Origin of the sequence: Ornithinimicrobium sp. CNJ-824 (assembly GCF_001942405.1) — a bacterium.
Taxonomy (GTDB): Bacteria; Actinomycetota; Actinomycetes; order Actinomycetales; family Dermatophilaceae; genus Ornithinicoccus; species Ornithinicoccus kibberensis.
On record NZ_MKKA01000001.1, the window covers coordinates 1 to 57401 of the forward strand.

General features: G+C 73.6%; 44 protein-coding genes and 9 pseudogenes (1 of these 53 running past the window's edge). 19 read left to right on the plus strand and 34 right to left on the minus strand.

Features of this window, described 5'->3' with window-relative positions:
* Positions 1-182: 182 nt before the first annotated feature.
* The 20 genes and pseudogenes from BJF81_RS00005 to BJF81_RS00100 all read right to left on the minus strand — a co-directional run bounded on the left by BJF81_RS00005 (position 183) and on the right by BJF81_RS00100 (position 23332).
* Positions 183-872, minus strand: coding sequence for a response regulator (locus BJF81_RS00005; protein WP_075956641.1), 690 nt, complete (start codon positions 870-872; stop codon positions 183-185).
* A gap of 56 nt (positions 873-928) precedes the next feature.
* On the minus strand, positions 929-1975 hold the full coding sequence (locus BJF81_RS00010) for a polyprenyl synthetase family protein (protein WP_075956642.1): 1047 nt from the start codon (positions 1973-1975) through the stop codon (positions 929-931).
* A complete protein-coding gene (gene nuoN, locus BJF81_RS00015) occupies positions 1972-3513 on the minus strand; it encodes an NADH-quinone oxidoreductase subunit NuoN (RefSeq protein WP_075956643.1) in 1542 nt (513 codons plus the stop codon). Before nuoN ends, BJF81_RS00010 begins: the two co-directional genes overlap by 4 nt.
* Positions 3513-5042, minus strand: a complete 1530-nt coding sequence (locus BJF81_RS00020) for an NADH-quinone oxidoreductase subunit M (RefSeq protein ID WP_075956644.1) — start codon at positions 5040-5042, stop codon at positions 3513-3515. Before BJF81_RS00020 ends, nuoN begins: the two co-directional genes overlap by 1 nt.
* On the minus strand, positions 5042-6901 hold the full coding sequence (nuoL, locus tag BJF81_RS00025) for an NADH-quinone oxidoreductase subunit L (RefSeq protein ID WP_143780588.1): 1860 nt from the start codon (positions 6899-6901) through the stop codon (positions 5042-5044). Before nuoL ends, BJF81_RS00020 begins: the two co-directional genes overlap by 1 nt.
* Positions 6902-7028: 127 nt before the next feature.
* Entirely contained in the window at positions 7029-7328 is a 300-nt protein-coding gene (nuoK, locus tag BJF81_RS00030) for an NADH-quinone oxidoreductase subunit NuoK (RefSeq protein ID WP_075956645.1), read from the minus strand.
* Positions 7328-8269, minus strand: coding sequence for an NADH-quinone oxidoreductase subunit J (locus tag BJF81_RS00035; RefSeq protein ID WP_083663858.1), 942 nt, complete (start codon positions 8267-8269; stop codon positions 7328-7330). The genes nuoK and BJF81_RS00035 overlap by 1 nt, the downstream gene beginning before the upstream one ends.
* The gene (gene nuoI / locus BJF81_RS00040; protein WP_083663859.1) at positions 8266-8994 is read right to left on the minus strand and encodes an NADH-quinone oxidoreductase subunit NuoI; all 729 of its coding nucleotides are present in this window, start codon (positions 8992-8994) and stop codon (positions 8266-8268) included. Before nuoI ends, BJF81_RS00035 begins: the two co-directional genes overlap by 4 nt.
* Complete coding sequence (gene nuoH, locus BJF81_RS00045; RefSeq protein ID WP_075956646.1) at positions 8987-10399, minus strand: NADH-quinone oxidoreductase subunit NuoH; 1413 nt, start codon at positions 10397-10399, stop codon at positions 8987-8989. The genes nuoI and nuoH overlap by 8 nt, the downstream gene beginning before the upstream one ends.
* Positions 10396-12969: pseudogene (locus BJF81_RS00050) on the minus strand (NADH-quinone oxidoreductase subunit G). Before BJF81_RS00050 ends, nuoH begins: the two are co-directional and overlap by 4 nt.
* Positions 12966-14279 carry an NADH-quinone oxidoreductase subunit NuoF gene (nuoF, locus tag BJF81_RS00055; protein WP_075956647.1) on the minus strand — a complete coding sequence of 438 codons (1314 nt, stop codon included), beginning with the start codon at positions 14277-14279 and terminating at the stop codon, positions 12966-12968. The pseudogene BJF81_RS00050 and the gene nuoF overlap by 4 nt, the downstream one beginning before the upstream one ends.
* Positions 14276-15214, minus strand: coding sequence for an NADH-quinone oxidoreductase subunit NuoE (nuoE, locus tag BJF81_RS00060; RefSeq protein WP_083663860.1), 939 nt, complete (start codon positions 15212-15214; stop codon positions 14276-14278). Before nuoE ends, nuoF begins: the two co-directional genes overlap by 4 nt.
* Positions 15211-16523, minus strand: a pseudogene (locus BJF81_RS00065) (NADH-quinone oxidoreductase subunit D). Before BJF81_RS00065 ends, nuoE begins: the two are co-directional and overlap by 4 nt.
* A gap of 146 nt (positions 16524-16669) precedes the next feature.
* The gene (locus BJF81_RS00070; RefSeq protein WP_075956648.1) at positions 16670-17473 is read right to left on the minus strand and encodes an NADH-quinone oxidoreductase subunit C; all 804 of its coding nucleotides are present in this window, start codon (positions 17471-17473) and stop codon (positions 16670-16672) included.
* On the minus strand, positions 17470-18024 hold the full coding sequence (locus tag BJF81_RS00075; RefSeq protein WP_075956649.1) for a NuoB/complex I 20 kDa subunit family protein: 555 nt from the start codon (positions 18022-18024) through the stop codon (positions 17470-17472). The genes BJF81_RS00070 and BJF81_RS00075 overlap by 4 nt, the downstream gene beginning before the upstream one ends.
* A gap of 90 nt (positions 18025-18114) precedes the next feature.
* Positions 18115-18480, minus strand: a complete 366-nt coding sequence (locus BJF81_RS00080) for an NADH-quinone oxidoreductase subunit A (RefSeq protein WP_075956650.1) — start codon at positions 18478-18480, stop codon at positions 18115-18117.
* Between the two features lie 91 nt (positions 18481-18571).
* Positions 18572-19867, minus strand: a complete 1296-nt coding sequence (locus BJF81_RS00085) for a geranylgeranyl reductase family protein (RefSeq protein ID WP_075956651.1) — start codon at positions 19865-19867, stop codon at positions 18572-18574.
* A gap of 124 nt (positions 19868-19991) precedes the next feature.
* Positions 19992-20738: an exonuclease domain-containing protein gene (locus BJF81_RS00090; protein WP_143780584.1), complete on the minus strand. Its 747-nt coding sequence runs from the start codon at positions 20736-20738 to the stop codon at positions 19992-19994.
* Position 20739: 1 nt separating this feature from the next.
* Positions 20740-22590 carry a DUF294 nucleotidyltransferase-like domain-containing protein gene (locus BJF81_RS00095; protein ID WP_075956652.1) on the minus strand — a complete coding sequence of 617 codons (1851 nt, stop codon included), beginning with the start codon at positions 22588-22590 and terminating at the stop codon, positions 20740-20742.
* Positions 22591-22627: 37 nt separating this feature from the next.
* Positions 22628-23332, minus strand: coding sequence for a demethylmenaquinone methyltransferase (locus tag BJF81_RS00100; RefSeq protein ID WP_075956653.1), 705 nt, complete (start codon positions 23330-23332; stop codon positions 22628-22630).
* Between the two features lie 35 nt (positions 23333-23367).
* Here BJF81_RS00100 and BJF81_RS00105 point away from each other — a divergent pair, with 35 nt between their 5' ends.
* Positions 23368-24696 carry an isochorismate synthase gene (locus tag BJF81_RS00105; protein WP_075956654.1) on the plus strand — a complete coding sequence of 443 codons (1329 nt, stop codon included), beginning with the start codon at positions 23368-23370 and terminating at the stop codon, positions 24694-24696.
* A complete protein-coding gene (locus BJF81_RS00110; protein WP_075956655.1) occupies positions 24693-25193 on the plus strand; it encodes a GNAT family N-acetyltransferase in 501 nt (166 codons plus the stop codon). The genes BJF81_RS00105 and BJF81_RS00110 overlap by 4 nt, the downstream gene beginning before the upstream one ends.
* Here BJF81_RS00110 and BJF81_RS00115 read toward each other — a convergent pair.
* Positions 25183-26433 (minus strand): MFS transporter, encoded by a 1251-nt coding sequence (locus BJF81_RS00115; RefSeq protein WP_083663861.1) that lies wholly within the window; start codon positions 26431-26433, stop codon positions 25183-25185. The genes BJF81_RS00110 and BJF81_RS00115 overlap by 11 nt on opposite strands.
* A gap of 332 nt (positions 26434-26765) precedes the next feature.
* Here BJF81_RS00115 and BJF81_RS21245 point away from each other — a divergent pair.
* A pseudogene (locus BJF81_RS21245) lies at positions 26766-26993 on the plus strand (GNAT family N-acetyltransferase); the annotation flags it as partial.
* A 184-nt stretch (positions 26994-27177) separates the two neighbouring features.
* On the plus strand, positions 27178-27873 hold the full coding sequence (locus tag BJF81_RS00125) for a sterol carrier protein domain-containing protein (RefSeq protein WP_158068584.1): 696 nt from the start codon (positions 27178-27180) through the stop codon (positions 27871-27873).
* 7 nt (positions 27874-27880) lie between these two features.
* Here BJF81_RS00125 and BJF81_RS20585 read toward each other — a convergent pair whose 3' ends face one another.
* Complete coding sequence (locus tag BJF81_RS20585; protein WP_342447027.1) at positions 27881-28564, minus strand: thiamine pyrophosphate-binding protein; 684 nt, start codon at positions 28562-28564, stop codon at positions 27881-27883.
* Positions 28531-29607 carry a 2-succinyl-5-enolpyruvyl-6-hydroxy-3-cyclohexene-1-carboxylic-acid synthase gene (gene menD / locus BJF81_RS20590; RefSeq protein ID WP_342447028.1) on the minus strand — a complete coding sequence of 359 codons (1077 nt, stop codon included), beginning with the start codon at positions 29605-29607 and terminating at the stop codon, positions 28531-28533. The genes BJF81_RS20585 and menD overlap by 34 nt, the downstream gene beginning before the upstream one ends.
* 47 nt (positions 29608-29654) lie before the next feature.
* Between menD and BJF81_RS18770 the strand changes: the two are divergent.
* The 4 genes and pseudogenes from BJF81_RS18770 to BJF81_RS16565 all read left to right on the plus strand — a co-directional run.
* A pseudogene (locus BJF81_RS18770) lies at positions 29655-30259 on the plus strand (FGGY family carbohydrate kinase); the annotation flags it as partial.
* 255 nt (positions 30260-30514) lie between these two features.
* Positions 30515-31153, plus strand: coding sequence for an FGGY-family carbohydrate kinase (locus tag BJF81_RS18775; protein WP_237769935.1), 639 nt, complete (start codon positions 30515-30517; stop codon positions 31151-31153).
* Between the two features lie 71 nt (positions 31154-31224).
* The gene (locus tag BJF81_RS18780) at positions 31225-32370 is read left to right on the plus strand and encodes a hypothetical protein (RefSeq protein WP_237769922.1); all 1146 of its coding nucleotides are present in this window, start codon (positions 31225-31227) and stop codon (positions 32368-32370) included.
* Positions 32371-32597: 227 nt separating this feature from the next.
* Positions 32598-33551: a helicase-associated domain-containing protein gene (locus BJF81_RS16565; RefSeq protein WP_237769936.1), complete on the plus strand. Its 954-nt coding sequence runs from the start codon at positions 32598-32600 to the stop codon at positions 33549-33551.
* Between the two features lie 58 nt (positions 33552-33609).
* Here the strand turns inward: BJF81_RS16565 and BJF81_RS00145 are convergent, their stop codons facing one another.
* The 4 genes and pseudogenes from BJF81_RS00145 to BJF81_RS21255 all read right to left on the minus strand — a co-directional run.
* Entirely contained in the window at positions 33610-33996 is a 387-nt protein-coding gene (locus BJF81_RS00145; protein ID WP_075956657.1) for a DUF302 domain-containing protein, read from the minus strand.
* Positions 33993-34384: pseudogene (trxA, locus tag BJF81_RS00150) on the minus strand (thioredoxin). The gene BJF81_RS00145 and the pseudogene trxA overlap by 4 nt, the downstream one beginning before the upstream one ends.
* 130 nt (positions 34385-34514) lie before the next feature.
* On the minus strand, positions 34515-35357 hold the full coding sequence (locus BJF81_RS21250; RefSeq protein ID WP_446740528.1) for a M13-type metalloendopeptidase: 843 nt from the start codon (positions 35355-35357) through the stop codon (positions 34515-34517).
* Positions 35349-36541: pseudogene (locus BJF81_RS21255) on the minus strand (peptidase M13); the annotation flags it as partial. The gene BJF81_RS21250 and the pseudogene BJF81_RS21255, both read right to left, overlap by 9 nt.
* A gap of 87 nt (positions 36542-36628) precedes the next feature.
* Here BJF81_RS21255 and BJF81_RS00160 point away from each other — a divergent pair.
* Together BJF81_RS00160 and BJF81_RS00165 are read left to right on the plus strand one after the other, a co-directional pair.
* Positions 36629-37518, plus strand: a pseudogene (locus tag BJF81_RS00160) (ABC transporter ATP-binding protein).
* The gene (locus BJF81_RS00165; protein WP_075956658.1) at positions 37515-39113 is read left to right on the plus strand and encodes an ABC transporter permease; all 1599 of its coding nucleotides are present in this window, start codon (positions 37515-37517) and stop codon (positions 39111-39113) included. Before BJF81_RS00160 ends, BJF81_RS00165 begins: the two are co-directional and overlap by 4 nt.
* Here BJF81_RS00165 and BJF81_RS00170 read toward each other — a convergent pair.
* The gene (locus tag BJF81_RS00170) at positions 39083-40093 is read right to left on the minus strand and encodes a lysylphosphatidylglycerol synthase transmembrane domain-containing protein (RefSeq protein ID WP_143780585.1); all 1011 of its coding nucleotides are present in this window, start codon (positions 40091-40093) and stop codon (positions 39083-39085) included. The two genes, BJF81_RS00165 and BJF81_RS00170, sit on opposite strands and share 31 nt — an antisense overlap.
* Positions 40094-40207: 114 nt before the next feature.
* On the opposite strand from BJF81_RS00170, the gene BJF81_RS00175 reads away from it, so the two are divergent.
* Complete coding sequence (locus BJF81_RS00175; RefSeq protein ID WP_083663865.1) at positions 40208-41053, plus strand: SurA N-terminal domain-containing protein; 846 nt, start codon at positions 40208-40210, stop codon at positions 41051-41053.
* Between the two features lie 67 nt (positions 41054-41120).
* On the opposite strand, the gene BJF81_RS00180 is transcribed toward BJF81_RS00175, so the two are convergent.
* Both BJF81_RS00180 and BJF81_RS00185 read right to left on the minus strand, forming a co-directional pair.
* Positions 41121-42068 (minus strand): hydroxymethylglutaryl-CoA lyase, encoded by a 948-nt coding sequence (locus tag BJF81_RS00180; RefSeq protein WP_075956660.1) that lies wholly within the window; start codon positions 42066-42068, stop codon positions 41121-41123.
* Positions 42069-42109: 41 nt separating this feature from the next.
* Positions 42110-44182, minus strand: coding sequence for a glycoside hydrolase family 65 protein (locus BJF81_RS00185; protein ID WP_075956661.1), 2073 nt, complete (start codon positions 44180-44182; stop codon positions 42110-42112).
* A gap of 95 nt (positions 44183-44277) precedes the next feature.
* Between BJF81_RS00185 and BJF81_RS00190 the strand changes: the two are divergent.
* The 4 genes and pseudogenes from BJF81_RS00190 (at position 44278) to BJF81_RS00205 (ending at position 49102) form a co-directional block, all read left to right on the plus strand.
* Positions 44278-45993: pseudogene (locus tag BJF81_RS00190) on the plus strand (DNA repair helicase XPB).
* A gap of 46 nt (positions 45994-46039) precedes the next feature.
* Positions 46040-46756: an HAD family hydrolase gene (locus BJF81_RS00195; RefSeq protein WP_075956662.1), complete on the plus strand. Its 717-nt coding sequence runs from the start codon at positions 46040-46042 to the stop codon at positions 46754-46756.
* A gap of 86 nt (positions 46757-46842) precedes the next feature.
* Positions 46843-47556, plus strand: coding sequence for a response regulator transcription factor (locus tag BJF81_RS00200; RefSeq protein ID WP_075956663.1), 714 nt, complete (start codon positions 46843-46845; stop codon positions 47554-47556).
* A 10-nt stretch (positions 47557-47566) separates the two neighbouring features.
* Positions 47567-49102 carry a sensor histidine kinase gene (locus BJF81_RS00205; protein ID WP_075956664.1) on the plus strand — a complete coding sequence of 512 codons (1536 nt, stop codon included), beginning with the start codon at positions 47567-47569 and terminating at the stop codon, positions 49100-49102.
* 52 nt (positions 49103-49154) lie between these two features.
* Here BJF81_RS00205 and ehuA read toward each other — a convergent pair whose 3' ends face one another.
* The 4 genes from ehuA to BJF81_RS00225 are packed head-to-tail and all read right to left on the minus strand — an operon-like array spanning position 49155 to position 52328.
* Positions 49155-49970, minus strand: coding sequence for an ectoine/hydroxyectoine ABC transporter ATP-binding protein EhuA (gene ehuA / locus BJF81_RS00210; protein ID WP_075956665.1), 816 nt, complete (start codon positions 49968-49970; stop codon positions 49155-49157).
* Positions 49960-50598, minus strand: a complete 639-nt coding sequence (locus BJF81_RS00215) for an amino acid ABC transporter permease (protein WP_075956666.1) — start codon at positions 50596-50598, stop codon at positions 49960-49962. Before BJF81_RS00215 ends, ehuA begins: the two co-directional genes overlap by 11 nt.
* 6 nt (positions 50599-50604) lie before the next feature.
* Positions 50605-51354 (minus strand): amino acid ABC transporter permease, encoded by a 750-nt coding sequence (locus tag BJF81_RS00220; protein WP_075956667.1) that lies wholly within the window; start codon positions 51352-51354, stop codon positions 50605-50607.
* An 11-nt stretch (positions 51355-51365) separates the two neighbouring features.
* Entirely contained in the window at positions 51366-52328 is a 963-nt protein-coding gene (locus tag BJF81_RS00225) for a transporter substrate-binding domain-containing protein (protein ID WP_075956668.1), read from the minus strand.
* Between the two features lie 322 nt (positions 52329-52650).
* Between BJF81_RS00225 and BJF81_RS00230 the strand changes: the two genes are divergently transcribed.
* The 4 genes and pseudogenes from BJF81_RS00230 to BJF81_RS18790 all read left to right on the plus strand — a co-directional run.
* Complete coding sequence (locus BJF81_RS00230) at positions 52651-53886, plus strand: S1C family serine protease (RefSeq protein ID WP_237769924.1); 1236 nt, start codon at positions 52651-52653, stop codon at positions 53884-53886.
* A gap of 99 nt (positions 53887-53985) precedes the next feature.
* Complete coding sequence (locus tag BJF81_RS00235; RefSeq protein WP_237769925.1) at positions 53986-55926, plus strand: BCCT family transporter; 1941 nt, start codon at positions 53986-53988, stop codon at positions 55924-55926.
* Between the two features lie 57 nt (positions 55927-55983).
* The gene (locus BJF81_RS00240) at positions 55984-57252 is read left to right on the plus strand and encodes an NAD-dependent epimerase/dehydratase family protein (protein ID WP_075956669.1); all 1269 of its coding nucleotides are present in this window, start codon (positions 55984-55986) and stop codon (positions 57250-57252) included.
* 16 nt (positions 57253-57268) lie between these two features.
* Positions 57269-57401, plus strand: a pseudogene (locus BJF81_RS18790) (glycosyltransferase); its annotated part runs 185 nt beyond the window's last position; the annotation flags it as partial.

The window sequence follows — 57401 nt, forward strand, 5'->3', positions numbered from 1 at the left end:
TCGGCCACCAGACCGTCCAGGTGGGGGTCGACCTTGATCTCGCTACGAGCAGTCATGACAGCCAGCTCCTTCTCTTCATCGTGTGTACCGCTTGGCTACTACCCACCATGCCCACAACACGACCCCCCGTAGTAGAGGAACAGGTCCACACCTGCCCAGGACCAAGGTCCCTCCCTGGGCGACTACTTGTCGAAGAGCTTGGCGCCCAGCACGGCCGCCTGCGTGCGCCGTTCCAGCCCCAGCTTGGCCAGGACGTTGGTGACGTAGTTCTTCACCGTCTTCTCGGCCAGGAACATCGTCGCGGCGATCTGCCGGTTGGTCATCCCCTCGGCGATCAGCTCCAGGATCCGCCGCTCCTGGTCGGTGAGCAGGGCGAGCTTGTCGGCCTGCGGGTCGCCGCGACGCAGCCGGTCCATGACCTTGGTGACCAGGGAGGGGTCGATGAGGGACCGGCCCGAGGCGACGCTGCGGATCCCGTCGATGAGGTCGTTGCCGGCGATCTGCTTGAGGACGTAGCCGTCGGCGCCGGCCATGATCGCCGCGAAGAGCGCCTCGTCGTCGTCGTAGCTGGTGAGGATGAGCCCGCGGATGTCGGGGTTGGCGGCCCGCACCTCCCGGCAGACCTCGATGCCTGAGCCGTCGGGCAGCCGGCCGTCGAGCACGGCCACGTCCGGGGCGAGCTCGACGATCTCCCGCGCCGCGGCGACCGCCGACCCGGACTCCCCGACGATGAGCAGGTCGGGCTCGGCCGACAGCAGGCCGTGCAGGCCGCGCCGCACGAGCTCGTGGTCGTCGAGCAGGTAGACGCGGATGCGGCGGTCGTCGGCGGGCCCGTCCGCACCGGCGTCGGCCGCTTCGTCGACGCTGTCCATCTCGGTGGCTCCTTCCGGGGCTCGGCGCCACCCTGGGTGCAGGGGGCGGACGTCGGTCAGACGGAGCGTTCGGCCACGCCGTCCACCAACGACCGTAGCGCCTCGACGGCGGGGCCGTCGCCCACCTCGTCGAGCAGCGCCCGGGCCTCGTCGGCGAGCCGGCTGGTGTGCCGCCGGGCCTGGTCCATCGCCGGGTGCGCCCGGAGGAGACGCAGCGCCTCCTCCAGCTCGTCCGGACCCTCGACGGGACGCCTCGTCAGCTCGACCAGCCGCGCGTCGGCCGGGTCGGTGGAGGTGCGCGCGTAGAGCACCGGCAGCGTGGCCTTGCCCTCCCGCAGGTCGGCCCCCGCCGGCTTGCCCGAGGTGTCGGAGGAGACGTCGAGCAGGTCGTCGGCGAGCTGGAAGACGACCCCGAGCTTCTCGCCGAAGGCGGTCAGCGCCCGCACGGTCGCCTCGTCGCACCCCCCGAACATCGCGCCGTAGCGCGCGGCGGTGGCGATGAGCGCGCCGGTCTTGTCCGCGAGGATCTGCAGGTATGCCGCCACCGCGCCGTCGTCGTCGGCGTCCCCGGCGAGGACCGCCGCCTCGGCGCCCAGGGCGGCCTGCCGGTCGTCCCGGATCTGCCCCGCGCACAGCCGCACGAAGGTGTCGGCCTGGATCCGGACGGCCTCGGCGCCCAGCCCGGCGACCACGCTGGAGGCGGTGCCGAAGAGCAGGTCGCCGACGAGGATCGCGGTGGAGTTGCCGTACCGGGCGTTGGCGCTGGTGACCCCGCGGCGCAGGTCCGCCTCGTCCATGACGTCGTCGTGGTAGAGCGAGGCCAGGTGGGTCAGCTCGACGCCGACGGCGGCGTCGACCACCTGCTCGTTCCAGCCGCCCCCGACCTCGCTGGCCAGGACGGTGAGCAGGGGACGGAAGCGTTTGCCGCCGGCGGCGGCCAGGTGGCCCGAGGCCTCGGCGATGAACGGGTCCTCGTGGTCGACCACCTCGGCGAGCCGGGCGGCGACCGCCTCCATCGCGTCGACGACCCGCGCCTGGAGCGCCTCGTCGATCCCCGGGATGGTGGGGACGGCGGGCGCTCCGGCGCTGGCGCCGACCGTCACCGCAGGAAGGTGGCGGTGCTCTGCGCCAGGTCGAGCAGCGGGGACGGCATGACGCCCAGACCCAGCGTGACCACCAGACCCGCCACGATGGCGGTCGTGGTCAGCAGGGACGGGTTCACCACGGTGGTGTCGCCGGCGTCCTCGTCGCCGAGCCACATGACCACCACCAGCTTGAAGTAGATGTAGGCGGTGACCGCGCTGGCCAGGACGCCGACCACGGCGAGCCACGCCCAGCCCTGGCTGACCGCGGCCGAGAAGACCGCGAACTTGCCGGTGAAGCCGGACGTCAGCGGGATGCCGGTGAAGGCCAGCATGAGGAAGGTGAAGGCTGCCGCCAGCCACGGGGCGCGCCGCCCCAGCCCGGCCCACTGACCGACCTGGCTGGCCTCGGTGCCGGCGGAGCGGACCAGGGCCACGATGGCGAAGGCGGGGATGGTCATGAAGCCGTAGGTGGCCAGGTAGAAGATCGTGCTGGAGATGCCGGCCTGGTCCATCGAGATCAGTCCCACGAGGATGAAGCCGGCGTGCGCGACCGAGGAGTAGGCCAGGATCCGCTTGACGTCGGTCTGGACGATCGCCATCAGCGCACCGACCACCATGGACAGGGTGGCCACGGCGGCGATGATCGGCTGCCACTCCGCGCGGACGCCCTCGACGGCCACGTAGAAGACCCGCAGCATGGCCCCGAACGCGGCGACCTTGGTGCAGGCGGCCATGAAGCCGGTGACCGGGGTCGGGGCGCCCTGGTAGACGTCGGGGGTCCAGGCGTGGAAGGGCACGGCGCCGACCTTGAACAGCAGGCCGACCGCCACCAGCAGGACGCCGGGGACGAGGAGGCCGTCCATGCCCACGTTGCTGGAGATCGCCAGGGCGATCTGGTCGAAGCGCATCGAGCCGGCGTAGCCGTAGAGCAGGACGGCGCCGAAGAGGTAGAACGCCGAGCTGAAGGAGCCCAGCAGGAAGTACTTCAGCGAGGCCTCCTGGGACAGCAGGCGACGCCTGCGGGCCAGCCCCACGAGGATGTAGAGCGGCAGCGAGAGCACCTCGAGCGCGATGAACAGCAGCAGGAGGTCGTTCGCCGCGACGAACAGCATCATCCCGCCGACCGACATCAGCGTCAGCGGGAAGACCTCGGTGGTGGTGGCCCCGCGCCGGGTCGCGTCGGACTCCTCCGGGGACCCCGGCACGAGCGCGCCGGCCTGGGTGAAGGTGTCCGCCTGGGCACCGCCCAGCCGCTCGGCCATGACCATCAGGCCCAGCAGCGCCAGCACGAGGACCAGGCCCTGCAGCAGCAGGGCGGGGCCGTCCAGCACCAGCACCGCGGCCCCGGTCCGGCCCTGCCGGTCCGGGCCCAGCACGACGAGGGCGACGAAGGCCAGCACGAGGGTGGCCACGGACAGGGGCACCTGCACCGCATACCTGCTGGCCCGGCCCGCGAAGCCCTCCACGAGGACGCCGACCAGACCGCCGACGAAGACGATGATCAGCGGAAGCAGGGCGATCCAGTCGATGTCGGGCGCGACGAAGACGTCGGTCATCAGCGGCCACTCCCCTCAGCGTTAGCAGTGTCGACGGCCGGCTCGGGCTCGCTCGCGCCCGCGTGCTGGAGCGTCTGCTCCACGGCGGGCTCGAGGACGTCGAGGACCGGCTGGGGGAAGAACCCCAGGATGAGGAACGCGGCGATGATCGGGGCGACGACGAACTTCTCGCGTCCGGTCATGTCCGGCACGTCGGCCAGCTGCGGCCGGGGGCCGGTGGCCAGCTTCTGGTACATGACCAGGATGTAGACCGCCGCCAGGATGACGCCCAGGGCCGCGAGGAAGCCGAGCCACGGGTGCCGCTGGAACAGCCCGATGATGACCATGAACTCGCTGACGAAGGAGTTCAGGCCGGGCAGGGCCAGCCCGGAGAGGCCGGCGACCAGGAGCGAGCCGGCGATGAGCGGGGTGACCCGCTGCCAGCCGCCGAAGTCGCGCAGGTCCCGCGAGCCGCGGCGCACGATGAGCATCCCGGCCACGAGGAACAGGCCTGCCGTCGTGAAGCCGTGGTTGACCATGTAGAGCGTGGCCCCGGCGCCGCCGACGGTGGTGAAGGCGAAGATGCCCAGCACGATGAAGCCGAAGTGGCTCACCGAGGTGTAGGCGATGAGGCGCAGGATGTCGTTGGACCCGATGGCCAGGAAGGCACCGACGAACATCGAGACCAGCGCCAGCGCCAGGATGACCGGCGTGGCCCACTGGGTCGCCTCCGGGAACATCGTCACGACGAACCGGATCATGCCGTAGGTGCCGACCTTGTCGAGCACGCCGACCAGCAGCACCGAGGTGGCGGGGCGGGCCTGCTCGGCCGCCAGCGGCAGCCAGGTGTGCACCGGCCACATCGGCGCCTTGATCGCGAAGGCGATGAAGAAGCCGACGAACAGCCAGCGGCCCGCGGCCACGGACAGGTCCAGCCCGGTGAGGTTGGTGACGAGGAAGCCCTCGGGCCCGCGGGGGCCGGCGAGGTAGACGCCGATCACCGCGACGAGCATGACCAGTCCGCCCACGAGGGAGTAGAGCAGGAAGGTCGTGGCGGCCTGCCACCGGCGGGCCCCGCCGAAGACCCCGATGAGGAAGAACACCGGGATGAGCATGGCCTCGAAGAAGACGTAGAAGAGGAAAACGTCGACCGCCGCGAAGACGCCGACCATCATCGACGCCAGCGCGAGCATGAGGGCGAAGTAGGTGTGCTGGCGACGGTCGACCGCGGGGACGTCGTCCCACGCGGCGACGATGCAGATCGGCACCAGCACCAGCCCCAGGAGGATCATCGTCAGCGAGATGCCGTCGATGCCCAGGGCGTAGGAGACGCCGAACTGCGGGATCCACGAGTAGGTCTCGGTCAGCTGGAACGGCTCGTCGGAGCCGGTGCGGAACTGCGTGGTCATCGCCACGCCGACCGCCAGGGTCAGCAGCGAGAAGCCGAGCGCGACCGGGCGCACCGCGGTGCTGGCCCGGGGAAGCAGGGCCACCACGAGCGCGCCGAGCAGCGGCAGCACCAGCAGGGTGGTCAACCAGGGAAAGTTCATCACTGCATCACCCACACTGCACCGAGGATGGCGACGACGCCGATCAGCATCGTCAGGGCATAGGAGCGGACGAACCCGTTCTGGGCCTTCCGCAGGTACGAGGCCAGGCCCGTCAGGCCGGCGGTGGTGCCGCCGGTGAGACCGGCCTGGACCAGGTCGCGGTCGGTCTCGACGGCCGTCCTCGCCAGCGTCCGGGTGGGGCCGACGAAGAAGGTGTCGTTGACGTCGTCCTGGTAGAGGTCCCGGCGGGCCGCGCGCGTCAGCGCCGACCCGTGCGGGGCCTCCTGCGGGACGTCGCCGGCGGCGTACATCTTCCACGCCAGCCCGGCGCCGAGGAGCATGAGGACGAAGACCGAGACCTGGATCGCCAGGAGCGGGATCAGCGGCTCGCCGTGCTCGGCGGTGCCGAACACCGGGTCGAGCCAGCCGGTGAGGATGCCGGTCGGGTAGAGCACGGCACCCAGCACGAGCGAGCCGAGGGCGAGCACCATCATCGGCACCGTCATCGTCAGCGGCGACTCGTGCGGGTGCACGTCGTCGGTCCAGCGGGCCTTGCCGTGGAAGGTCATGAAGAACAGCCGCGACATGTAGAACGCGGTGATCCCGGCGCCCAGGAGCGCGACGAGGCCGAAGACCCAGCCCTGCCAGCCCGGGGCGGTGAACGCCGACTCGATGATGTGGTCCTTGGAGAACCACCCGGCGGTGAACGGGAAGCCGATGATGGCCAGCCAGCCGGCGGCGAAGGTGAGCCAGGTGATCTTCACCTTCGTGGACAGCGCCCCGAAGCGCCGCATGTCGACCTGGTCGCCCATCGCGTGCATGACCGAGCCGGCGCCCAGGAACATCCCGGCCTTGAAGAAGCCGTGGGTGAGCAGGTGGAAGATCGCGTAGACGTAGCCGATCGGGCCCAGGCCCACGGCCAGCATCATGTAGCCGATCTGGGACATCGTCGAGGCGGCCAGCGCCTTCTTGATGTCGTCCTTGGCCGAGCCGACGATCGCGCCGTAGAGCAGGGTGATCGCGCCGACGACGGCGACCACGAGGCGGGCGTCGGGGGTCAGGTCGTAGATGGCCTGGGACCGGGCCACGAGGTAGACGCCGGCGGTGACCATGGTCGCGGCGTGGATGAGGGCCGACACCGGCGTCGGGCCGGCCATCGCGTCGCCCAGCCAGCTCTGCAGGGGGAACTGGGCCGACTTGCCGGTCGCGGCGAGCAGCAGGGCCAGCCCGATGAGCGTCAGCACGGTGCCGCTCGCGCCGGAGGCGTTGGCGTGCACGGTGGCGAAGTCCAGGGCGCCGAAGGTGGCCAGCATCAGGGCCATCGCGGTGATCAGCCCCAAGTCGCCGACCCGGTTGACGATGAAGGCCTTGTTGGCCGCCGAGGCGAAGGCGGGGTTGTGGTTCCAGAACCCGATGAGCAGGTACGAGGCCAGCCCGACACCCTCCCAGCCGACGAAGAGCAGCATGTAGGAGTCGGCCAGGACGAGCAGCAGCATCGCCGCCACGAACAGGTTGAGGTAGGCGAAGAACCGCCGCTTGTCCGGGTCGTGCTCCATGTACCCAAGGGAGTACACGTGGATGAGCGAGCCCACGAACGTGATGAGCATGACGAACGCCATCGACAGCGGGTCCATGAGCAGGCCGGCCGTCAGGGAGAAGGAGCCGGCGGCCACCCACTCCCACATCGGCAGCTGCAGCGCCCGGTCCTCCGGGGCCAGGCCCAGCATCTGGACGATGACGAGGACGCCGACGACGAAGGCCGACCAGGACAGCACGGTGGCCAGCAGCGGCCCCCACCGGTCGGTCGCGCGGCCGCCCAGCAGCAGCACCGCGGCACCGAGCAGGGGCAGCGCGACCATCAACCAGCCCACGGCCGCCACGCCGCCGTCGACGACGGCGTAGCTCCCGGAGTTGGTGCCGATGTCGGCGGCCGCAGGGGCGACGCTGAGCAGCGTCGATTCGAGCAAGGACACGTCAGCTCGCTCCTTACAGCTTCAAGAGGTTGGCGTCGTCGACCGAGGCCGACCGGCGCGCACGGAAGATGGCCATGATGATCGCCAGCCCGACGACGACCTCCGCGGCGGCCACGACCATGACGAACAGGGCGTAGACCTGTCCCTCCAGCGTGCCGTGCATGCGCGAGAAGGTCACCAGCGCCAGGTTGCAGGCGTTGAGCATGAGCTCGATGCCCATGAAGACGATGATCGTGTTCCGCCGGATCAGCACCGTGACGGCACCGAGCGTGAACAGCACCACCGACAGGTAGATGTAGGCCTCGAGCCCCATCAGCGCTCACCCTCCCCGGTCTGGGTCCCTGCGTCGGTCGTCACCGCGGTCCCGGAGTCGTGGACGCGGGCTCCCGCGGCCACCTCGCCGGTCGCGGTCTGGGTGGGCTCGGCCGCACCCTGGTGACCGGCGTCGGCGGCGGGCGTGTCGTCGACGAGCTCCGGCTCGTGCTCGAGCGAGGTCTCCCGCGGGTCCTGCAGCCGGTAGGCGGACGGCGAGCCGACCTGGCCGCGGGCCACCAGCACCCGCGGGACCGACTCCTCCACGGGTCGGCCGTCCGGCGCCAGCGCCGGGGTGTCGGCCGCGTTGTGCCGGGCGTAGACGCCCGGGTTCGGCTTGCCCGCGAGCCACCGGCCCGAGCGCATCTTGGCCTCGCTCCACTCGCGCTGGGTGCGGCGCGGGGTCAGCCGCTCCCGGTGCGCCAGCACCATGGCCCCCATGACCGCGATGACGAGCAGGGCGCCGAGCACCTCGAAGGAGAGCACCTGCCGCTCGAAGATCTCCCGCGCCAGCGCGGTGACCGGTCCCTCGGCCTGGACCTGGGACAGGCCCACGCCCTGGGGCCAGGCCACCCTGCTGAGGCCGAAGACGGCCACGGCCGCGAACAGACCACCGAGCAGGAAGGCCCAGAACCGCTGGCCGGGCAGGGTCTCCACCCGCGAGTCGGACGCGTCCACGCCGATCGTCATGACGACGAAGAGGAAGAGCATCATCACCGCGCCGGAGTAGACGAAGATCTGGATGATCCCCACGAACTCCGCGTCCTGGACGATGTAGAGGATCCCCAGGCCGACCATGGTCATCGCCATGGCCATGGCGGCGTGCACCGCCTTGCGGGAGAAGAGCAGGCCCAGGGCCCCCAGGACCGTGACGGCCGCCAGCAGCCAGAAGACGACGCTCTCACCCCCGCCCAGGACCTCGGCGCCGGGGGTGGGGGTCATCGGGGGACCTCCTCGTGGTTCGGGTCGCCCTCGGCGTGCTCGGCCTGGGCCTCGCGCGCGGCGACGTGGTCCTTCTGCGCCTGGGTCGGCCCGGTGACGTGGCCGCGGTAGTAGTCCCGCTCCTCCATGCCCTCGGCCATCGGGAAGGGCGGCGTGAGCATGTCGGAGCGCAGCGGGGCGAGCAGCTGGTGCTTCTCGTAGATCAACGGCCGGCGGCTGTCGTCGGCCAGCTCGTACTCGTTGGTCATCGTCAGCGCCCGGGTGGGGCAGGCCTCGATGCACAGCCCGCAGAAGATGCAGCGCAGGTAGTTGATCTGGTAGACGCGGCCGTAGCGCTCGCCGGGCGAGAACCGGGCGCCCTCGATGTTGTCGGCGCCCTCGACGTAGATCGCGTCGGCGGGGCAGGCCCAGGCGCACAGCTCGCAGCCCACGCACTTCTCCAGCCCGTCCGGGTGCCGGTTGAGCTGGTGGCGCCCGTGGAAGCGCTTGGCCGTCGGCCGCTTCTCCTCGGGGTACTCCTGGGTGGGGACCTTGCGGAACTGCTGGGCGAAGGTCACCCCGAAGCCGGCGACCGGGGCGAAGAGCTGGCCGAGCAGCCCGGGCTCTTCCTTGCCGCCGGTAGGGTCGCTGGCGCCGTCCTGGCGGGCCGGAGCTTCCGCGCGGGGACGGCGGGTCGGGGAGGCCTCCTCCGGCCCGCTGGTGGTCGGATCGGTCGGGTCAGCCACGGCGGTCCTCCGGGGTCGTGTCGGTCTCGGCCGTGCCGCGGGCGGCGGTCACCGGCGGGGCGGCTCCCACGGCGCGACGGGGTTCGACGAGCTTCTGGCCCGGCAGCGGGGGCACCGGGTAGCCGTCGGCGAACGGGTCCACCTCGGTCGGCACCTCCATCTGCTCCTCGCGCTCGGCCGCCCGTCGTTGCGTGTAGTGGTCCCAGACGAGGATCCCCGCCACCACGAACACGCCGATGATGATGAGGGTCAGCACGAGCGGCCAGACGCCGTCGCCGAAGTAGCCCTCCTGGGCGGCGCGGATCATCATGACCGCGATCACCCAGACGAGCGAGAGCGGGATGAGGATCTTCCACCCCAGCTTCATGAACTGGTCGTAGCGCACCCGCGGCAGGGTCCCGCGGAGCCAGACGTAGAACCAGATGAACAGCCACATCTTGAGCGTGAACCAGAGCACGCCCCACCAGCCCTGGTCGAACATGCCGTCACCGATGAGGCTGATCGGCCACGGCGCGTGCCAGCCGCCCAGGAACAGGGTGGTGGCCAGGCCCGAGACGGTGAACATGTTGATGTACTCGCCGAGGAAGAACATGCCGAACTTCATCGAGGAGTACTCGGTGTGGAACCCGCCGCCGAGCTCACCCTCACCCTCGGCCAGGTCGAACGGCAGCCGGTTGGTCTCCCCCACCATCGTGATGACGTAGACGACGAAGCTGAAGAACAGCGGCACGGCGTACCACATGGGCAGGCCGAGCACCGTGGTCTGCGCCTGCGCCTCGACGATCTGGCTGGTCGACATGGACCCGGCGTAGAGGAAGACGGCCACGAGGGACAGGCCCATCGCGATCTCGTAGGAGACGACCTGCGCCGTCGAGCGCAGCCCGCCCAGCAGCGGGTAGGTCGAGCCCGAGGACCAGCCGGCCAGCACGAAGCCGTAGGCGCCCACGCCGGCCACGGCCAGCACCAGCAGCACGGCCACCGGGGTGTCGGTCAGCTGCAGCGGCGTGGTGTGCCCGAACATCTGCACCTCACCGCCGATCGGGATGATCGCGAAGGAGACGAACGCCAGGCTGGCGACGAGGAGCGGCGCCGCGTAGAACATCAGCCGGTCGGCGTTCTTGGGGGTCACGTCCTCCTTGAGGAAGAGCTTGATCCCGTCCGCGGCGGTCTGCAGGATGCCCAGCGGACCGAACCGGTTGGGGCCGGGACGCTGCTGCATCCGCCCGACGACCCGTCGCTCGAACCAGATGACGATGACGACCTGGACCAGCAGGTAGACGAAGACCAGCGCCGCCTTGACGAACGACAGCCACAGGGGGGTGTCGCTGAAGTCGGCCGCCGGGAGGTCCTCCGTCACCAGGGGGACGGCCGCCAGCAGGTCGGGGTATGCCGTCAGCATGCTCATGCCTCACCTCGCGGGTTCTGCGGGGCGGCCGCGGGCGCGGCCGAGATGCGCACGACCGCACCGGCGTCGACCCCCAGGGTCGCGCGCACGGCCGAGCCGGCGGAGTTGGTCGGCAGCCACACGACGCGTCGTGCATCGCGGTGACTACGACCGGCAGGACGATCTCGCCCCGGTCGGTGGCCACGGCGAGCAGCTCGCCGTCGGCGACCCCGGCCGTGGCGGCGGTGGCCGCCGAGATCCGGGCGACCGGCCGCGGCGCGGTGCCGGCCAGGAAGGGCTCGCCGTCCTGGAGCGCACCGGCGTCCAGCAGGTGGTGCCAGGTGGCCAGCACGGCCTCGCCCTCCCCCGGTGCGGCGGGACCGGACGGGGAGACCTGCGGGGCCGGCGAGGCGCCGGAGACCGTCCCGAGCGCCGTCAGCTCCTGCCGGACCGCCGAGACGGTGGCCGTGCCCAGGCGCACGCCCATGGCCTCGGCCAGACGGTCCAGGACCACGTGGTCGGAGGAGGAGGCGGAGTCGAGCGCCTTCTCGAACGGTCGCAGGCGACCCTCCCAGGTGGCGTAGGCGCCGGACTTCTCCTGCTGCGGGGCGACCGGGAGGATGACGTCGGCGTACTCGTGCACGGTGCTCTCCCGCACCTCCAGGGAGACGACGAAGGTGTTGGCGAGGGCCTGCCGGGCCAGCTCGGGGTCGGGCAGGTCCTCGACCTCGACGCCGCCGACGACCAGCGCGGAGAGCTCGCCGCGGGCCGCTGCGGCGAGGATCTCGCCGGTGTCCCGGCCCGCGGTCCCGGGGAGGGCGCGGCCGGCGGCCCAGGTCGCGGCCAGGTCCTCCCGGGCGGTGTCGTCGGCCACGGGCCGGCCACCGGGCAGCAGGTTGGGCATCGCCCCGACCTCGACGGCACCGCGCTCCCCGGCGCGGCGCGGCACCCAGGCCAGGGCGGCACCGGTGAGCTCGGCCAGCGCGGCGGCACCGGACAGCGCCCCGGGCACGGTGGCCATGCGCTCGCCCACGAGGATGACCGAGCCGGCGCCGAGGGAGTCGGAGGCCGCGTGGTACTCGTTGACGGGGCCGCCCTCGACGTCCAGCGGAACGGCCGTGCCGTCGACCGGCTCGCCACCCTGGCGGCGACGTCCGGCCAGCGCTCCGAGCACCTCGGCCTCCGTCCCGGGGGCGGACGCCAGCAGGGTCCCGTCCATCTTGGTCAGGCCCCGGGTGGCGAAGGGGGCCACCGCGTAGACCTGGGTCTTGTTGCGCCGGACCGCCTTGCGCAGGCGGAGGAAGACGATCGGGCTCTCCTCCTCCGGCTCCAGGCCGACGAGGAGCACCGAGGAGGCGTTCTCCAGGGTCTCGTAGCTGACGTCGCGCCGGCCCACGACGCTGGCGGCGAGGAAGTCGGCCTCCTCCGCGCTGTGCGGACGGGCGCGGTGGTCGACGTCGTTGGTCCCGACGGCGACGCGGGCGAACTTGCCCCAGGCGTAGGCGTCCTCGACGCTGGCCCGGCCACCCACGAGCAGACCGACGCCGCCGGCGTCGCGGGCCGCGGCGAGGCCGCGCGCCGCGGCCTGGTAGGCGGCGCGCCAGGGCACGACGGCGTACTGCCCGTCCTCGCCGCGTGCCACCGGGTCGCGCAGCCGGTCGGGCAGGGTCGGGTAGGTGAAGGCCCAGCGGCCCTTGTCGCAGTTCCACTCCTCGTTGACCGCGGGGTCGTCCAGCGCCATCCGGCGCAGGACGGTGCCGCGCCGGTGGTCGGTCCGGATCGCGCACCCGGAGGCGCAGTGCTCGCAGACGCTGGGGGTCGAGACGAGGTCGAACGGGCGGGACCGGAAGCGGTAGGCCGCCCCCGTCAGCGCGCCGACGGGGCAGATCTGCACGGTGTTGCCCGAGAAGTAGCTCTCGAACGGCTTCTCCTCGTAGATCCCGACCTGCTGGAGCGCGCCGCGCTCGATGAGCGCGATGAACGGGTCGCCGGCGATCTGGTCGGAGAAGCGGGTGCAGCGCGCGCACAGGACGCAGCGCTCGCGGTCCAGGAGGACCTGGGAGGAGATGTTGATCGGCTTGGGGAAGGTCCGCTTGATGTCGTCGAAGCGTGAGGTCGGCCGTCCGCTGGACATCGCCTGGTTCTGCAGGGGGCACTCGCCGCCCTTGTCGCAGACGGGGCAGTCGAGCGGGTGGTTGATGAGCAGCATCTCCATCACGCCGTGCTGGGCCTTGTCGGCGACCGGGCTGGTGTGCTGGGTGTTGACGACCATGCCCTCGGAGACGGTCATCGTGCAGGAGCCTGCGGCTTGGGCATCGGCTTGACGTTGCCTCGCGGTCCGGCATCGCCACGTCGACGAGGCACTGCCGGCACGCGCCGACGGGGTCGAGGAGGGGGTGGTCGCAGAAGCGGGGGATCTGGATCCCGACCTCCTCGGCGGCCCGGATGACCAGCGTGCCCTCGGGGACGCTGACCGGGACGTCGTCGATGGTCAGCGTGACCTTCTTGACGTCCGGCTCGGCGGGGGGCTCGGCGTTGCCGCCGTCGGTCACGGCGTTGCCGCCGGCGGCCGGAGAGGTGTTGACACTCATGCGGGCTGCGTCTCCTTCGCGAACAGCGTCGAGCGCTCGGCCGGGAACAGCTCGTGCCACGGGGTGTGCATGCCCGCCTCGAACTCGTCCCGGAAGTACTTGATGGCCGAGGTGATCGGGCTGGTGGCGCCGTCACCCAGGGCGCAGAAGGCCCGGCCGAGGATGTTGTCGCAGATGTCGTCGAGCTTCTCGATGTCGCCCGGCAGACCCTTGCCCGCCTCCAGCCGCATCATGATCTGCTTGAGCCAGAAGGTGCCCTCGCGGCAGGGGGTGCACTTGCCGCAGGACTCGTGGGCGTAGAAGTCGGTCCAGCGGGAGACCGCGCGCACCACCGACGTGGTCTCGTCGAAGATCTGCAGCGCGCGGGTGCCGAGCATCGACCCCTCGGCCGCGACGGACTCGAAGTCGAGCGGCACGTCGAGGTGGGCGTCGGTGAAGATCGGCGTCGAGGATCCCCCGGGGGTCCAGAACTTCAGCCGGTGCCCCTCCCGGATCCCGCCGGCCATCTCGAGCAGCTCGCGCAGCGTGATGCCCAGCGGCGCCTCGTACTGGCCGGGCCGGGTGACGTGGCCGGAGAGGCTGAAGATGCCGAAGCCCTTCGACTTCTCGGTGCCCATGTCGGCGAACCAGTCGGCCCCGTGCAGCACGATCGGCGGGATCGAGGCGATGCTCTCGACGTTGTTGACCACGGTCGGCCGCGCGTAGAGCCCGGCGACCGCCGGGAAGGGCGGCTTGAGGCGCGGCTGCCCGCGGCGCCCCTCGAGGGAGTCCAGCAGGGCCGTCTCCTCGCCGCAGATGTAGGCACCGGCGCCCGCGTGCACGGTGATGTCCAGGTCGAAGCCGGACCCGAGGATGTCCTTGCCCAGGTAGCCCTTGGCGTAGGCCTCCTCCACCGCGCGCATGAGCCGGCGGTAGACGTGCACCGTCTCCCCGCGCAGGTAGATGAACGCGTGGTGGCAGCCGATGGCGTAGCTGGTGATGACCATGCCCTCGATGAGGAACTGGGGCGCCGCCATGAGCAGCGGGATGTCCTTGCAGGTGCCCGGCTCGGACTCGTCGGCGTTGACCACCAGGTAGCGGGGGCCGCCGTCCGGCGGAGGCAGGAAGCCCCACTTCATCCCGGTGGGGAAGCCGGCGCCGCCACGGCCGCGCAGGCCGGAGTCCTTGGCCGCCTGGACGAGGTCCTCGGCCGGGGTCTCGAGGGCGCGCCGGAGGGCCTGGTAGCCCTCGTTGGCCTCGTAGGTCTCCATCGTCCAGGACCGGGGGTCGTCCCAGAACCTGGTCAGGATCGGGGTCAGCTGCGTGCTCACTGGCCGTCCTCCTTCTCCCCGGCCGGCGTGCCGTCGCCGACCTCGGCGTCGCCCGGCTTCTCGTCGGGCTCGTTGGTGGGCGCGTTGACCGACGTGTGCCGGCCGGCGGACAGGCCGCCCGCACGGCCCTCGGCGGTGGCCTCCTGGTCGGTGCCCGGCTGCTCGTCCTTCTGGGACACCGGGGCCGTCCAGCCGTGCTCCTCGGCCACGCGCAGCCCCTCCAGGGAGGGCCCTCCCGCGCCCGGCCCCTCGTCGGCGAGGCCGTCGGGGAACCCGGCCAGCACCCGGGAGATCTGCTTGAAGCTGCAGACCCGGGAGGGCCCGCGGGTGGGGGCGACCTCCTCGCCGGCGCGGAGCCGGTCCACCAGCTGCTTGGTGGAGTCGGGGGTCTGCTGGTCGAAGAACTCCCAGTTGACCATGACGACCGGCGCGTAGTCGCAGGCCGCGTTGCACTCGACCCGTTCGAGGGTGATCCGGCCGTCCTCGGTCGTCTCGTCGTGCCCGACGCCCAGGTGCTCGCTGACCTCGTCGAAGATCTGGTCACCACCCATCACCGCGCAGAGGGTGTTGGTGCACACCCCGACGGTGTAGTCCCCGTTGGGGTGCCGCTTGTACTGGGTGTAGAACGTCGCGACGCCGCTGACCTCGGCCGTCGTCAGCTCGAGCTGCTCGGCGCAGAACTGCACGCCGCGGCCGGTGACGTAGCCGTCCACCGACTGGACCAGGTGCAGCAGCGGGAGCAGGGCCGAGCGCTTCTGCGGGTAGCGGGCCACGATCTGGGCCGCGTCCGCGCGCAGCGCCTCGAGCACGTCGTCGGCGTAGGGTTCCTCGGAGGCGTGCAGCGGCGTGTGGTGGTGCAGCGGCGCCTCCCCGTGGGCGTCGTGCCCTGCGGGGCCGGAGCCGGGCTGCGCCCCTCCGTCGGTGTGGGTGGTCATCGGTCCACGCCTCCCATCACGGGGTCGATCGATGCGACGGCGACGATGACGTCGGCGATGAGGCCGCCCTCCGCCAGCGCCGACGCCGCCTGCAGGTTGTGGAAGCTGGGGTCCCGGAAGTGGGCCCGGTAGGGCCGGGTGCGCCGTCGGAGACCAGGTGCACGCCGAGCTCGCCCTTGGGCGACTCGATCGCGGAGTAGACCTGCCCCGGCGGGACCCGGAAGCCCTCGGTGACCAGCTTGAAGTGGTGGATGAGCGCCTCCATGGACTCGCCCATGATCTCGCGGATGTGGTCCAGGCTGTTGCCCTGCCCGTCGGCGCCCACGGACAGCTGGGCGGGCCAGGCGATCTTCTTGTCCGCCACCATCACCGGCTCGCCCTGGCTCGCGCGCAGCCGTTCGATGGCCTGGTCGGCGATCCGCAGGGACTGCCAGATCTCCTCGAACCGGATGACGACCCTGGCGTAGGCATCGGCGTCGCGGCGGGTCGGCACGTCGAACTCGTAGGTCTCGTAGCCGCAGTAGGGGTTCAGCTTGCGCAGGTCGTGCGGCAGGCCGGTCGAGCGCAGGATCGGGCCGGTGACCCCCAGGGCCATGCAGCCGGACAGGGACAGGTAGCCCACGTCGACGGTGCGGCCCTTGAAGACCGGGTTCTCCAGCAGCAGGGTCTCCAGCTGCCGGATCCCCCGGCGCAGCTCGGGCAGCTCGGCCTCCAGCTGGTCCAGGTGCTCGGGGAGCACGTCCTGGGCGACACCACCGGGCCGGACGTAGGCGTGGTTCATCCGCAGGCCGGAGATGGCCTCCAGGAAGCGCAGGATGCGTTCCCGCTCGCGGAAGCCGGTCGTCATGATCGTCGTGGCGCCCAGCTCCATGCCGCCGGTGGCCAGGGCGATGAGGTGGGAGGAGATCCGGTTGAGCTCCATGGTGAGCACACGGATGTCGCTGGCCCGCTGCGGGACCTGGTCGGTGATGCCCAGCAGCTTCTCCACCGCCAGGCTGTAGGCGGCCTCGTTGAAGATCGGCGTCAGGTAGTCCATCCGGGTGCAGAACGTGGTGCCCTGCACCCAGGTGCGGAACTCCATGTTCTTCTCGATCCCGGTGTGCAGGAAGCCGATGCCGGCCCGGGCCTCGCGGACGGTCTCCCCGTCGAGCTCGAGGACGAGCCGGAGCACGCCGTGGGTCGAGGGGTGCTGCGGACCCATGTTGACCACGATCCGCTCGGCGCCGAGGGTCGAGACGTCCTGGGCGATGTCGTCCCAGTCGCCGCCGCCGGCCGCGTCGAAGACGGGGTCGCTCTCGACGGTCTCCACGGAGGGGCCGGCCGTGGAGTAGTAGTCCGTGGACGCCCGCACCCGGCGCTCGCCGCCCTCGTCGGGCTTGGTGTCGGCGTAGTCGGCCTCGGGGTCGCCGTGCTCCGGGTCGGTGATCTTGCCGCCACGGGCGGTCGGGTCGATGGTCACGAGTAGCTCCTCCGCTGGTCCGGGGCGGGGATCGTGGCGCCCTTGTACTCCACCGGGACCCCGCCGAGCGGGTAGTCCTTGCGCTGGGGGTGGCCGGCCCAGTCGTCGGGCATGAGGATCCGCGTCAGGCCCGGGTGGCCGCCGAAGACGATCCCGAACATGTCGAAGGTCTCCCGCTCGTGCCAGTCGTTGCCGGGGTAGATGTCCACGATCGAGGGGATGTGCGGATCGGCGTCGGGGCAGGTCACCTCGAACCGCACCCGGCGTCCGCCGTTGGTGATCGACAGGAAGTGGTAGACGGCGTGCAGCTCGGCACCCTCGTGCCCGGGCAGGTGCACCCCCGAGACGCCGTTGCACATCTCGAAGCGCAGGCGGGCGTCGTCGCGCAGCGGCTGGAGCAGCTCGCGGAGCTGCTCGCGGCGGGTGACCAGCGTCAGCTCGCCGCGGTCGACGACGACCCGCTCGACGCCGGCCTCGAACGCCTCGGGCGCGGCGTCCCGCAGCGCCTCGACGACCTCGTCGAAGTAGGAGCCGTAGGGCGGCTCGGCCGCACCCGGGTAGAGGACGGGGGCCTGCAGACCGCCGTACCCGCTGGTGTCCGTGCCCAGGGAGCCCCCGAACATGCCCCGTCGGGAACCCACCTGCACCGGTTCGCCGGGCGTGCCCGACCGGGCGGGGACCGCGGAGGACGCGCCCTCCTGGGCGTGCGTGGTGTCCGCGAGCTGGTCCTCGTCCTGACGTGGCTGGTGGACCTCGTCGCGGGTGCTTCCGTCCGCGGGAGGGGTCTTCTCCTCGCTCATGCCAGCAGCCCCTTCATCTCCTGCCGGGGCACGGCGGCCAGCGCGGCGGCCTCGGCCGCCCTCGCCGCCTGCTCGCGGTGGACGCCGAACTTGAACTCCCGGATCTGGCGCTGCAGCTCCAGGATGGCGTTGAGCAGCATCTCGGGGCGTGGCGGACAGCCGGGCAGGTAGACGTCGACCGGGACGATGTGGTCCACGCCCTGGACGATCGCGTAGTTGTTGAACATGCCGCCCGAGCTGGCGCACACGCCCATGGAGATGACCCACTTGGGGTTGGGCATCTGGTCGTAGACCTGCCGCACGACGGGGGCCATCTTCTGCGAGACGCGCCCGGCGACGATCATCAGGTCGGCCTGGCGGGGGGTCGCGGCGAAGCGCTCCATCCCGAACCGGGCGATGTCGTAGTCGGGGGTCCCGACCGCCATCATCTCGATCGCGCAGCAGGCCAGGCCGAAGGTGGCCGGCCACACCGACTGCTGCCGCAGCTGCCCGGCGATGCCCTCGACGGTCGTCAGCAGGATGCCGCCGGGGATCTTGTCCTCAAGTCCCATGTGTCTCACTCGTCCTTCCGCCGGCCGGGGCGTGCGCCCCGGTCACCGGCACCTCGTCATACCCGCTGCCGTCGTGCACCCTCGCCCTGCTCAGTCCCACTCCAGACCACCCCGGCTCCACTCGTAGACGAACGGGACCGAGACGACGACGAGGAACAGCAGCATCGCCAGCACGGAGAACAGCCCCACCTGGTCGAAGGCGACCGCGAACGGGTAGAGGAAGAGCACCTCGACGTCGAAGACGATGAAGAGCATCGCGGTCAGGTAGAACTTGATCGGGACCCGGCCGCCCTCCTCGGCCTGGGGGGTGGGCTGGATGCCGCACTCGTAGGCCTCGGCCTTGGCGCGGTTGTAGTTCGACCTCCCCAGCAGACCGCCGCCGAAGACGGACCCGAAGGCGAAGAGCAGACCGAAGAAGAGGAAGAAGAGAACCGGCAGATAGGGGTGGTAGTCCATCAGAGCCAGGACTCCTTTCGGGACGAGCACGGCATCGGTCCGGCCCAGGGAGGGGGCGGGCACGCGCCTAGCCTAGTCATGGTCGAGGGGTTCATGCGGCAGGGGTGGCCCGGCTCAGCGCGTTGATGATCCGGTCGTCCAGACCGCCGCCGCGTTCCTGCGGCAGGTTGGCCATGATCTTCAGCAGCAGCCGCATGAGGGCCTTGCGCGGCAGCCCGTAGCGCACGGCCAGCCGCATGATCTCGGGGTTGCCGATGAGCGTGGCGAACTGCTTGCCGAGCATGTAGTAGCCGCCGAGCGAGGCCTTCATGACGGACGGGTAGGACTGCAGCACCGCCTCCCGCTCCCCGGGCGTGGCGCGGGCCAGGGCCGAGGCGACCACCTCGGCCGTGTGCCTGCCCGCCTCCATCGCCTCGGCGATCCCCTCGCCGTTGAACGGGTTGACCATCCCGCCCGCGTCCCCGACCAGCAGCAGGCCCCGGTCGTAGAGCGGCTGGCGGTTGAAGCACATCGGCAGGGCCGCGCCACGGATGGGCCCGATCTGGGTCTCCTCGCCGAACTCCCACTCCTCCGGCATGCCGGCGACCCACCGACGCATGACGTCCTTGTAGTCGAAGGTGCCGAAGTCCTTGGCGGTGTCCAGGATGCCCAGCCCGACGTTGGCGGTGCCGTCGCCGACGGGGAAGATCCACCCGTAGCCGGGCATGAGCACGTCCTGCTCGCCGTTCTCGCCCTTGGCCCACAGCTCCAGCCAGGACTCGATGTAGTCGTCGTCGTGCCGGGGCGTGGTGTAGTAGGTGCGGACCGCCACCCCCATCGGGCGGTCGTCACGCTTGGGCCGGTCCATCGCCAGCGACAGCCGGCTGGAGTTGCCGTCGGCGGCCACGACCACCTGGGCCCGGAACTCCCGGGTCTCGCCCGTCGGCCGCCCGTTCTCCCCCATGACCTTGGCCCGCACGCCGCAGATGTGGTCGCGGTGGTCCAGCACCGGCTCGGAGACGTTCATCCGCTCGATCAGCCGGGCCCCCCGCGTCTCCGCGTGCCGGGCCAGGATCTCGTCGAGGTCCATCCGGGTGCGGACGAGGCCGTAGGGCGGGAAGGTGGCGTTGCCGGGCCAGTCCAGCTCCATCCGGACGCCGCCGCCGAGGATCCGCAGGCCCTTGGTGCGGTGCCAGCCGTCCTCCTCCCGGATCGGCACACCCAGGCTGATGAGCTCGCGCACCGCGCGGGGGGTCAGGCCGTCCCCGCAGATCTTGTCGCGGGGGAAGGAGGCCTTCTCGAGCAGGAGCACGTCCAGCCCGTGGGCCGCCAGGTATGCGGCGGTCGAGGCCCCTCCCGGGCCCGCCCCGACGACGATCACGTCGGCCGTCTCGACCTGTTCACCCACGGTGTCTACGCCTCGCTTGTGCCAACCTTCACGAACCCGGTCAGTCTAGGTGGCACCGTCCCCCGGGCCGGGCGAGGGGACCCTGCCCCGAATTAGGGGACGCCAGCATGCCCGAAGGTCCCGGTCAGCGCTCGAGGACGTCGGAGAGCAGGAGCGCCCGCTTCCGGCGCAGCGCGAGCGTGGCGGTCTGGGCCAGGAAGAGCTCCCCGCAGGCGACGGCGTCGACGAGCGCCGAGTGCGCCCGGTAGCGCGGCAGGTGGTGCCGGGCCCGGCAGGCGTGCAGACGGACCGCGCCCGGCCGCATCTCGCTGTGCTGGGCCCCGAGCAGCCGCCGCTCCACCTCCAGGGTGTCCACCACCTGCAGGTCCAGCCAGGTCCCGAGCTCACGCACCCCCGCGTCCTCGAGGAAGGTCGTCTCGACCTGGGCGAAGTGCGCCAGCAGCACGCGCCGGTGCCCGTCGTCGGTCAGGAAGGCCGCCATCACCTCCGGCAGCACCTCGGCCACGGTCGGCTCCGTGGCCAGCCGGTCGTCGGTGAGACCGTGGAGGGTCGCCGACTCCCCGACGTCGCCCCGGGGCCGGACCGGGAGGTGCCGGGCCCCCGCCAGGACCACCTCGCCGGCCCGCACGGGGACGAGGCCGAAGGAGAGCGGCTCGTGCCTCGACGGCTGCAGGCCGGTGGTCTCCAGGTCGAGGGCCAGCAGCTCCACCTCGTCCAGGGGCGTGCCCGGGTCGTACGGGGCCGCGGCCGACAGCCGCTCCCACGCCTGCGCCAGGGGCGGGTCGAGGTCAGCGCGGAGGGAGCCCCGCCGACGCACGCCCGAGGACCGGTCCAGGCCCAGCCGGGCCCGCCAGTCGTCCCACCGGCCCACGTCAGGTCACCTGCGGCAGCCGGGTGCTGAGCCCGTGCTGGGCCTGCCGCACGATCTGGAACGCGTCGCGCAGGTGCCGGCGGTCCAGGCTGCTGAGGCTCTCGGGGTCCAGGTGGTTGTCGGGACGTCGCCCGTCGCGCACCTGGGCCACCTGGTGCTGCAGGCGCAGGTAGGACATCAGCTCGTGCGCGTCCGCCAGGTCGACCGCGGACTCGACCGGCAGGACGCCGCGCGCCCGGGCCGCCGCGAGCCGGGCCCCGGTGGGCAGGGCCGTGGCGCCGGCCCGCAGCGCGTGCACCCGCGCCAGCTGGACGATGGCCGAGATGCCCCGCTTGATGTCGAGGGTGTCCCGGTGCTCCCCGGCGTCCTCGAGCACGAAGCCCCGGAAGAAGCCGATCGGCGGACGCATCCGGGCGGCCTGGCCGGCGAGGTGGGCCAGGAGCAGGTCCGACCGTGCGCCGCGGGCGACCACGTCCTCGCGCAGCTGCGGGACGAGCTCGGCGTCGCCGTGCACGGCCCGCATGTCGTAGAAGATCGCGGCCCACAGCACCGCGTCGGGCTGCGGCTCGTGCGCCCACCGGGCGAACTGGACCTGCCAGTCGTGGACCCGCTTGCGCCACCGCGGGTTGGTCGCCATCACGTCGCCGTCGCACCGCTCCAGGCCGCACGCCTCGAGCGCGTCGGTCACCCGTCCGGCCACCGCGCCCCACCACGGGTCCTCGGGGTCGGCCTCGTCGGCCAGCACCATCGCGTGGTCCTGGTCGCCCCGCAGCGTCAGCTCCTCGCGGGCGGCCGACCCCAGGGCCACCCAGGCCCAGGGGGCCGGTGCGGGGCCCAGCTCGGCCTCGGCGAGCTCGAGGACGCGGACGGTGACCGCGTCGGTGAGGGCCGTGGCCACCCGGCCGACGTCCTCGGCGGTGGCGTCCTCGGTGACGAGCTGCTCCACGATGCGCGGGATCCGCGCGGCCAGGCCGACGACGGCGTCCACGTCGCGCGCCTTGGCCAGGTCGGTGACCAGGTAGACCGGGTTGGACCGTTCCAGCCGGACCAGGTCGGTCGTGGTGACCAGTCCCACCACCTGCCCCTCGGCGTCGACGACCGGCAGGTGGTGGATGTTGCGGCCGGTCATCTCCAGCATGACCTCCAGCGCCAGCGCCTGGCTGCTGATCGTCACCGGGTCCAGGGTCATCGCCTCCCGCACCGGGCGGTCCGTCGGCGTGCCGGCCGCGACGACCCGCCGGCGCAGGTCTCGGTCGGTGAGGATCCCGACCAGGCGGTCCTGCTCCATCACCAGGATCGAGGAGACCCCCGCCTCGGTCATCCGCCGGGCGGCCTCGGCGATGGTGACCTGCGGCGCGGTGGACACGGGGGCCGAGCGCAGCAGGTCGGCGACCGCCGTGCGGAAGACGGCCGACCCCGTCCGGGGCTGCTGCAGCTGGCCGAGGGCGGTGCGGATGCGGCCGTGGTGGGTCGCCGCGAAGAACACGGCCACCTCGGGGTGGTCCCGGGCGAGCTCGTCGAAGTCGGCCTGCGGCAGGGTGATGAACAGGCTGTCCTCGCGCGCGGTCACGTCGTAGCGGATGGGTCCGTGCTCGACGAGGGCGGACATCCCGAAGCAGCCACCCGCCCCCACCCGGTCCACCAGCCGCCCCTCGTCGGTGATGTCGACCGCACCGCTGCGCACCACCCACAGCCGGTCCCCGCGCCCGCCGGCGTGCAGCACGACGCTCCCCCGCCGCGCGTAGCGCAGGCTGCACCGGGCGGGCAGCCGGTCGAGCACCTCCTCCGGCAGCGCGTCGAAGGGCGGGTGCTGGGCCAGGAAGTCCCTGACCTCGGCGAGCTCGACGTCCATGTCGGTGCCTCCTTCGGCAGTCCCGGGGTATGCGGTGTCAGTCCCCCGCGGCGACCGCGTGGTGGACGGCCACCACGCCTCCGGTGAGGTTGCGCCACCGCACCCGTTCCCAGCCGGCGTCCCGGATGCGCCGGGCCAGCGTGCGCTGGTCCGGCCAGGCCTGGATCGACTCGACCAGGTAGACGTAGGAGTCGGGGTTGGAGCTGACCCGTCGGGCGACCCGCGGCAGGGCCTTCATGAGGTAGCCGCTGTAGACGGTGGAGAAGACCGGCACGACGGGGGTGGAGAACTCGCAGACGACCAGCCGGCCGCCCGGGCGGACGACCCGACGGAACTCCCGCAGCGCACGGTCCACGTCGGCGACGTTGCGCAGCCCGAAGCTCATCGTCACCACGTCGAAGGAGTCGTCGGCGAAGGGCAGCGCCATCGCGTCGGCCGCGGTGAACGGCAGGTCGGGACGGCGCCGGTAGCCCTCCTGCAGCATCCCGAGGGAGAAGTCCGCCGGCACGACCTGCACCCCCCGGTCGGCGTAGGGCTCGCTGGAGGTGCCCGTCCCGGCGGCGATGTCCAGCACCCGCTCGCCCGGGGAGGCGTCCACCGCCCGCGCCACGGCACGCCGCCACAGGTGGTCCATCCCCCCGGACAGCACGGTGTTGGTCAGGTCGTAGCGACGGGCCACCCCGTCGAACATCTCGGCGACCTCGCGGGGGTTCTTCTCCAGGCTGGCGCGGGTGGGGCTCATGGGGCCCATCCTCGCACCACCTACAGTGATCCCTCGTGCCCCCGCCTCCACCGCGCCTGCGTGCGCGTTCGGTCGCGGTCGACGTGACCGGCGACCTGCTCACCCGTGTCCCCGACGAGGTCGACCCCCGGGAGGTGGTCGCCTGGCTGCGGGAGGGGGACGGCATGGTCGGCTGGGGCCGGGCCGCCGTCGTGCGGACCGCCGGGGCCGGACGCTTCGAGGCCGCCGAGGCCTGGTGGGACCAGGTCCGCGCGGACGCGCAGGTCGAGGACGAGGTCCGGCTGCCCGGCAGCGGTCTGGTGGCCTTCGGCTCCTTCGCCTTCTCCCCCCGCTCCGGCGACGAGAGCGTCCTGACCGTGCCCCGGACGCTCATCGGCCGGCGCGACGGCCTGGCCTGGGTGACCCAGGTGGTGGCCGGGGACGAGCCGTGGCCGGCCGGCCACCCGGCCGAGATGCTGGCCCGGAGCAACCCGCACCTGGGCCGGCTCGACCCCCTTGTGGAGCTCCCCGGGACCGTGCCGGCGACGGACTGGCCGCGGGTCGTGGCCCGGGCGGTCCGCCGGATCGGCACCGGTGACGTCGAGAAGGTCGTCCTCGCCCGCGACGTGGCGGTGCGCCACCGCGACGGGGACGTCGTCCGGGTCGCCCCGGTGCTGGAGCGCCTGCAGGCCCGGTACGGCGCCACCTGGACGTTCGCCGTCGACGGCCTCGTGGGCGCGACCCCCGAGATGCTCGTCCGGCTGCAGGGCGGGCGGGCCCGGTCCCGGGTCCTGGCCGGCACGATCCGCCGCGCGGAGGCCGCCGCCGCGTCGCCGGTGCCGCCGACCCCGGCCGGGGACCACCCGACCGATCCCCGCCTGCGGCTGGTCCGCAGCGTCAAGGACCTCGACGAGCACGCCTACGCCGTGCGGTCGGTGGCCGAGGCCCTCAGGCCGCACTGCACCGACCTGCAGGTGCCCGAGGACCCCTACGTCCTGGAGCTGCCCGACGTCTACCACCTGGCCAGCGACCTGACGGGCCGGATGGTCAGCGGCGCCACGTCGCTGCGGCTGGCCGCGGCCCTGCATCCCTCGGCCGCGGTCTGCGGCACGCCCACGCCCGCCGCCGCCGCGGTCATCGAGGAGCTCGAGGGGATGGACCGTGGCCGGTACGCCGGCCCGGTCGGCTGGGTGGACGGCTCGGGCGACGGCGACTGGGGGATCGCCCTGCGCTGCGGCGAGCTGGCCCCCGACCGGCGTTCGCTGCGGATCTTCGCCGGCGGCGGGATCGTGGCCGCCTCCGACCCCCGGGCCGAGCTGGCCGAGACCGAGGTCAAGCTCACCGCGATGCGCCACGCGCTGGGGCTGCTCCCGGAGCAGCGGTGACCCTGCGGCTGCGGCCGCCCGGCCCCGGCGACGAGGCGGCCGCCCGGGCCCTCCACGAGGAGCTGCTCGCCGACGGCTTCAGCTTCCTCCTCTCGGACGGGACGTGGGAGGAGGTGCTGGCCAGCTGCGAGCGCGACGCCGCCGGCACCGACCTCCCGCCCGACCGGGTGCGGGCCGACTTCCTGCTCGCCGAGGTGGACGGCGAGGTGGTGGGGCGGGTCTCCGTCCGGCACGAGCTCACCCCCTCCCTGCTCGAGGTCGGCGGGCACGTGGGGTATGCCGTGGGCCCCCGGTTCCGCAGGCGCGGCCACGCCACCGAGATCCTGCGGCAGTCGCTCGCCCGCCTGCGCGACCTGGGGGTGGAGCTCGTCCTGGTTACCTGCGACGACGACAACACCGGTTCCGCGCGGGTGATCGAGGCCTGCGGGGGCGTGCTCGAGGACGTCCGGACCGTGGAGGGGCACCTGCCGAAGCGTCGCTACTGGATCACGCCCTGACCCGTCGGTCCTGCCCGGCCCGCTGGTCGCGCATGACCGGCGCGACCACCACCATGCCCAGCAGGAACGCGACGACCAGGAACAGCGCCCGGTCCAGCCCGACCAGCTCGGCGAGCAGCCCGATCGTGGGTGCCCCGAAGAGGAACGCGCCGTAGGCGATCGTCGACACCACGGTGATCGCCCGGTTGCCCCGTCCGGGGACCTCCCCCGCCGCCGACATCGCGGCCGGGAAGATCGTGGAGACCCCCAGGCCCCACAGCAGCCCACCGACGAGGGCCATGGTCGTCGAGGGCACGAGCGTGACGACCAGGATGCCGGTCGCGGCCAGCACACCCCCCGCGCGCACGACCGCGGCCCGGCCGAACCGGTCGATGGCCGGCCCGCCGACCAGCCGGCCGACCGTCATCGTCAGGTTGAAGGCCGTGAGCGCCAGCGCCCCGAACGCCGCCGGGGCCCCCTGGACGTCGACGAGCAGCAGGGCCAGCCAGTCGTTGGCCGACCCCTCGGCCAGGGCCGCGGCCAAGCAGACCAGACCGATGAGGATCTCCAGCCGGGTGAGGCCCAGTCGGGGCGGCCGCTCCTGCACTCCGATCGGTCCCCCGCTCGCCCCGTCTCTCTCCTGACCGACGGTCTCGTGCACGAAGCGGGTGGCCCCCAGCACCCCGGCCGCCGCGGCGAGCGCCGCCAGCACGGGCAGCTGGACCAGCCCGACCCCGAGCCAGGCCAGCAGGGCACCGGCCCCCGAGCCCAGGACCGCGCCGGCGGAGAAGCCGGCGTGGAAGTAGGGCATCCAGGTCCGGTCCCGCTGCTGCTCGACGTGGGTGGCCTGGATGTTCATCGCCACGTCCCAGATGCCGACGGCGACGCCGGTGACGACCAGCGTGGCCATGAGCACCGGCGCCGACGGGGCGAGCGCGACCGCCCCCCACCCGAGGCAACCCACCAGGACGGCGGCGAGGACGACCCGGCGGCTGCCGAGGCGGTCGACCAGCCGCCCCGTGAACGGCATCGCGAGCAGGGACCCCAGCCCCATCCCCATGAGCGCCAGCCCCAGCTGGGCCTTGTCCACCCCGAGCGCGTCGCGCACCGCCGGGACCCGGGCCAGCGCCTGCCCCATGACGAACCCCGCCGCGGCGAAGACGACCATCACGGCCGTCACCGACCCTCGGGCGGGCACCTGGCCGTGCCCACCACCGGCGCGCGGGTCGACGGCGGTCGGACGGGGGGCGTCGGCGGGCACGGTGCGGCGGTCCTCTCGGGCAGGCGTGGGGGCGCGGCGACGTCGGCACGCGGAGACGGCAGGGCGGCGGGGCTGGACGTCCCCGAAAACCCCTGGCCCCGCCCACCCTACGACGCCACACTGGTCCGGTGGACATCGACGCACGCCTCATCGACCTGACCCCGGAGGACCTCGCCCGCGTCCAGGAGCTGGACACCACCGTCTGGTTCGAGGTCGTGCCCGGCACCCGGCCCGAGGAGCTGGTCGAGCACCTCGACCTGCGGCACGCCCGGGCGCTGGAGCGGACCGGGCCGCCGCTGCCCGGCGAGCCGGGGCGGGACCGCCCTCCGCTGGTGGGCATCTACAGCGCCTACGACCTGCAGCTCACCGTGCCCGGTCCCGAGGACGGGCTGCGGACCGTGCCGATGGACGGTCTCACCTGGGTCGGCGTCCACCCCGACGCCCGCCGCCAGGGGATGCTCACCCGGATGATGCGCGACCACCTGCACCGGGTGCACGACCGGGGCGAGGCCGCGGTCGCCGGGCTGCACGCCTCCGAGCCGGCGATCTACGGGCGCTACGGCTACGGCGCGGCCAGCCTGGACGTCAAGCTCGTCCTCTCCCGGGGCCAGGAGCTGCGCGTCCCCGACGAGCTGGCGGCCGCGGCGGAGACGGTCGACACCCACCTGGTGACCCTCCCCACCCCGGAGCGCGGCGGCCCTGCACGAGGCGCACCGGGCCTGCGCCGCGGCCAGCGTGGGCGCCGTGACCCGCCCGGACGCCTTCGCCGGCTCCTGGTTCCGCGACGTGCCGAAGGCCCGCGGCAGCAAGGAGCCGCGCCGGCTGCTGCTCGCCCGCCGCGACGGCGTCCCGACCGGGTATGCCGTGCTGCGTCGCGAGAGCAGGTGGGAGGACGAGACGCCCCGCAGCGCGGTCGACGTCGCAGAGCTCGGCGCGACCGACCACGCGAGCCTGCTCGCCCTCGTGCGCCGGCTCGTCGACCTCGACCTGACGACGAAGGTGACCCTGTGGGGCCGCTCGGTCGACGACCCCGTCCTGTGGTGGAGCGGAGGCCCGCGCTCGGTGGGCGTCCGCGCCATCGACAGCCTCTGGCTGCGGCTCGTGGACCTGCCCCGGGCCCTCACCGAGCGGGGGTATGCGGTGTCCGCCCCGCTCGACCTCGTGCTGGAGGTCGTCGACGACCTCTGCCCGTGGAACGCGGGCCGCTGGCGGTTCGCCGTCGACGGCTCGGGAACCGCGACCTGCGAGCGCGCCGCCGACGGCGACGAGACCGACGTGGTCCTGCCCGTGGCCGCCCTGGGGGCCGCCTACGCGGGCGGGCGGACGGTCGCCGCCCAGGTGCCCACGCTCGGGGTCCGCGAGCTGAGGGCGGGCGCGGTCGGCCGGCTGTCCCGCGCGATGCGGGCGGACACCGAACCGGTGGGGGCCATCGGCTTCTGACCGGCGCTCAGCCCGCCGGTGGCCGCAGCCGGTCGCGCAGCGGCCGGTGGCCGGCCCGGTCGACGGGCACCTCGAGGACGCGGATGCCGGAGGCCGGCCGTCCCAGGAGGTCGGCGAGGGCCACGGTGGTGCCCACCCGGTGGTGCTCCACGCGGTGGGCGGCGCACAGGGCCTCCAGGTCGGTGCCGTGCGGGGTGCCGAACAGCCGCTCGGTGGCCGCCCGGCTCCCGGCGGTGCCCGACCGCGCCGGGTCCCCGTACTCCAGGGTGGAGAAGATGCCGCCGCCGTCGTCGTTGACCACGACGACGGTCAGGTCCGGCCGGGGCTCGTCCGGCCCGACGAGCAGGCCGTTGGCGTCGTGCAGGAAGGTCAGGTCGCCCAGGAGCGCGACCGTGCGGCCACCGCCCCCGCCGGCCAGGCCGACCCCGACGGCGGTGGAGACGGTGCCGTCGATGCCCGCCAGGCCCCGGCCGGCGACGACCCGCGGGGCGCCGGGCTGCGCGAGCAGCCCGAGCCCGGTGGCCAGGTCGCGGGGCCCGTTGGAGGACCCCAGCACGAGCACGTCGTCGTCGCCCAGGGCGGCGGCCACGGTCGTGGCCACCGACGGGCCGGTCGGGCCGGCGGACGGGTCCGTCGAGGCGGCCCGGACCTGCTCCGTCAGCTCCTCCCCCAGCGCGGTCCACGCCCCCACCCAGGCCGGTGCGCCGGGGGCCGGCGCCGGCGGCGTCCGCAGCACCTCGGGCCCGCGGACCACCTGCACGACGTGGGAGGGGTCGGTCCAGGACGGGCCCGCGGACACGTGCTCGACGACCGCCCCGGGCAGCCGCACCAGGCGCCCAGCTCCCGGAAGAGGGTGAGCCGCCCCACGACGACGACCCGGTCCGGCCGCAGGGCGGGGTCCGCCAGCGCACGGGCGGCGGCCACGGGCGCGTGCCGGACCACGTGCGGGCCGGTGGGCAGGACCCCGAAGGGCTCGGCGAGCACCGGCCACCCGGCGGCGCCTGCCCAGCCCAGGGCCGCCCGCGTCAGCTCCGGGGTCGGCAGGTCGCCGAGCAGCACCAGCGTCCGCTCCCCCGGACCCATCGTCTCCCCGGGCCCGGCCACCCGCACCCAGGGCCGGCCGTCGGGCCGGCCGTCGAGCGGTTCGGGCCAGCCGTCGACGTCCTCCAGCGCGGGGGCCAGGGGGTCGCGGAGGCCCACGTTGAGGTGCACCGGGCCCCTCCTGGACCAGCCCGGTCCGGACGCGGGGTCGAGCGCCGCCGCCAGCGCCCGGCACACCGTCGAGCGCCAGTGCCCGACCTGCCCGGCACGACGTCCGGGCGCCGGCAGGTCGACCTCCCACCGGGGGGCGGCGCCGAACAGGCCCGGCTGGACCGTCGTCTGGTTGGCCCCGGTCCCCCGCAGCTCGGCCGGCCGGTCGGCCGACAGGACCACGAGGGGCACGCCCCCGTGGTGCGCCTCGAGCACCGCCGGGTGCAGGTTGGCCACCGCCGTGCCGGACGTGGTGACCACGGGGACCGCGCGACCGGAGGCGCGCGCCATACCGAGCGCCAGGAAGGCCGCCGACCGCTCGTCCACGCGCACGTGCAGCCGCAGCCGGCCGGCCCGGTCGGCCTCCTCCAGGGCGTAGGCCAGCGGCGCGGACCGGGACCCCGGGCACAGCACCGCCTCCCGGACACCGCCGCGCACGAGCTCGTCGACGAGGACCGTGGCCAGGGCCGTGGAGGGGTGCACGGGGCGATCCTGCCACGGCCCGCGCAGGCCCCAGTAGAGTGCCGACCATGGCCTCCGACTTCGACATCGAGCTCAAGGACGCCGTCCCTCCCCTGGTCCTTGCGCTCGACGTGGGCTCGACCGCCAGCCGGGGCGCCGTCTACGACGCGCACGGTCGTCCGGTCGGCAAGCGCGCCAAGGTCCCGCACACCTTCACCACCGCGCCCGACGGCACCTCCGAGATCGACCCCGACCAGGTCGTGGACGAGGTCACCACCCTCATCGACCAGCTGGTGGAGGCGCTCGACGGCACCCCGGTCGCCGGGGTGGCGCTGGACACCTTCGCCTCCTCGATGGTCGTGGTCGACGACGACGGCGCCCGCTGACCCCCTGCTTCACCTACGCCGACTCCCGCTGCGCCCCCCACGTGGCCGCCCTCCGGGTCGAGCTCGACGAGGAGGCCCTCCAGCAGCGGACCGGCACCCGGGTGCACGCCAGCTACTGGCCGGCCCGGCTGCGCTGGCTGGCCGAGGCACGCCCCGAGGTGGTCGGGCAGGCCGCCCGCTACCTGTCCCTGGGCGACCACGTGCTGCACCGCCTCACCGGCGCGCTGGGGACCGGCACCTCCACCGCGGCGTGGACCGGGATGGTGGACCGGCACACCGCCGACTGGTACCCCGAGCTGGCCGAGATCGTCGGGATCGCGCCCGGCCAGCTGCCACCGATCCACCACCTGGACCAGCCGCTGCAGGTGGACGAGCGTCGCAGGGCCAAGATCGCCAAGCGGTGGCCCACCCTGCAGGACGCGGTCTGGTACGCCGCGATCACCGACGGCCTGGCCGCCAACGTCGGCCTCGGCGCCTACGACGAGACGAGCATGGGCGCCTCCTGCGCCACCTCGGGCGCGCTGCGGGTCCTGGTCCGGGAGATGCCCGACGAGCTGCCGCCCGGGCTGTGGTGCTACCGGGTCTCCCACGACCGGGCCCTCGTCGGCGGCGCCCTCAACGACGTCGGCCGTGCGCTGGCCTGGGCCGACGTGACGCTGGCCGTCGACCAGATCGAGGACGAGGAGCTGTCGGCCGCGCTGCTGGCAGAGCCGCACCCGACGACGCCCCTCGTGCTGCCGTTCTTCACCGGCGAGCGCAGCACCGGCTGGGCCGCCGACGCCCGGGCCGTCGTCGCGGGCGTGTCCGCGGGGTCGGCGCCGGTGGAGGTCTACCGGGGCGTCGTCGAGGGCATCGCGCTGTCCTACGCCCGCATCGTCAGCCAGCTGCGCGAGGTCGCCCCGCAGCCGGAGCGGCTGTTCGCCGGCGGCAGCGTGACCACCGACCACCCCGAGCTGCTGCAGGTGATGGCCGACGCGATGCGCACCCCGGTGACCCCGGTCCGGATCAAGCGGACCACGTTGCACGGCACCGCGCTGCTGGCCCTGGAGTCGCTGGCCCCGGACGTGCGCCGCGCCCGGCCGGACCGCGGGCGGGCCCTGACGCCGGACTACAACCGGCGCCGCTACTACACCGACCGGTTCCAGCGGTTCGAGCGGGTCTACGACGCGCTCTTCGGCTGAGCCGCGACCACCGTGACGGCCCTCGAGGACCCGGTGGCCCGTCCCCGAAGGGGCAGGCGGGCAGCGGCATGGTGAGCGTCCGGTCGCTCGCCGACGACCTGCGGGCCCGCGGCGACGACGAGCTGGCCGCCCTGCTCCGGGCGCGTCCGGACCTGGCCCGGCCGGCCCCGGCCGACGTCACCACCCTGGCGGCCCGCGCGACCACGCTCGCCAGCGTGCGCCGGGCGCTGGACCACCTCGACCTGGCCCACCTGCAGGCGCTGGAGGCGGTCGTCGTGGCCGCCCCCGCCGCCGAGGAGGAGGTCGCCGGGCTGCTCGGCACCTCGGTCGCGCTGGCCGGACGGCTGACCGCCCGGCTGCGGACCCTGGCGCTGTGCTGGCGGTCCCCGGAAGGACTGGTCGCCGCCCGGCCGGTCCTGGAGGTGGTCGGCGACCCCGCCGGCCTGGCTCCCGCCGACGTCCGGCCCGGTCCGGCGGCGGCCGACCCGGACGCCGGTGACCCGGTCGCCGCGCTGCCGCGGACCGGCCCGGCCGAGCGTCAGCTCCTGGCCGCGCTCACCTGGGGCCCGGCCGTGGGCACGCTGCCGCAGGACCCGGACGCCCCGATGGCGGAGGCCGCCCGGTCGCTGGTGGCGGCGGGCCTGCTCGTGCGGCAGGACGAGGCCCACGTCGTGCTGCCCCGGGCCGTGGCCCTGACGCTGCGGGACGGACGGCTGCACCGTCACCCCGCACCCGAGCCGCCGGCGGTGGAGCGCACCGTCCTCGACCAGGAGGTCGTCGACGCGGCCGTCGGCGGTCGGGCCGGCGACCTGCTCGTGCTGGTCACCGAGGTGCTCGACCGGTGGGGGGTCCGGCCACCGCGGGTGCTGCGGTCCGGCGGCCTGGCCGTGCGCGACCTCGCCCGGCTGGCCGCGCACCTGGAGGTGGACCGGGACGAGGCCGCCTGGCTGCTGGAGACCGCCCTGGCGGCGCGGCCTGGGTGGCCGCCGACGACGGCGGCCCGCGGGGCGACGCCGAACCGGCCTGGGTGCCGACCACGGCCGCCGACGAGTGGCTCGCGGCCGGCCCGGGCGAGCGGTGGGCGGCCCTCGCCACGGCCTGGTGGTCGATGGCGGCCGCACCCAGCCTGGCGACGTCCGGGGACGCGGGGCGGGTCAACGCCCTGTCGGTGCACACCTCCTACCCCCTGGGCCGGGTGCGCCGGCACGACGCCCTGACGGCGCTGGCCACGCTGCCCCCCGGCTCCGCGCCCACCCTCGACGGGCTGACCGAGCTGCTGCGCTGGCGGCACCCGCTGCGCACGGCACGGGCCGCCGACCTCGGACCCGGCCTGGAGGTCGTGGCCCGGGAGGCCGAGTGGGCCGGTGTGACCGGCCGGGGGGCGCTCGGCGGGCCCGGCCGCGCGGTGGTCGCCGGGGACCCGCCGGCGGTCGCGGCAGGCCTCATGGAGCCCCTCGTCCCCCCGGCCGTCGACCACGTCCTCCTCCAGGCCGACCTCACCGCGGTCGCGCCGGGACGGCTGGATGGGCCGGTGCGCTCCCTGCTGCACGTGGTCAGCGACGTCGAGTCGCGCGGCGGGGCCAGCGTGCACCGGTTCAGCGAGGCCAGCGTGCGGCGGGCCCTGGACCTGGGGTGGTCGGCCGACCGGGTGCTCGCGGAGCTGGCCGAGGCCTCCCGGACCGGGGTGCCGCAGCCGCTGGACTACCTCGTCCGCGACGTGGCCCGGCGGCACGGCCAGGCCCGCGTGGGTGCGTGCTCGGCCTACCTGCGTTCCGACGACCCCGCCCTGCTCGACCGGATCGAGCGCGACCGCGCCCTGGGCATGCTCCAGTGGCGACGCGTCGCCCCGACCGTGCTGGTCAGCCCGGTCCCGGCGCCGACCGTCGTCGACCTGCTGCGGGAGGAGCAGTACGGCCCCCTCGTCGAGGGCGGCGACGGGGGCCTGCGGGTCGCCCCGACCACGGCCCGGCGCACCTCCCCCCGGCCTCCCTCGCCGGTGCGCGTGAGCACGGTGGACGAGGAGGTGGCCCGCCAGGTCGTGGCCCAGCTCCGCCGGGGCGAGGCGTCCCGTCCCCGGGCGGGACGCGACGGGGGTGCGGGCCAGGGCTGGCCCGCTGCCGGCGGGTCGGGCACCGGCGGGAGGGGCGCGGAGGGGAGCGCGGCGACGACGGGCGGTCGGAGCGCCGACCCGGTCGTGGTGGCCTCCGTCCTGCACGAGGCCGTGGCCGACGGGGTCCCGGTGCGGATCGGCTACGCCGACGACGCCGGCGGGGTGGGCTGGCACCTCGTGCGGCCGTTGGCCGTGGAGGCCGGGCGGCTGCGGGCCGGGGTCGGCGACGGCGACGCCCGGCGCACCTTCCTGCTGCACCGCATCACCGGGGTCTCGCCGGCCGGCTGAGGCGGGGGACGCCGACGGCCCGGCCCCCGCGGGGGGACCGGGCCGTGCGCGGGCAGGCTCAGCCCAGGGAGTCCAGCGCCTTCTGCAGCCGCTCCTTGGCGTCGGCGGCCACGGGGGCGAACGCGTCGCCGGCCAGCCGGCTCATGGCGTCGGGGTCGAACGCCTCGACCCGGGTCGTGCCGTCGCCCAGGTCACGCACGGCGACGTTGCAGGGCAGCACGGTGCCGACCGAGGGGTCCACCTGCAGCGCCTGGTGCGCCAGCGGCGGACGGCAGGCGCCGAGCACGATGTGGGCCGGCACGTCCACGTCGAGCTTGTCCTTGAGCGTCCTGGCGAAGTCGATCTCGGTGAGGACGCCGAAGCCCTGCTCGGCCAGCGCGGCCCGGGTCGCCTCGACGGTGGTCGGGTAGTCCTGCTCGACGGTGACGCCGATGGTGTAGCTCATCGCGTTGCCTCCTCCTTCTCGGTGTCGGACGCCTGCCGCTCGGCGATCTGCGTCCGCACGTGGTCCATGTCCAGCCCGCGGACGGCCTCGATGACCTGCTCCAGGGCGGGAGCCGGCAGGCGCCTGCCTGCTCGAACACCAGGATGCCCTCCCGGAAGGCCATGAGGGTGGGGATAGAGCTGATCTGGGCGGCGGCGGACAGCTCGCGCTCGGCCTCGGTGTCCACCTTGGCGAAGACGACGTCGTCGTGCTGCTCGCTGGCCTTCTCGTAGACCGGGGCGAACATCCGGCACGGCCCGCACCAGGAGGCCCACCAGTCGACGAGGACGATGTCGTTGTCGGTCAGCGTGCTCTCGAAGTCGGTCGTGGCCAGGTCGACGGTTGCCATGTGACGGTGCTCCTCGGGGTCGGGGGAAGGGTTTCGGGCGGTCCGGGGCCTGCGGTCCCGGGCGTCGGGGGCGTCAACACAACATACCCGGTGGGGTATTCCGTGCCGGGTGCCGCCGCCCCCGCACGGCTCAGAAGACGCGCACCCGGTCCTCGGGCGCGAGCCAGAGTCCGTCGCCGGCCGTGGTCCCGAACGCCTCGTGGAAGGCGTCGACGTTGCGCACGGTGTTCGCCCGCAGGTCGGCCGGCGCGTGCGGGTCGACGGACAGCAGCCGCCGGGCCTCCTCCGGACGGGCGGTGGTGCGCCACACCGAGCCCCATCCGAGGAAGAACCGCTGGTCCCCGGTCCACCCCCCGATCTCGCGCCGACCCCCGCTGGCGATCCGGTAGGCCAGGTGGGCCAGCTCCAGGCCGCACAGGTCGCCGATGTTCTCGCCGACGGTCAGGCCGCCGTTGACGGTGGCCTCGTCGTCGGGCAGGTCCCGGGGGGAGAGCGTGCCGAACTGCTCGACGAGCCGCTGGGCACGGGCGTCGAAGCGCTCCCGGTCCTCCTGCGTCCACCAGTCGGTCAGCGAGCCGTCCCCGGCGTAGCGGCTGCCCTGGTCGTCGAACCCGTGCCCGATCTCGTGGGCGATGACCGCCCCGATCCCGCCGTAGTTGGCCGCGTCGTCGGCGTCGACGTCGAAGAACGGCGGCTGGAGGATGGCCGCGGGAAAGACGATCTCGTTGAGCATCGGGTGGTAGTAGGCGTTGACGGTCTGGGGCGTCATCAGCCACTCGTCGCGGTCGATCGGGCGACCGACCTTGGCCAGCTGCCGGTCGGTCTCGAAGGCGTTCCCGCGCCGGACGTTGCCGACCAGGTCCGTCGGGTCGAGCCGGTACCCGGCGTAGTCGCGGAAGGTGGGCGGGTGCCCGATCTTGGGCCGGAAGGCGGCCAGCTTCTCCAGGGCGCGGTCCCGGGTCTCCGGGCTCATCCACTCCAGCTCGCCGATCCGCTCCCGGAACGCGGAGACGACGTTGGTCACGAGCTGCTCCATGCGCTCACGCGCCGCCGGGGGGAAGTGCTCGGCGACGTAGAGCTCGCCGGCCGCCTCGCCCAGCAGGGCCTCCACGAGCGCCACGCCCCGCTTCCACCGCTCCTTGTTCTCCGGGGTCCCGGACAGGGCCCGGCCGTGGAAGTCGAAGTGCGCGGCGACCAGCTCGTCGGTCAGGTAGGGCGCCGTGGCGTCCAGCAGCCGGACGGCCAGCCAGGCCCGCCAGGTGTCCACCGGGACCTCCTGCAGGGCCAGGGCGACGGCGGCGAGCACGTCCGGCTGCCGGGCCACGACCCGGTCGAGGGCTCCCGCGGGGGCGCCCAGGCCCTCGGCCCAGGCGTCCCAGTCCCACCCGGGCGTGCGGTCCGCGAGCTCGGCGCGCTCCAGCCGCGTGTAGGACCGGACGGCGTCGCGGGCCGCGACCCGGTCCCAGTGGGCGGCCGCGATCCGCTCCTCGAGGCCGTACACCGCGGCGACGGGGTCGGGACCCAGGTCGAGCCCGGCCCGCTCCAGCGCGGGGGCCGCCAGCCCGAGCAGCCGGCCCAGGTAGCTCCGGTAGGCCGCGCGGACCTCGGCGTGCTCGTCGTCGGTGTAGTAGGCCTCGTCCGGCAGCCCGATCGCCCCCTGGTGCAGGTAGGCCACGTACTCCTCGGGGCTGCCCGCGTCGCGGTGACCCAGGTGTGCACCAGGCCGTCGGCGCCCTCGCGCTCCTGCTGGGCGCTCACGCGCACGACGTCGGACGGGCCGGTCACCGCCGCGATCCGGCCCAGGGGCTCCACGAGCGGGTCGGTGCCCAGGTCCGCGACCCGGGCGGTGTCCATGAAGCTGGCGTAGAGCGCACCGACCTTGCCCTCGGGGCTCTCCGGCTCCGGCAGCCGGTCCGCGGCACGCTCGATGAGCTCGCGCACGTGGGCCTCGGCCGTCTCCCGGAGCATGTCGAAGGCGCCGTAGCGCGCCCGGTCGGCGGGGATCTCGGCGGTCGCCAGCCAGGTCCCGTTGACGTGGGCGAACAGGTCGTCCTGCGGCCGCACCGACGGGTCCATGAGGGAGCGGTCGATGCCGGCGGGCGGCGTCCCGGCGCCGTCGGGATCGGTGGGGGTCTGGCTCTGGGTGAGGAACTGCATACCCCCACCGTATGCGGCGACGCGTCCCGGCCGCGCGTCGGCGCCGCTCCCCGGACCCCTGGTCGGTCCGGGCGTAGATTGCCGGGCATGGACCCGATCGAGATCCGCGACCTGACCAAGCGGTTCGGGAGCACGGTCGCCCTCGACGGCCTGACGATGTCCGTGGCCCAGGGGGAGGTGCACGGGTTCCTCGGGCCCAACGGCTCGGGGAAGTCGACGACGCTGCGCGTCCTGCTCGGCCTCCTGCGGGCGGACGGCGGCTCGGCGCGGCTGCTCGGGGGCGACCCTGGGCCGACGCCGCGCAGCTGCACCGGCGGCTGGCCTACGTCCCCGGGGACGTGGCGCTGTGGCCGGGGCTCACGGGCGGCGAGGTCATCGACCTCCTCGGCCGGCTGCGGGGCGGCATCGACCCGCGCCGCCGGGACGAGCTGCTCGAGCGGTTCGACCTCGACCCGCGGCGACGGGGCTCGACCTACTCCAAGGGCAACCGGCAGAAGGTCGCCCTCGTGGCCGCCCTGGCCTCGGACGTCGAGCTGCTGCTCCTCGACGAGCCGACCTCCGGCCTGGACCCGCTCATGGAGGCGCAGTTCCGTGAGGTCGTCGGCCGGTGGCGGGGCGACGGACGGACCGTGCTGCTCTCCAGCCACATCCTCTCCGAGGTGGAGCACCTCTGCGACCGGGTCTCGATCATCCGCACCGGCCGGGTCGTGGAGAGCGGCACGCTGGCGCAGCTGCGCCACCTGACCCGCACCCAGGTGGAGGTCGAGCTCGGCGGCCCCGTGCCGCAGGAGCTGTGCACGGCCCCGGGGGTCCACGACGCGGTCGTCGACGGGCACCGGCTGTCCTGCCAGGTGGACGACACGGCCCTGGGCGACCTGCTGGCCCGGCTGACGCCCCTGGGGGTGCGCAGCCTGCGCTCGTCGCCGCCCACCCTGGAGCAGCTCTTCCTGCGGCACTACGACGGTCCTGGGCGATGACCGGCACCCGGGTCCTCGTCGCGCTGGCGCTGCGGCGCAACCGGTGGTTCCACCTGGCCTGGATCCTCGGCCTGGCGGCGCTCGCCCCGGCCACCGCCGCCGCCTACGAGACGATCGTCGGCGGCCTCGCGGGGGCCGGAGCCCTGGACGTGATGGCCGCCAACCCCACCATGCGGGCGATGCTCGGTCCGCCCTACGACCTGACCACGCCCGGGGGCTTCACCGTCTGGCGCGTGGGCACGTTCCTGGCCACCCTGGCCGGCCTCATGGCCGTCCTCGGCGTGGTGCGGGTCACCCGGGCCGACGAGGAGGAGGGCCGCACCGAACTGCTGCGCTCCGGCGTCGTCGACCGGTCCGCCCCGCTGACGGCCGCCGTGGTCGTGGGGCTGGCCGCCGTGGCCGTCCTGGGGCTGCTGGTCGCCGCGGGCATGGTCGGCGTCGGCGAGCCGGTGGCCGGCTCGGGGGCGTTCGGCGCGGGCACGGCCCTCTCCGGCGCGGTCTTCGTGGGCGTGGGGGCCGTCGCCGCCCAGCTGACGGCGAGCGCCCGAGCCGCCCGGGGCCTGGGCCTGGCCGTCCTCGCGGCGGCCTACCTGCTGCGGGCGGTCGCCGACGCGGCGACGGACGGCTCGACGGCGCAGCTCCTGCGCTGGGCCTCGCCCGTGGAGTGGATGGCGCTGGCCCGCCCCTACGCGGACGAGCGCTGGGGGGTCCTCCTCCTGCCCCTGCTGCTCACGGCCGCGCTCGTGGCGGGCGCGTTCGCCCTCGAGGCGCGGAGGGACCACGGCTCGGGGGTGTATGCCGTGCGCCCCGGCCCGGCCCGGGCGGCCCGGGGCCTGCGGTCGCCGATCGCGCTCGCCTGGCGGCTGCACCGCCCGGGTGTCGCCGGCTGGCTCGTGGGACTGTCGGTCTTCGCCCTGGGGATGGGGTCGCTGACGGGCAGCTTCGGGCGGATGATCGCCGACCTGCCGCAGTTCGAGATGGTGCTGCGACGGATGGGCGGCGGCGCCGAGCAGCTCGTGGACGCGTTCTACGTGGCGATGCTGGGCCTGGTCGCGATCCTGGTCGCCGTCCTGGTGGTCCAGGTCTGGCAACGGCTGGCCGTGGAGGAACGGCGGGGCCACGCCGAGCTCGTGCTCTCCACCGCCGTCCCGCGGACCCGTCTGGCGCTGGCTCACCTGCTGGTCGCCGTCGTGGTCGGCGTGGGCGCCGCCGCGCTCTTCGGCGCGCTCCTGGGCCTCCCGTACGCGCTGGAGACCGGCAGCGGCGACGTCGTCGCCCGGACCACCGGGGCCTCGCTCGTCCTGACGCCCGGTGCCCTGCTCGTCCTCGGGATCGCGGTCGCGCTGCACGGCTGGGTCCCCCGGCTGGGGTGGCTGGTCTGGGTGGTCGTCGGGTGGTCGCTGTTCATGGTCTGGGTGGGCACGGTGCTGGGGCTGCCGGAGTGGCTGACCCGGCTGTCCCCGTGGGAGCCGCTGCCGGCGCTGCCGGTGGAGGAGATGGCCTGGACGCCGGTCGCGGCGGTCGTCCTCGTCGCGCTCGGCCTGATGGGGACGGGGCTCGCCGGCTACCGGCGGCGCGACCTGGGGGTCGGCTGAGCCGGCCACCACCGCTGGACGAGCATGGCGCCGCCCGCCGCGAGGAGGTCGGCCAGGGTGAGGAGTACCCGGGACAGGAGGACCACCACGAGGACGGCTCCCGCGTCGAGCACCGGGGCCAGCACGAGCGCCAGCACCGCCTCGCGGGCCCCCACGCCGGCCGGCAGGAACACCAGGGCCGTCCCCACGAGCCAGGCCAGGGCGTAGCCGCCCAGGGAGGTCCGCAGCAGCGGGACGCCGGGCTGCGCCCCGACGGCGACCGCCAGCACGAGGACCTGCAGGCCGATCGCCACCCACGAGGCCAGCGACCACGCCGACCCCGCCGCGACCGACCCCGCGTCGGGGCGCCGTCGCGCCGGGGCCTGCCCGGTGACCCGCAGGGCCAGCTCGAGCACCCTGCCGAGCACCGGGGGGAGCACCAGGAGCAGCACGACGGGGGCGAGCAGCACCAGCCACCCGTGCGGCTCCAGCGGGGTCCCCCCGACCCCCGGCAGGGTCACCAGCACCAGGGCAGCGCCGACGACCGCCGACAGGAGCACCCCCACCAGCAGGGTGCCCACCGTCAGCCGGCGCCCGACACCGCGGTCGCGACCCAGCTCGGCGGAGGCCAGCAGGTTCCACACCGAGCCGGGCAGGTACTTGCCGACCTGCCCCACGAGATAGACGACCGCCGCGTCCCGCACCCCCAGCGGGACCCCGAGCCCGCCGGCGACGGCCCGCCACGACAGCGCGGCGAAGAGGACGTTGAGCACCGACAGTCCCAGGGCGAGGACGACGAAGGACCAGGACACCTGGTCGAGCGCCCGCCCGGCCGCCTCCCGCTCGACGACGAGCGCCAGCACCGCGGCGGCGACCGCGGCCAGCAGGAACCCGCGACGGGCCCAGGGCGAGCGCAGGAGGTCCAGGGCACGGAGCACGCGGGCGCGCCCACGCCCGTGCTCCGCGGGGCCCCCGGTCCGCAGCTCGCCCGGACCGCTCATGGTCGGGAAGCGTATCGGCCCGGCCGGGCGTCCGGCCGCACCCACGACGTCGCTGCACAGCGGCTGGACGGGACCTGGGAGGCATACCCAGGTGGGCCGCCTAGCGTCCGGCGGATGCGACGCACACGGACGACCCCGACCGGACCTGGCCGCACGACGAACGGCGGGATGGTCGGTGCCCTCGCCCTGGCGGCCGCGCTCACCCTCGGGGCCTGCTCGGCCCAGGAGGGCCCGGAGGGGGCCGGCCCGGGGGTGGACGCCGCCACGGCTACGGCGGGCGACGGCGCGACGGGGACGGCCGAGGACGGGTCGTCGGTGGACGCGGCGGGCACCACGGTCGACCCCGACGAGCTGCCCGACCCCGTGGCGGAGGTGGAGGGCGAGGAGATCAGCCGCGCCGACTTCGTCGAGGTCTTCGAGCAGCAGCGCGACGCCGCCCGGCAGCAGGCCGAGGCCGCCGGCTCCCCGGTCGACGAGGCCGCCCTGCGCGACGGCGTGCTCGAGTCGCTCGTGGCCAGCGAGCTGCTCCGCCAGGAGGGCGAGCGGCTGGGCCTGGAGGCCGACGCCGAGGAGGTGGACGCCGAGCTGGCCTCGCTGGCCGAGCAGAACGGCCTGGGGTCCGCCGACGAGCTGGTCGCCGCCCTCGGCGAGCAGGGGCTGCCCGAGGAGCAGGTGCGCGAGGAGATGGGCCGGCTGCTGCTCATCGAGGAGATCGTCGCCGAGCGCGGCGGCGTCGAGCCGCCGACGGAGCAGGAGCTGCAGGACTACTACGCCGAGCTGACCGAGGGGATGGACGGCGCGGCAGCCACCGACGGGGCCGACGGGGCCGAGGGGGTACCGCCCTTCGAGGACGTCCGCGACGTGCTCGAGCAGCAGCTCACCGAGCAGCGGGAGAACGAGGCCCTCACCACGATCCTGGACGAGCTGGAGGCGGACGCCGAGATCACCCGCCACCTCTGAGCACCCGGACCGGCAGCTCCACGCGCCCCGGCGGCGCCTGCCGGCGACCGCCCCCTGGCGGGGCCGGTCAGCTGCCGGCGAGCGCCCGCACGACCCGCGAGGGGGCCGGGCGCCCCAGCTGCTCGGCCATCCAGGTGCTCGTGGACACGAGGGCGTCCAGGTCCACGCCGGTCTCCACGCCCATCCCGTCGAGGGCCCAGACGAGGTCCTCGGTGGCCAGGTTGCCGGTCGCCGAGCGGGCGTAGGGGCACCCGCCCAGCCCCCCGGTCGCCGCGTCGACCACCCGCACCCCGTGCTGCAGCGCCGTGAGGGTGTTGGCCAGCGCCTGGCCGTAGGTGTCGTGGAAGTGCACCGCGACCTGGTCCGGCCCGATCCCGGCGTCGTCCAGGGCGGTGACCAGCCGCACGACGTGACCGGGGGTGCCCACGCCGATCGTGTCGCCGATCGAGAGCTGGTCGCAGCCCAGGTCCATGAGGTGGGAGCACACGTCCACGACCTGGGCGACGGGCACCGGCCCCTCCCACGGGTCGCCGAAGCACATGGACACGTAGGCCCGCACCCAGGCACCGCCGTCCAGGGCCCGCCGCACCACCGGGGCGAACATCTCCAGCGACTCCCCGACCGAGCGGTTGAGGTTCTTGCGGGCGAAGGTCTCGGTGGCGCTGGCGAACACGGCCACGGCGTTCACCCCCTTGTCCAGGGCCCGGTCCAGACCCCGCTCGTTGGGCACGAGGACCGGGCGCTGCCGGCCGGTGCCCAGGGGGCCGAGCAGGTCCAGCAGCTCCTCGGCGTCGCCGAGCTGCGGCACCCACCGCTGGGGGACGAAGCTGGTCAGCTCGACGGTGTCCAGCCCCGCGTCCAGGAGCCGCCGGACGAACTCCGCCTTGACCTGCACCGGCACCGCGGTCGGCTCGTTCTGCAGCCCGTCGCGGGGTCCGACCTCGTAGATCGTGACCCGGTCGGGCAGCCCGGGCATGGGCACGGTCATCGGCAGCTGGCGGGACTCCGTCGTCATGGGCCCATCATCCACCAGGCCGGGGCGGACCCCCGGCGCGGTCAGCCGGCCGGCTCGCGACCGACCGGCTGCGTCGGCTCCGGCAGGAGCGGCGTGGGGGTCCGCAGCGGTGCCCGCGCCGGAGCGTCCGGCCGCACCTCCAGGGCCGCCCCGTCGACCACGACGGTCACCGGCCCCTCCCCGCGGCGCAGCGTGACCGTGGTGCCCTCGCGGGTCGTCTCGACCCGCAGCACCCGTCCCCGCCAGGTGAGGTGGAAGGCCGTGCGCTCCAACGCCTGCGGCAGCACGGGCGAGAGATCGAGCTCCTGCCGGTCCTCCCGCAGCCCGCCGAGGCCGGCCGCGAGCGCGAGCCAGGACCCGCCGACGGCCGCCAGGTGCAGCCCGTCGTCGGTGTCGCCCTGGACGTCCTTCAGGTCCACCGTCGCCGCCTCCCGCAGGTAGCGCAGGGCCAGGTCGGGGTGACCGGCCTGGGCGCAGACGACCGCCTGGACGGCGGCCGAGAGGGAGGAGTCGCGCACGGTCCGGGCCTCGTTGTAGTCGAGGTCGCGCGCCACCTCCTCGTCGGTGAAGTCGTCGCGGCACCACCACAGCGCCTGCACGAGGTCGGCCTGCTTGAGCACCTGGCGGCGGTAGATCTTGGCGTAGTGGTGGTGCTCCTGCAGCGGGTAGCAGTCCCGGTGGTCGGCGAAGCGCCACTCGCGGTAGGTGGTGAAGTGGTCGTTCATCGGGTGCACCCCCCGCTCCTCGTCCCACGGCACGTGCACCGACGTCGCCGCGTCCCGCCAGCTGGCGACCTCCTCCGGCGTCACCGCCATCGCCGCGGCCAGCTCGTCCTGCTCCTCCGCGGCGTCGGCGGCCCACAGCAGGTTGCGGCGGGCCATGAGGTTGGTGAAGACGTTGTCGTCGACGACGCCGGTGTACTCGTCCGGCCCGGTCGTCCCGAGCAGGTGCCAGCCGCCGTCGGCGTCCCGGTGGCCCATCGAGGTCCACAGCCGGGCGGTCTCCACGAGGATCTCGAAGAGCCGCAGGTCCTCGTCGAAGGGCTCCCCGGTGACGTTGCGGTGCAGCCAGAAGGCGCGGCAGACGTCGGCGTTGACGTGCATGGCCGCGGTGCTCGCCGGCCAGTAGGGCGAGCACTCGTGCCCGTCGATCGTGCGCCAGGCGAAGGTGGCGCCCTGCAGGTCGAGGACCTGCGCCCGGTGCCGCGCCTCCTCCAGCGTGCCCGCCCGCCAGCGCAGCAGCCGTCGGGCGACGTCCGGGCGCAGCAGGCTCAGCGCCGGCACCACGAACCCCTCGATGTCCCAGAACGTGTGCCCGTCGTAGCCCAGCCCGGTCAGCCCCTTGGCCCCGACGGGGGCGTCGCTGGTCAGCGCCGCCGAGCAGAAGAGCTGGAACAGGCAGTAGCGCAGGGCCTGCTGCAGGTGCGGGTCGCCGTCCACCTCGACGTCGGCCGTCTCCCAGAGGTCGTCGAGTACCTCCCGCTGCGCCTGCTCCAGGCCCGTCCACCCGCGGTCCAGCCCCGAGGCGACCGCCGCCTCGGCCAGGTCCAGCACGTCGTCCGGGTCGCCCTCGTGGACCCAGGCGTGGCCGAGCACCTTGGTCAGGACCAGCTCCTCCCCCGCCTCGAGGTATGCCGTCACGCCCGTGCGCACCGTGTGGTCGCGGGCCTCGGTGGTCACCTCGCCCGCCCCGTCGACGAGGTGCTCCACGGCGGCACCGACGACCATCCCGGAGGACCGCGTGCGGCCCACCATGGTGCCGCCGGCGTCCCCGCACCGCTGGCGGACCACCTCAAACGGCTCGGCGAGCGCCTTCCCGACCCGGGGGTCGCCCTTGGTGACCGAGGGCCGGTCGACCAGCCCGGCGAGGTCGGACCGCAGGACGAGGTGCACGGGTCCGTCGACGGCGCGCACGGCATACCGGATCGCGCTCACGGACCGCTCGGCCAGGGAGACCAGCCGTCGGGACCTCACCTGCAGGGTCGTGCCCGAGGGCAGGGCCCACTCGACGCGGCGGTCCAGGGTGCCGGCGCGCAGGTCGAGGGTAAGGGAGTGGTGCCGGGGACGGACGCTCCCCACGTCCATCGCCGTGCCGTCGGCGACCAGCCGGACCACGGTGCCGGCCGCGACTTCGCCGACAACGGCACCCGTGGGGGCCCGGCCGACGCCCGGGTGGAATGTCCGCACCCCGTCCCGCCGTTGTCCCCACGATGAACGGCCCCCTGATCGTCCAGTCCGACAAGACCCTCCTCCTCGAGGTCGACCACCCCGACGCGGAGGCGGCCCGTCGTGACATCGCGCCGTTCGCCGAGCTGGAGCGGGCGCCCGAGCACGTGCACACCTACCGGGTCACCCCCCTGGGCCTGTGGAACGCGCGGGCCGCCGGGCACGACGCCGAGCAGGTGGTGCACGCCCTGCTGACCCACAGCCGCTACCCCGTGCCCCAGCCGCTGCTCGTCGACGTCGCCGACACCATGGCCCGCTACGGCAGGCTGACCCTGCTCAAGGAGCCCGTCGACGGGGAGGACGACCCGCAGACCGGCCTGCCGCCGACCCGGCTCGTGCTGCGCACCACCGACCGGGCCGTGCTCACCGAGGTGCTGCGCCACAAGCGGATCAAGCCCCTCGTCGGCGAGCGCGTGGACGAGGACACCGTCGTCGTGCACGCCTCCGAGCGGGGCCACCTCAAGCAGGAGCTGCTCAAGGTCGGCTGGCCGGCGGAGGACCTCGCCGGCTACGTCGACGGCGAGGCGCACCCGATCGAGCTGGCCACGCAGGCGTCGACGACGGGCACGGCGGCCGGACCCCGGCCTGGTCCCTGCGCCCCTACCAGCAGCAGGCGGTCGACGGCTTCTGGGACGGCGGGTCCGGCGTCGTCGTGCTGCCCTGCGGCGCCGGCAAGACCCTCGTCGGGGCCGGTGCGATGGCCCGCTCGCAGACCACCACCCTGATCCTGGTCACCAACACCGTCTCGGCCCGCCAGTGGCGCGAGGAGCTGCTGCGCCGCACCAGCCTCACCGAGGACGAGATCGGCGAGTACTCCGCGCCCGCAAGGAGATCCGGCCGGTGACGATCGCCACCTACCAGGTGCTCACCACCAAGCGCAAGGGTGTCTTCCCCCACCTGGACCTGCTCGCGCCCGCGACTGGGGCCTGGTCGTCTACGACGAGGTGCACCTGCTGCCCGCCCCGATCTTCCGGATGACCGCCGACCTGCAGGCCCGTCGCCGGCTCGGCCTGACCGCCACCCTGGTGCGGGAGGACGGCCGCGAGTCCGACGTGTTCTCCCTCATCGGCCCCAAGCGCTACGACGCCCCGTGGAAGGACATCGAGGCCCAGGGGTGGATCGCCCCCGCCGACTGCGTCGAGGTGCGGGTCTCCCTGCCGGAGTCGATGCGGATGGCCTACGCCGTGGCCGAGCCGGACGAGCGCTACCGCTTCGCCGCCTGCGCGCCGGCCAAGGACGCGGTCGTCGAGACGCTCGTGGAGCGGCACCGGGGCGAGCCCACGCTGGTCATCGGCCAGTACCTCGTCCAGCTCGAGCAGCTGGCCGACCGGCTGGACGCGCCGCTCATCACCGGGGAGACGACGGTGACCCGCCGCCAGGAGCTCTTCCGCCAGTTCCGCGAGGGCGAGATCGACCTGCTCGTCGTGAGCAAGGTGGCCAACTTCTCCATCGACCTGCCCGAGGCGTCCGTGGCCATCCAGGTCTCGGGCACCTTCGGCTCCCGGCAGGAGGAGGCCCAGCGGCTCGGGCGGGTGCTGCGGCCCAAGGGCGACGGCCGGACCGCGCACTTCTACACCACGGTGGCCCGGGACACGGTGGACGCGGAGTTCGCGGCCCACCGCCAGCGCTTCCTCGCCGAGCAGGGCTACGCCTACCGGATCGTGGACGCCGACGACCTGGAGACCCTCGACCGCGCCTGACCCCTCCAGGGTGACGCGGGACGGCATACCGGGGTGGAATGGGGGCATGGCTCCCCACGACACCGTCCTGCTCGACGTCGACGGCACCCTCGCCGACACCACCTACCACCACGCGCTGGCGTGGGCCCGCGCCTTCGCCGCGCACGACCTCCACCCCCCCGCTGTGCAGGTGCACCGGGCCATCGGGATGGGCGGCGACAAGCTCGTGGCCGCCGTCGCCGGCGACGACGTGGAGGAGCAGCACGGCGAGGCCCTGCGGGAGCGGTGGGAGGAGGAGTACGACCGGCTCCTGCCCGAGATCGTGCTCCTGCCCGGCGCCCGCGACCTGGTGCTGCTGCTGGCGGACCGGGGCGTGCGGGTGGCGCTGGCCTCCTCCGGCAAGGCCCGCTTCACCGACCACGTCGTGGGCCTGCTCGACCTGCCCGGCGGCACCCTCGCCGCCACGACCAGCTCCGACGACGCCGAGCACTCCAAGCCCGCCCCGGACATCCTCGCCAGCGCGCTCGAGGCGGCGGGCGGCTCCTCGGCCCTCGTCGTCGGCGACACCACCTACGACGTCACCGCCGCCGCCCGGATGGACGCCCCGTGCGTCGCGCTGCTGTCCGGGGGCTTCGGCCGGGTCGAACTCGAGGACGCCGGCGCGGTGCACGTGGCCGGCACCCCCGCCGAGCTGCTCGAGGCCGACTGGGCCGGGCTGCTGTCGGCCGAGCCGGCACCGGCCGCGCGGGAGGACCGCACGCCCCTGGACCGCAGCGCCGGCTGAGCCGGACGGGTCCCGACCGACCGCCCGGGACGCGGCTCCCAGCCTGCTCCCAGACGACTCCCAGCGGGAAGGAGGACGATGGGGCCATGAGCGCGTCGACCCAGGAGCCGGAGGCCACCCTGCTGGTGGTCGAGGACGAGACGAACATCCGCGAGCTGCTCACCACGAGCCTGCGCTTCGCCGGCTTCGAGGTGCACGCGGCCCCCGACGGACGGACCGCCCTGCAGCTGGCCGGGGAGCACGAGATCGACCTGGCCGTGCTCGACATCATGCTGCCCGACATGGACGGGTTCAGCGTCACCCGGACGCTGCGCGAGCGCGGCGCCGACCTGCCGATCGTCTTCCTCACGGCGCGCGACTCCCTCGACGACAAGATCAAGGGCCTGACCGTCGGCGGCGACGACTACGTCACCAAGCCGTTCAGCCTCGAGGAGGTCGTGGCCCGCATCCGGGCCGTCCTGCGGCGCACCCGGCTGGTCGACCCCGACGACGACCACGTGCTGCGCGTGGCCGACCTGGAGCTGGACGAGGACAGCCACGAGGTCCGCCGCGCGGGGAAGGTCATCGAGGTCTCCCCCACCGAGTTCAAGCTGCTGCGCTACCTCATGCTCAACCCGGGCCGGGTGCTGTCCAAGAGCCAGATCCTGGACCACGTGTGGGACTACGACTTCCGTGGCGAGATGAACATCGTGGAGTCCTACATCTCCTACCTGCGTCGCAAGATCGACGTCGTCGGCGAGCCGCTGATCCACACCAAGCGGGGCGTGGGCTACGTGCTGCGCGCGCCCCGCCCGGCCTGAGGTCCGGGCGGTGGTCGGCCGGCTGAAGGGGTGGACCTACCAGCGGCTGCACGGCCTGTCGCTGACCCACCGGCTCGTCGCGGTGGTGGTGCTGCTCGTGCTGGCCGCCTACGTCCTCACCACGTCGGTGTCCCTGATGATGCTGCGCGGCTACCTCGTGGACCGGGCCGACGCCGACCTGGGCGCCTACATCGAGCCGCTGGCCCAGCGGACCTACAGCCAGATCGTCGAGGAGGCCACCGGCGAGCAGGTGGGCCTGGAGCAGCAGACGTTCGTGCCGCCCAACCCCTACGTGGTCGTCTTCACCCCGGCCGACCCGGACGCCCCCGCGCAGACCCGGGTCTTCCAGCCGCGCCGTCTCGAGGTGAGCATGCCCGCGCTGGACCGGGTCGACGTGGACGACTCCCGGCTCGGCGAGCACTTCACCGTCCGGGGCGAGGACGGGGTCGGGTCCTGGCGGGTGCTGGCCGCCCAGCTGACCGACGGGCAGGGCCGCACCGGGGGGACGATCGCGGTGGCGCTGCCGCTGACGAGCGTGGAGAGCACCGTGCGGCAGCTGGCCTGGCTGACCGCGGTCATCGGGCTGACCACCCTGGTCCTCGTCGGGGTGCTGGGGTGGTTCGCCGTGCGCCGGGCCTTCCGTCCGCTGACCCGGATCGAGGACACCGCGGCCGCCATCGCGGCCGGGGACCTCACCCGCCGGATCCCCCCGCGCGGCACGAACGACGAGGTCGGCTCGCTGGCCGACTCGCTCAACCGGATGCTGGCCCAGATCGAGCACTCGTTCGCGGTCCGGCAGGGGTCCGAGCGCCGGATGCGCGACTTCGTGGCGGACGCCTCGCACGAGCTGCGCACGCCGCTGGCCACGGTCAAGGGGTATGCCGAGCTGTTCCGGGTCGGTGCGGTGCCGCCGAGCGAGGTCCCGGGGGCGATGCGGCGGATCGAGGACGAGGCCACCCGGATGTCCCGCCTCGTCGAGGACCTGCTCACCCTGACCCGGCTGGACTCCGAGCCGCCGATGTCGCCCACGCGGGTCGACCTGACCGTGCTCGCCTCCGACACCGTTCAGGACGCCCGCGTCCGGACGCCGGACCGGACGGTGCGGCTGGTGGCCCTGGAGGACGCGGAGCGCTCCGCCCCCTGCGTCGTCGTGGGCGAGGACGGGGCGCTGCGCCAGGTGCTGACCAACCTGGTGGCCAACGCCTTGACCCACACCCCCGCCGGCACGCCGGTCGAGGTCGCCGTGGGGCGGGTGGACGGCACGGTGGCCGTGGAGGTCCGCGACCACGGGAACGGCCTCGACGACGACGCGTCGCAGCGGGCCTTCGAGCGCTTCTACCGGGCCGACCGCTCCCGCAGCCGGGCCTCGGGCGGGACCGGGCTGGGCCTGGCGATCGTGGCCGCCATCGTGGCCCGCCACGGCGGGTCGGTGCGGCACCGGCCCACGCCGGGCGGCGGTGCGACCTTCCGGGTCGAGCTGCCGGCGGCCGCGCCCGACGGGGCGGACGTGCCGGAGCCCGTCGACGAGGTGTCGACGGGCTCCTGAGCCGGCCGGGCCGACGCGCAGGGGGCCCGGCCTGCCGGCCGGCCCCGGCTGGTCAGACGACGGCCTCGAGGAACTTCTGGGTCCGTTCGTGCTGCGGGTTGGAGAAGAGCTGCTCGGGCGGCGCCTCCTCGAGCACGCGCCCGCCGTCGAACATCATCACCCGGTTGGACACGTCGCGCGCGAACTGCATCTCGTGGGTGACGATGAGCATGGTGATGTCGGTGCTGGCGGCCACGTCCTTGAGCACGTTGAGGACGTCGCCCACCAGCTCGGGGTCGAGGGCGGAGGTGACCTCGTCGAGCAGGAGGATCTCCGGGTCCATCGCCAGCGCCCGGGCGATCGCCACCCGCTGCTGCTGACCACCGGAGAGCTCGGTGGGATGGGCGTCGGCGCGCTCCCGCAGCCCCACCTTCTCCAGCAGCGAGAGCGCGTTCTCGGCAGCCTGCTCCCGGCTCTGGCCCAGCACGTGGACCGGCGCCTCGACGATGTTCTGCAGGACGGTCATGTTGGGGAACAGGTTGAACTGCTGGAAGACCATGCCGATGCGCTTGCGCACCTGGGCGACCTGCTTGGGCCGCAGCTCGACCCGCTTCCCGTCGCGCCGGTCGTGGGTGAGCGGGTCCCCGTCCACCCAGATGTAGCCGCCGGTGAGCGTCTCCAGGGTCATCAGCAGGCGCAGGATCGTCGTCTTGCCGGAGCCGGACGGCCCGATGAGGGTCACCCGCTCCCCGCGTCCGACGACGAAGTTGAGGTCCTCCAGGACGGTGGTCCGGCCGAACTTCTTGTGCACGTCCTCGAACCGGACCCGGGGCTCCTCCTCGGAGGTCCGGGCGTCGGTGGTGGGTCGGTGGTCCGGGTCAGTAGGCAAGTTTCTTCTCCAGCTTCTGCATGAGGACCGCGGTGGGATAGCTGGCCAGCAGGAAGAGCAGGCCGGCGAGGGTCATCGCCTCGATGTAGGAGAAGTTCTGCCCGCCGAACTCGCGCGCACGGGTGACCATCTCCGGCACCGAGATGAAGATCAGGAACGGGGTGTCCTTGAACATCGCGATGGCCCAGTTGCCCAGCGACGGCAGCGTGTTGCGGATCGCCTGCGGCAGGATGACCGCACGCCACGTCCGGGCCGGGGGCAACGACAGGGCCTTGGCGGCCTCCCACTGCCCCTTGCGGATGGACTCGATCCCGGCGCGGTAGGACTCGGCCATGTAGGTCGAGTAGTGCACCCCGAACACGAGGATGCCCACCGTCATCGGGCTCAGCTGGGTGAAGGCGTAGTAGATCACCAGCAGGTGGACCGGCAGGGGCGTCATCCGGATGAAGTCCAGGACGAACGCCAGCGGCCGGGCCAGCGCCCCGGGCAGCTCGCGCAGGGCGATCGCCCACACCAGGCCCAGCACGGCGGCCAGCAACGAGCTGGTCACGGTGACCACGAGGGTGACCTCGAGGAAGGCCATCACGAGGATGGGCAGGGCCTCCAGGAAGAGCTCGGTCTCGAACATCTCAGATCACCGCCCGTCCTGGTCGTCGGGGACGCCGCCCGCCATGACCTGGTCGGCGTCCTGCCTGGCCTTGCGCACCTCGAAGTCGCCGAGCCCGAGGCGACGCTGGGCCCGGGCCTCCAGGGCACGCAGGGCCAGCGAGACCACCCAGGCGATGACGAAGTAGATGAGCAGCGCCGCCAGGAAGGCCGGCCAGGTGCCGACCTCGCGGCGCACCTGCTCGGACTCGAAGGTGAGGTCGTTGAGCAGGACCAGCCCGACGACGGCGGTGCCCTTGACGAGCATGACCATGAGGTTGTTGAACCCCGGGAGCATCAGGGCCCAGGCCTGCGGCCAGATGATCCGGCGCATCTTGGTGGCCCAGGGCATCGACAGGGCCGTGGCGGTCTCCCACTGCCCCGCCGGGACGGCGTTGAGCGAGCCCCGGACCACCTCGGCCCCGTAGGCGCCGTAGTTCAGCCCCAGGGCCAGGATGGCCGTCCACGTGCCGCCCAGGCTGCCGAGGCCGGTCAGGTTGGGCAGGACGTAGAAGAGGAAGAACAGCTGGACCACGAGCGAGGTGCCGCGGAAGAACTCCACGACCACCCGCGCGACGACCCGCAGCCACCGGGGCCCCTGGTGCATCGCCACGCCGAGCACGACGGCGACGATCACCATCAGCACGGCCCCGCCGAGGAAGGACAGAAGAGTGTCGCGCAGACCCTCTCCCAGCAGTCTCGGCAGGGCCGTGCCGAGGTCCGAGAAGAACTCGGTCACGGACCGACGACTCAGCCGTCGGCCTGGTCGGCAGCCTCGTTCGCGGCCTCCAGGTCACCGTCGCAGAGCATCTGGGCGGTCAGGCCCTCCGGGGGACGCTCGGCGTCGGTGAAGCCGAACTCGCCGACGACCTCCTCGAAGCGGTCCGCGTCGCCGACGACCGTGGCCAGCTCCTCGTTGTAGGCCTCGAGCAGCTCGGTGTCCTCCGGGCGGAAGACCGTCGAGCCCGCGCTGATCTGCTTGACGCCGTCGACCTCGGCGACGAACCCTCCGACCGTCTCCACCCCGGCGTCGGGGTTCTCCTCGACCATCGTCGAGAGCGTGATGTTGGTCAGCGAGAACGCGTCCGCGCGGCCGCTGGACACCGCGTCCATCCCGTCCTGCGCGGAGTTGACCGTCATGGTGTTCTCCAGGCCGATGTCGTCGGCGAACCCCTGCTCGATCGCCCCGGACTGGACGGCGAGCGTCAGGTCGTTGCCCTCGAAGCTGGAGAAGTCGCTCAGTCCCTCCGGGTTGCCCTCGGGCACCATGAGGGTGCTGGTGTACATGATGGTCGGCTCGGCGAAGGCGGCCCGCTCGCAGCGGTCCGGCAGGATCGACATGCCCGCGGACACCGCGTCGTACTCACCGGCGTTCAGGCCGGGGATGAGCGCGTCCCACTCGACGAGCTGGCCGTCGACCTCGTCGATGCCCATCGCGGCGAAGATCTCCCGGTCGAGGGCGATCGTGGCGCCGGTGAGCTCGCCGTCCTCCTCGTAGCTGTAGGGGATCTCCCCGGCGAAGGCCACCCTGATGGTGCCCTCCTCCTGGAGCCGCTCGAGCGTCGAGGCCTCCTCGTCGCCGCCGCCCTCGCCGCCGGTGTCGCCACCGTCGCCGCAGGCCGCCAGGCCGAGACCGGCGGCCGCCACGGCCGCGATGAGGGAGACGCGGCGGCGGGCGGGCGTGCCGCCGCTGCGGATGGTGTGCTGGGTCATGGTCGACCACGGTCCTTTCGGTTGGACGAGGCACATGCCTCCCCACCGCGCGCGAGACCGCCGCGGGGAACACGTCGCCCCGATTGGACTGACTGGTACCCCAAGACCGTGCCAGAGGCTCGTGGACCACTCAACCGCCCGACCCCGGTCCGGGGCCTCCAGGGCGTCATCGTTATCCGAAAGCAACCTCGGCGCGACCAGTTCGTGACCCACGCACCACCGGCGCTGTGGTTCTCTGCCCCCCTGGGCCGCGGCCCGGTTCCCAGCCGACGTCCAGCGGGCCCTCAGGACAGATCCACCAGGACGTGCTGCCATGGTGACCATGACGACCCCCCAGACCGACCCGGACACCACCGCCCAGCAGCCGCCGGCGTCGCCCCGTCGCCGCCGTGGCGGACGCCGGTGGGTCGACGTCCTGGCGGCCTCCCTGCTCTCGGCGGTGCTCGCCTCCGTCGGGACGTACGCCGCGGTGCAGGGCATCGACGACGACCCGACGGCGACCACCGCCGGCGCACCGGAGGCGGGGCAGGACGGCGCACCGGAGGCGGGGCAGGACTCCGTCGACGACGGTGCCGCCGACGGCACTCCCGTCTCCTTCGCCGAGGACCAGGACTGGGCCGCCGTGGCGGCCTCGGTGACCCCCGGCGTCGTCTCCATCGACGTCGTCGGACGCCAGGGCCAGGGGTCCGGCTCCGGCGTGGTGTGGGACACCCAGGGGCACGTGGTGACCAACGCCCACGTCGTGGGCGCCGCCGAGCAGGTCCAGGTGGTCCTCTCCGACGGGCGGCGCTACCCCGCCTCGGTGGTCGGCCAGGACCCCTCGAGCGACCTGGCCGTGCTGGCCCTCGAGAACGCCCCGGCGGACCTGGAGCCGGTCGCGGTCGGCGACGACGGTGCCCTGGCCGTGGGCGACCCGGTCATGGCGATCGGCAACCCTCTCGGCCTGTCCGGGACGGTCACCACCGGGATCGTCAGCGCGCTCGACCGGCCGGTCACCACCCGCGCGACCGGCACCACGCCCGGCGGCGACCCGGTGGCCACCGAGGTGGTGACCAACGCGATCCAGACCTCCGCCGCGATCAACCCGGGCAACTCCGGCGGTGCCCTCGTCAACGCCGCGGGCGAGCTCGTCGGCATCAACTCCTCGATCGCCGCGCTGCCTGCCGCGGGAGCGTCGCAGGCCGGCTCCATCGGCATCGGCTTCGCGATCCCGGCGGCCAAGGTGCAGGTCATCACCGACCAGCTCATCGCCGACGGCACCGCCGAGCACGCCTTCCTCGGGGTGGGTCTGCGCGACGGGGCGGCCGAGGCCGACGGCGCGGCCCTGACCGGGGCAGAGGTCCGCCAGGTCGAGCCCGGGTCCCCCGCCTCGGAGGCCGGCATCCAGGACGGGGACCTCGTCGTGGCCATCGACGGGGAGCAGGTGCGCTCGGCGATCGCCCTGGTGGGCCAGGTGCGCGAGCGCGCGTCCGGGGAGCAGGTCGAGCTCGAGGTGGTCCGCGACGGGGAGCGGGTCCAGGTGACCGTCACCCTGGCGACCCGCCCCGACCGGGGCTGATTCCGCAGACCGGAGCACTCTCTGTATCGTCGTCGCGGTCCTTCGACCCCCCCGACCCCGACCGGCGGCCGCAGCCTGCGCCCGCACGAGGAGACGACGATGCTCACGAGACTGCACGACGCGCTGCGACTGCGCACCAGCCCGGTGGTGTTCTTCGGGTCGGCGGGACTCATCGTCCTGTTCGTCCTGGCGACCCTGCTGCTCACCGAGCAGATGGACGCCCTGTTCGCCGGCGGCTCGGCCTGGCTGATCACCAACCTGGGCTGGTTCTACGTCCTGGGCGTCACCGTCTTCCTGCTGTTCCTGCTCTACCTGGCGGTCAGCCGGTTCGGTCAAGTCCGTCTGGGGGCGGACGACGAGCGGCCGGGGCACTCCAACCTGTCCTGGTTCGCCATGCTCTTCGCGGCAGGGATCGGGACGATCCTCATGTTCTGGGCCGTGGCCGAGCCGGTCAACCACTTCGCCAACCCGCCGCGCCAGGGCGTGGAGCCGGCGTCGATGGAGTCGGCCACCGAGGCGATGGGCTTCACGCTCTACCACTTCGGGCTGCACACCTGGACGATCTTCACCCTGCCGGCCCTGGCGTTCGGCTACTTCATGTACAAGCGCAACCTGCCGCCGCGGGTCAGCTCGATGTTCCAGCCGCTGCTCGGCGAGGGGATCCACGGTCCGGTCGGCCGGGCCATCGACATCCTGGCGATCGTCGGCACCCTGTTCGGCGTGGCCGTCTCCATCGGCCTGGGCACCATGCAGATCAACAGCGGGCTGGCCCGGCTCTTCGGCGTCTCCGAGTCCGCGCTGTCGCAGATCCTCATCATCACCGCGGTGTCGATCGTCGCCTCCGTCTCGGTGGCCCTCGGCCTGGACAAGGGCATCAAGCGGCTGTCCAACACCAACATCCTCATCGCCGTGGGCCTGCTGGTCTTCATCCTCGTGACCGGACCGACCGTGATGATGCTCAAGGGGATGGTGGAGTCGGCCGGCACCTACCTGTCGATGCTGCCCCAGCTGGCGTTCTGGAACGACACCCTGGCCGACACCGGCTGGCAGAGCGGCTGGACGGTCTTCTACTGGGCGTGGACGATCACCTGGTCGCCGTTCGTGGGCATCTTCATCGCCCGCATCTCCCGCGGCCGGACGATCCGGCAGTTCGTCTTCGGCGTGCTGGCCTTCCCCACGCTCTTCTCCGTCGTCTGGTTCGGCATCTTCGGCATGGGCGTCTTCGACATCGAGCTGAACGGGGACGGGGGGCTGGTCGAGGCCGTCGTCGACGAGGGCGACATCCCGGGGGCGATGTTCGAATTCCTCGCCAACTTCCCGCTGGCCTCGATCACCTCCGCGGTCGGCGTGCTCGTCGTCGTGCTCTTCTTCATCACCTCCATCGACTCCGCGGCCCTGGTGATGGACACGATGGGCAGCGGCCACGAGCAGGAGTCGCCGGTGCACCAGCGGGTCTTCTGGGTGGTCGCCATCGGCGTCATCGCCGCGATCCTGCTCACTGCGACCGGCGCCCAGGGACTGACCGCCCTGCAGAACACCGCGATCCTCATCGGCCTGCCGTTCTTCGTCTTCGGCTACCTGCAGATCTACTCGCTGCTGCGCGCGCTGCGCGAGGACGCCGGCGAGGTCGGCGTGCTGACCACCCGCCGCTGGCGCAAGGTGCTGCCGCCGGAGGAGTTCCAGCGTCGCTCCGAGGAGGGCACCCTGGAGGACGTGGTGGTCGTGGCCCCCGACTACGTCCACGGCACCGAGCCGGAGAACGCGCCGGAGATCGAGCACCCGGCTCAGCCCGACTACGTCGTGGAGTACCACGGCACCCTCGGGGAGGACGCCGAGCTGCACGTCGACGAGGCCCGGCCGGTCGTCGCCGAGGGCGGCACCGTCGTCGCCGAGGGCGGGACCGTCGTGGCCACCGACAGGGCCACGGTCGTGGCGGCCGACGGCGTCGAGGTCGTGCCGGCGGACGAGAACCCCGCCGTGCCCGGGCTCGACGACGCGGAGGTCCAGCCGCCGAGGGCGGGTGCCGGCGAGCCGCGTTGATACGCTCACCCCACCGCCGTGCCACGCCGCGGCGACCCTGCGACAAGGAGTGCTCACGTGAAGATCGCCGTCCTGGGCGGTGACGGGTTCTGCGGCTGGCCCGCGTCCCTGCACCTGTCCGACCTCGGCCACGACGTCCTCATCGTCGACAACCTGTCCCGGCGCCGGATCGACGAGGAGCTCGGCGCCTCCTCGCTCACCCCCATCGTCTCCCCCGAGGAGCGGCTGGCGGCCTGGCACGAGGGAGGCGGCCGGGAGATCCGGTTCGCCCAGGTGGACGTGGCCCAGGACTACGACGCCCTCCTGGACCTGCTCGTCACCGAACGGCCCGACGCCGTGGTGCACTTCGCCGAGCAGCGCGCCGCCCCCTACTCGATGAAGTCGCCGGCCCACAAGCGCTACACGGTCGACAACAACACCAACGCCACGCACAACGTGCTCTGCGCCCTCGTCGAGTCGGGCGTGGACGCCCACCTGGTGCACCTGGGCACGATGGGTGTCTACGGCTACGGCACGGCCGGGATGAAGATCCCGGAGGGCTACCTGGACGTGGAGGTCACGACCGACCAGGGCGAGCGGATCGGCCAGCAGATGCTGTACCCGACCAACCCGGGCTCGATCTACCACATGACCAAGTGCCTGGACCAGCAGCTGTTCGCCTACTACGCCAAGAACGACCGGCTGCGGATCACCGACCTGCACCAGGGCATCATCTGGGGGACGCACACCGACCAGACGCTGCGCGACGAGCGGCTGATCAACCGGTTCGACTACGACGGCGACTACGGCACGGTGCTCAACCGCTTCCTCATGCAGGCCGCCGTCGGCTACCCCCTGACCGTCCACGGCACCGGTGGCCAGACCCGGGCCTTCATCCACATCCGCGACATGGTCCGGTGCGTGGAGATCGCCCTCGACAACCCGCCCGAGAGCGGCGACCGGGTGAAGATCTTCAACCAGATGACCGAGACCCACCGGGTCCGGGACCTGGCCGAGATGGTCGCCCGGATCAGCGACGCCGCCGTCGAGCTGGTCCCCAACCCCCGGCACGAGGCGGCCGAGAACGAGCTGCACGTCAGCAACGACACCTTCCTGGACCTGGGGCTGGAGCCGACCCTCCTCGAGGAGGGCCTCCTGCTCGAGGTCGAGGACGTCGCCCGGCGCTACGCCGACCGGGCCGACCTGGACAAGATCCCCTGCACCTCGGTGTGGACGGTGGAGCAGCAGCCGGGCGTGCCCACCTCCCGGGTGCCCACCCCTCCGTCGGGGCCGGGACCGTCGCCGACCTCGAGCCCCGCGGAGGCCGCCGCCCCACAGTCCGCCTGAGCGACGGCATACCCCTGTGCGCGTCGCGCTGTTCACCGAGGTCTTCCTGCCCAAGGTCGACGGGGTCGTCACCCGCATCACCCGCACCCTCGACCAGCTGACCGAGCTCGGCCACACGGCGCTGGTCTTCGCGCCCGGGGACCCGCCGG

What these genes read in the sequence shown, in the direction of transcription:
- BJF81_RS00005 (WP_075956641.1), bottom strand. Translation starts at nt 872, where the DNA reads ATGGACAGCGTCGACGAAGCGGCCGACGCCGGTGCGGACGGGCCCGCC.
- nuoN (WP_075956643.1), bottom strand. Translation starts at nt 3,513, where the DNA reads ATGACCGACGTCTTCGTCGCGCCCGACATCGACTGGATCGCCCTGCTT.
- BJF81_RS00020 (WP_075956644.1), bottom strand. Translation starts at nt 5,042, where the DNA reads ATGAACTTTCCCTGGTTGACCACCCTGCTGGTGCTGCCGCTGCTCGGC.
- nuoL (WP_143780588.1), bottom strand. Translation starts at nt 6,901, where the DNA reads ATGGTCGCGCTGCCCCTGCTCGGTGCCGCGGTGCTGCTGCTGGGCGGC.
- nuoK (WP_075956645.1), bottom strand. Translation starts at nt 7,328, where the DNA reads ATGGGGCTCGAGGCCTACATCTACCTGTCGGTGGTGCTGTTCACGCTC.
- BJF81_RS00035 (WP_083663858.1), bottom strand. Translation starts at nt 8,269, where the DNA reads ATGACCCCCACCCCCGGCGCCGAGGTCCTGGGCGGGGGTGAGAGCGTC.
- nuoH (WP_075956646.1), bottom strand. Translation starts at nt 10,399, where the DNA reads ATGAGCATGCTGACGGCATACCCCGACCTGCTGGCGGCCGTCCCCCTG.
- nuoE (WP_083663860.1), bottom strand. Translation starts at nt 15,214, where the DNA reads ATGACCACCCACACCGACGGAGGGGCGCAGCCCGGCTCCGGCCCCGCA.
- BJF81_RS00070 (WP_075956648.1), bottom strand. Translation starts at nt 17,473, where the DNA reads ATGAGCGAGGAGAAGACCCCTCCCGCGGACGGAAGCACCCGCGACGAG.
- BJF81_RS00075 (WP_075956649.1), bottom strand. Translation starts at nt 18,024, where the DNA reads ATGGGACTTGAGGACAAGATCCCCGGCGGCATCCTGCTGACGACCGTC.
- BJF81_RS00080 (WP_075956650.1), bottom strand. Translation starts at nt 18,480, where the DNA reads ATGGACTACCACCCCTATCTGCCGGTTCTCTTCTTCCTCTTCTTCGGT.
- BJF81_RS00095 (WP_075956652.1), bottom strand. Translation starts at nt 22,590, where the DNA reads ATGGACGTCGAGCTCGCCGAGGTCAGGGACTTCCTGGCCCAGCACCCG.
- BJF81_RS00100 (WP_075956653.1), bottom strand. Translation starts at nt 23,332, where the DNA reads ATGAGCCCCACCCGCGCCAGCCTGGAGAAGAACCCCCGCGAGGTCGCC.
- BJF81_RS18775 (WP_237769935.1), top strand. Translation starts at nt 30,515, where the DNA reads ATGCCCGACGAGCTGCCGCCCGGGCTGTGGTGCTACCGGGTCTCCCAC.
- BJF81_RS16565 (WP_237769936.1), top strand. Translation starts at nt 32,598, where the DNA reads ATGGAGCCCCTCGTCCCCCCGGCCGTCGACCACGTCCTCCTCCAGGCC.
- BJF81_RS00145 (WP_075956657.1), bottom strand. Translation starts at nt 33,996, where the DNA reads ATGAGCTACACCATCGGCGTCACCGTCGAGCAGGACTACCCGACCACC.
- BJF81_RS21250 (WP_446740528.1), bottom strand. Translation starts at nt 35,357, where the DNA reads ATGAGCCCGGAGACCCGGGACCGCGCCCTGGAGAAGCTGGCCGCCTTC.
- BJF81_RS00165 (WP_075956658.1), top strand. Translation starts at nt 37,515, where the DNA reads ATGACCGGCACCCGGGTCCTCGTCGCGCTGGCGCTGCGGCGCAACCGG.
- BJF81_RS00170 (WP_143780585.1), bottom strand. Translation starts at nt 40,093, where the DNA reads ATGAGCGGTCCGGGCGAGCTGCGGACCGGGGGCCCCGCGGAGCACGGG.
- BJF81_RS00175 (WP_083663865.1), top strand. Translation starts at nt 40,208, where the DNA reads ATGCGACGCACACGGACGACCCCGACCGGACCTGGCCGCACGACGAAC.
- BJF81_RS00180 (WP_075956660.1), bottom strand. Translation starts at nt 42,068, where the DNA reads ATGACGACGGAGTCCCGCCAGCTGCCGATGACCGTGCCCATGCCCGGG.
- BJF81_RS00195 (WP_075956662.1), top strand. Translation starts at nt 46,040, where the DNA reads ATGGCTCCCCACGACACCGTCCTGCTCGACGTCGACGGCACCCTCGCC.
- BJF81_RS00200 (WP_075956663.1), top strand. Translation starts at nt 46,843, where the DNA reads ATGAGCGCGTCGACCCAGGAGCCGGAGGCCACCCTGCTGGTGGTCGAG.
- BJF81_RS00215 (WP_075956666.1), bottom strand. Translation starts at nt 50,598, where the DNA reads ATGTTCGAGACCGAGCTCTTCCTGGAGGCCCTGCCCATCCTCGTGATG.
- BJF81_RS00225 (WP_075956668.1), bottom strand. Translation starts at nt 52,328, where the DNA reads ATGACCCAGCACACCATCCGCAGCGGCGGCACGCCCGCCCGCCGCCGC.
- BJF81_RS00230 (WP_237769924.1), top strand. Translation starts at nt 52,651, where the DNA reads ATGACGACCCCCCAGACCGACCCGGACACCACCGCCCAGCAGCCGCCG.
- BJF81_RS00235 (WP_237769925.1), top strand. Translation starts at nt 53,986, where the DNA reads ATGCTCACGAGACTGCACGACGCGCTGCGACTGCGCACCAGCCCGGTG.